Source organism: Thioclava sp. DLFJ5-1, from assembly GCF_002020115.1.
Classification (GTDB): Bacteria; Pseudomonadota; Alphaproteobacteria; order Rhodobacterales; family Rhodobacteraceae; genus Thioclava; species Thioclava sediminum.
This window is the reverse complement of record NZ_MPZU01000004.1, coordinates 336840-393688: the sequence shown is the minus strand read 5'-3', so window position 1 is coordinate 393688 and position 56849 is coordinate 336840. Positions and strand designations below refer to the sequence as shown.

The following is a 56849-nucleotide window of genomic DNA, read 5'->3' as shown; positions in this document are numbered from 1 at the left end:
TGGACGATCACGCCGTGCAGCGTGCCGTTATCCTGCTCGACCCGCAGGATTTCGAGCACATGTTCCAGCGTGAGCGGCTCGAAATAGAGGCGATCCGAGGTGTCGTAGTCGGTCGACACGGTCTCGGGGTTACAGTTGACCATGATGGTCTCGTAACCCGCGTCGGTCAGCGCGAAACAGGCGTGACAGCAGCAATAGTCGAACTCGATCCCCTGGCCGATCCGGTTCGGACCGCCGCCGAGGATGACGACTTTCTTGCGGTCCGACGGACGCGCCTCGCATTCGACCTCGCCCATCGCGGGGGCTTCATAGGTCGAATACATGTAGGGCGTCTGCGCCTCGAATTCGGCGGCGCAGGTGTCGATGCGCTTGAAGACCGCGGTGACGTTCAGGTTGCGGCGGGCCCGGCGGACCTGCGCCTCGTCGCGACCGGTCAGCGTGGCCAGACGTGCATCCGAGAAGCCCATCATCTTGAGATTGCGCAGACCCTTCTCGTCGAGCGGAAGGCCCTTCTTGCGGATCTCGTTCTCGGCCTCGACGATTTCGCGGATCCGGGCGAGGAACCACGGATCGAAGGAGGTCGCGTGCTGGATCTCGTCATTGCTCAGCCCGTGGCGCATCGCCTGTGCGATGAGGCGCATCCGATCGGGCGTCTGCTGCGAGATCGCCTTGATGACGGCGGCCTTCTCCGGCGCGCCTTCGATCTCGATCTCGTCGAAGCCGCTCAGGCCGGTCTCCATCGAGGCCAGCGCTTTCTGCACGGATTCGTGGAAGGTCCGGCCGATCGCCATCGCTTCGCCCACCGATTTCATCGCGGTGGTCAGTTCGGGCTTCGAGCCTGCGAATTTCTCGAAGGCGAAGCGCGGGATCTTGGTGACGACATAGTCGATGGTCGGCTCGAACGAGGCGGGCGTGACCTTGGTGATGTCGTTGTCCAGCTCATCGAGCGTGTAGCCCACAGCCAGCTTCGCGGCGATCTTGGCGATCGGGAAGCCGGTGGCTTTCGAGGCCAGCGCCGAGGAGCGCGACACGCGCGGGTTCATCTCGATCACGACCATGCGGCCGTCTTCGGGGTTGATCGCCCATTGCACGTTCGACCCGCCGGTCTCCACGCCGATCTCGCGCAGCACGGCGATCGAGCCGTTGCGCATGATCTGGTATTCCTTGTCGGTCAGCGTCAGCGCGGGCGCCACGGTGATCGAGTCGCCGGTATGGACGCCCATCGGGTCCACGTTCTCGATGGCGCAGACGATGATGGCGTTGTCGGCCTTGTCGCGCACGACCTCCATCTCGAATTCTTTCCAGCCCAGCAGCGACTCGTCGACGAGGATCTGGCTCATCGGGGAGGCGTCGAGACCCGAGCGGCAGATGCGCTCGTAATCTTCGCGGTTATAGGCGACGCCGCCGCCGGTGCCGCCCAACGTGAAGGCGGGGCGGATGATCGCGGGCAGGCCGATATGCTCCAGCTCGAGCAGCGCCTGACGCACGCCTTCGTTGACGTCATAGGTGCCGTTCTCGCGCTTGGGCGAGGACACGATGGTCGCTTTCGGGTTCTCGAGGCCGATCCGGTCCATCGCCTCGCGGAAGAGCTTCCGGTCTTCGGCCATCTCGATCGCGTCGCGGTTCGCGCCGATCAGCTCGACGCCGAATTTCTCCAGCACGCCCATATCGGCCAGCGCCAGCGCGGTGTTGAGGCCGGTCTGGCCGCCCATCGTCGGCAGCACCGCGTCGGGGCGCTCGGCCTCGATGATCTTGGCGACGACTTCCGGGGTGATCGGTTCGATATAGGTGGCGTCGGCGAGCCCCGGATCGGTCATGATCGTCGCGGGGTTCGAGTTCACGAGGATGACGCGGTAGCCTTCTTCGCGAAGGGCTTTGCAGGCCTGGGCGCCCGAGTAGTCGAACTCGCAGGCTTGCCCGATCACAATGGGCCCGGCGCCGATGATGAGGATTGACGTGATGTCTGTTCTCTTCGGCATGGGAATCCCCTCTGGTCACTGCGCAAATTGAGGCGCTTTATACGCAAAGGGTCAGGCGTCGCAAGAGGGTCAGGACGCGATAGCCGGGTTGCAGGGTGACGCGAGGGCGTGCGCCCAAGTCTGTCAGGCCGCGCGCCGGGAGGAGCGCAGCCTGATTTCAGCCCGGTCAGGGAGTGGTCGACTTACTCTGCGGCCAGCCGATGTTCCTGTTCGTCTTCGTCGCGATAGAGGTAGTCGCGCGTCAGCGGCACGTCGCCCACCTCATGGGCCAGCTGATACTGGAACACGACCTGCCCGCCATGGCGGAAAGCCATCTCCGAGGCCACGAGGTAGAAGCGCCACATCCGGCAGAACCGCTCGTCGTAAAGTGCGACGGCCTTGTCGATATTCGCTTCGAACCGATCGCACCAATGGCGCAACGTTTCCGCGTAATGCAGCCGCCAGACCTCGAGATCGGTGGTAATGAGGCCTTCATGTTCGACCGCGTTCGACGCTTCGGACATGGCCGGGCAATAGCCGCCGGGGAAAATGTATTTCGTGATGAAATCGGCGGTCGCGCCACCGGGGCCCGAGCGTCCGATGAAATGGATCAGCGAGACGCCGCCCGGTTTGAGTAGCTCGCGCACCTTCGAGAAATACTCGCGGTAATGCGGCACGCCGACATGTTCGAACATGCCGACCGAGACGATCCGGTCGAACTTGTCGGTCACATCGCGGTAATCGGTCAGGCGGATGTCGATTTTGTCTTCGAGGCCGGCCTCTTTCACCCGTTTGCGGGCCAGCGCGTGCTGTTCGGTGGACAGCGTCACCCCCACCACGTTCGCGCCGAAATCGCGTGCCAGCGTCAGCGCCATGCCGCCCCAGCCGCAGCCGATATCGAGAACGGTCATGCCCGGCTCGATCAGCAGTTTCTTGGCGATATGGTGTTTCTTCGCCTCCTGCGCTTCTTCCAGCGTCATGTCGGGGCGCTCGAAATAGGCGCAGCTATATTGCCGGTCCTCATCGAGGAAGAGGTCATACAGCTCGCCCGACAGGTCATAGTGATGCGCCACATTGGTGCGCGCCTTGTTGACCGGGTTGAACTGGGCGAAGCGGCGTCCGAAGAAGCGGCTCGCCTCGCGCGGTTTCTCGAACCACGGCATGCCCGAACCGGTCTGGTTGCGGATCGCAAGCGCGAGGAAGCCACGCAGATCGTCATTCGCGATCGTGTAGTCGCCGTTCATATAGCCTTCGCCGACGCCGAGGTCGGGCCGCAGCACAATCCTGCGCGTCACGTCGGGGTTTTCGATGGTGACGCGGACCGGGTCTCCGGTGCCGTCGCCGTAGCGTCTGAGCGTCTCGTCCGAATAGACGAGTTCGAGCGTGCCCCTGCGGATCAGGTGGCGCAACATTCGGTCGAGAAGCGAGTCCCAAGCTCTCATATGGTCTCTCCGGATCATGCCGGGGCTTGGCAGGCTCCAGCGTTAGCCTTCATGACGGCAACCTTTGTGAAATTACCAAAGTTCCCGTTGTCTCTGAAGTTAACCGAAAATTTACATTTTTTCGAGCCACGCGCGCGTGAACAGCTCGAGACGGGTCTGTGTGCCTCCGCACAGCTTGACTTTTGCGCGCTCAACGGGTGTATCGGCGCGACTATACGCAATTCTCGATCCGGGGAGCCTCCCATGCATGCCTTTCGCAGCCATACCTGCGCAGATCTGAGCGCCGCCAACGCCGGTGAGACCGTCCGCCTTGCGGGCTGGGTCCATCGCGTGCGCGATCACGGGGGGGTGCTCTTCATCGATCTTCGCGATCATTACGGTATGACGCAGGTGCTCTGTGACGGCGACAGCCCCGCCTTCAAGACGATGGAAAAAACGCGCTCGGAATGGGTGATCCGCATCGACGGCACCGTGAAGCTGCGCGACGAGAGCCTGATCAACCCGAAGATTCCGACCGGCGAGATCGAGGTCTATGTCCGCGACATCGAAATCCTGGGCGAGTCCGAGGAGCTGCCGTTGCCGGTCTTCGGCGAGCTGGAATATCCTGAAGAGACCCGTCTGGCCTATCGTTTCCTCGACCTGCGTCGCGAGAGCCTGCATGACAAGATGATCCTGCGCTCCAACGTCGTGAAATCCATGCGTAAACGCATGTGGGACGCCGATTTCAACGAATTCCAGACGCCGATCATCACCGCGTCGTCGCCCGAAGGCGCGCGCGACTTCCTCGTGCCGTCGCGCCTGCATCCGGGCAAGTTCTACGCGCTGCCGCAGGCGCCGCAGCAGTTCAAGCAGCTGATCATGGTCGGCGGCTTCGACAAGTATTTCCAGATCGCGCCGTGCTTCCGTGACGAAGACCCGCGCGCCGACCGCTCGCCCACCGACTTCTACCAGCTGGACGTCGAGATGAGCTTCGTCGAGCAGGAAGACATCTTCAATGTGATGCAGCCGGTGATCCAGGGCGTGTTCGAGGAATTCGCCGACGGTCGTACAGTCGATCCAAACTGGCCGCGCATTCCCTATGCCGAGTCGATGCTGAAATACGGCTCCGACAAGCCTGACCTGCGCAACCCGATCGAGATGCAGGTGGTCTCCGATCACTTCCGCGACTCGGGCTTCGCGATCTTCGCGAAACTGCTCGAACAGGATGGCACCGAGATTCGTGCGATCCCGGCCCCCACGGGCGGCTCGCGCAAGTTCTGCGACCGGATGAACAAGTTCGCCCAGGAACAGGGCCTGCCGGGCATGGGCTACATCTTCTGGCGCAAGGGCGAAGACGGCTCGCTCGAAGGTGCCGGGCCGCTGGCCAAGAACATCGGCCCCGAGCGGACCGAGGCGGTCCGCGCGCAGCTGGGTCTGGGCGAGGGCGATGCGGCCTTCTTCCTCGGCGGCGCGCCGTCGAGTTTTGAGGGCGTCGCAGGCCGTGCGCGCAACGTGATCGGCGAAGAGCTGGGCCTGACCGACAAGACCAAGTTCAAATTCGCCTGGGTCGTCGACTTCCCGATGTACGAGGCCGATGACGAGGGCAAGATCGACTTCTCGCATAACCCGTTCTCGATGCCGCAAGGCGGGATGGAGGCGCTTGAGGGCGATCCGCTGCAGGTCAAAGGCTACCAGTACGACCTCGCCTGCAACGGCTACGAAATCCTCTCGGGCGCGATCCGGAACCACAAGCTCGAGACTATGTACAAGGCGTTCGAGATCGCGGGCTACCCGGCGTCGGAAGTCGAGAAGCGCTTCGGCGGCATGGTCAAGGCGTTCAAATACGGCGCCCCGCCGCACGGTGGTTGCGCCGCCGGCATCGACCGGATCGTGATGATCCTCGCCGATACCGCGAATATCCGCGAAGTCATCATGTTCCCGATGAACCAGCGCGCCGAAGACCTGATGATGGGCGCGCCGTCGGAGCCGATGAACGAACAGCTGCGCGAGTTGCGCCTGCGGGTCCTACCGCAAGAGGACTGATCCTCGCACGATTACCCATTTAAAAGGCCCCGTTCCGAATGGAGCGGGGCCTTTTGCTATTCGCGGCGGAGGGCTGTGCCAGCGCAAGAGAGGCATAGGGGAAGGCGAAGGGGGCTCTGACCGAAGCCGACCCACCCTGAGCTTCAAACTCCGATCAGTCTTCGAGACTGTCTTTTTTCTTCTCGTCGACCAGCTTCATCTCTTTCTTCTTACGCTCGAGGAATTTCTCGCCGTAATTCTTGATCTCGCTTTCGTCGATCACTTCCTTGGCGCGGCCGAAGATTTCGTCTTCTTCCTCGTCCATGTGGTGATTGTAGTCATGCTCGAGCTTGTGGAACTTGTTCAGCCAACCGGGGCTCGCCATGTCCATCTCGTTGAGTTCTTCGAGCAGATCGTCGAGCTCGGCATGTTCCTCGACCGAGTGCCGCGCCGAGTCCTGCCCCCAGGTCTTGGTCATCAACTTGGAATAGAAGGTCTCTTCCTCGGCGGCGGCGTGGGACTTGATGTCGTAATAGAACTCATTCCACGCCTGCGTGCGCTCAGCGCTGTCGCCGGACGTATCGGCGATCTTCTTCATCAGGGCGCGGTGGTTGTCGTGATCTTGCTTGATGGCGTCGTAGATCGAGCTCATCGGGCTGTCCTCCGGTTGCGTTGACTTGTTTGAGCAACGCGAAGTCGATCAGGCAGTTCCCGGCTGCGTCAGAACGCCCCGGCCGCCGCGATCCGCGCATCTATAATCTGAGTGACCCGGGTCATATCCTCGCGCGAGGGGCCGCCGGACCGTCTCAGGCGCTGCGCCGCATCGTCCAGCGCCGCGTCATGGGCCGAGCGCGCGATGCTATGAAGGAAATGCGCGGCATAGGGCAGGGCGCGCGCGTCTGCCCCTTTGGTGTCGCGCAGCAGTTCCGAGAGGTGCTGCAGGTCGTCGCGCAGCGCGAGCGGGTCCGGTGCGATCACAAGATCGGCAAGCGCGCGCAGGCCGAGCGGTCGCATCTCTTCGGGCAGGGTCGACAGGATCGCTTCCTGAAACACGGCGAGGCTTTCGATCGGCTTTTCCAGAAAGCCGTCCGCGCCCGCCGCGAGGGCCGCGCTTTTCAGGTCGGGGTCGCCCGATGTCCCAAGGATCACCGGGTGCGGCCCGCGCGTCCCGCGTATCTCGGCGATCAGGTCGCTTCCCGAGCCATCGGGCAGGCCCATATCCACGATCACGATCGAGGGCCGATAGGTCTTGAGATGCCGATCCGCCGAGGCGAGGCAATCGGCGCGCCGGATTCGTGCGCCCGAGCGCAGGCACAACAGTCGCACGGCCTCCGAGGCAAAGCGGCTGTCTTCCACCAGCAGCACCGTCAACCCGGTCAGAGGGCGTTCGGGTGTCGGCATGCGGGTCAGGGTCGGGATAGTGTCGCTCATGTCGGGGCCCCTTCGGCTGCGATCGGATTCGGCTGTCCGATCAGTAGGGCGCAGATTGCCTAACACTGGGTTAATCCGAACCGGGTTCACAACTGTCCCCGCAAGGCTTGCGCGAAGCCGCGCGCCCGGCTACCCCTTTTAACGCCCGCGTTACCGGAGGAGACCCAAATGATCGGACGCCTGAACCATGTCGCCATTGCCGTGCCCGACCTCGAGGCGGCCTCGGCCAAGTATCGCGACACGCTGGGTGCCAATGTCGGCGCGCCGCAGGACGAGCCCGATCACGGCGTCACGGTCGTCTTCATCGAACTGCCCAACACCAAGATCGAACTTCTGTACCCGCTGGGCGAGGACAGCCCAATCAACGGTTTTCTGGAAAAGAACCCCGCAGGCGGCATCCATCACATGTGCTTCGAGGTGGAGGACATCATCGAGGCACGCGACAAGCTGAAGGCCGATGGCGCGCGGGTTCTGGGCAATGGCGAGCCGAAGATCGGCGCGCATGGCAAGCCCGTGCTGTTCCTGCACCCGAAAGACTTCAATGGCTGCCTCGTCGAACTGGAGCAGGTCTGATGAGCCTCACAGGCGGCATCATCCTCTTCGCGGTGATCTGGTTCATGATCTTTTTCATGGTCTTGCCGGTGCGGTTGAAGACGCAAGGCGATGTGGACGAGGTCGTGCCGGGTACTCCCGCAGGGGCGCCGCATGAGGCGCATCTGGGCGCGAAGGTGAAGATCACCACTATTGCCACCATCGTGCTCTGGGCGATCATCGCGGCAGTGCTGCTGTCAGGGATCATCACGTTGGAAGATATCGACTTCTTCGGACAGCTGCGTCGCTAGACACTGGCGGAACCCAGTAAAGCGGAGCGAGTTGGGAGGTTATTGAAAGGAGCCTCCCATGACACCAAACTGGTTTACCGTTCTGAGCTGGTTATCGCTTGCTGTAGGCGTTCTCTCATTTCTCTATCTTCTCGTTCAAGTTCGTCGGAACCCGCCGCATATGGCCATCATGGCGTGGGTCTGGCCAATTTGCGGATTGTTCGGCGGACCGCTGGTCATCTGGTTGCATGGCCGCTTTCCGGGGCATGGCAATGCGCCCTTCCCGGTCTCGGTCGCGAAGGGGACGCTCCATTGCGGCGCAGGCTGCACTCTCGGCGATATTCTGGCCGAGAACCTCGCGCTCGCGGTTCCTGCGGTGCTGATCGCATTCGGCTGGCCGGGTTTTTGGGAAGACAAGATCTTTGCGGTCTGGGGACTCGATTATGTCTTCGCCCTCGCGATCGGGATCGTGTTCCAATATTTCTCGATTGCGCCGATGCGTGGGCTCGGCCTCGCCAAAGGCCTGAAAGAGGCGGCGAAAGCTGACGTGGCCTCGCTCACCTCGTGGCAGATCGGCATGTACGGGATGATGGCGATCTTCCATTTCGCCGTGTTCAAAGGGCTCTGGGGCGCCGAGATCAACGCCGCCGACCCGGAATTCTGGTTCGCCATGCAGATCGCGATGATGGCGGGTTTCGCGACCGCCTACCCGGTGAACTGGCTCTTGATCCGCAAGGGCATCAAGGAAGAGATGTGAGCGGCGCGTTAGCGCCGCCCCGTCACCCGCGGCGACCGGTGATCGCGTGGAACAGGTGGGTGAAGCCCGCAGCGCCCAGTACCGGCACGAAGAGGTTCACAAGCGGGATCGACAGCGGCACCGCCATCAGCGCGCCCGCGGCCCAGATCGTGACCTTGTTGCGCTCGTAAAGTTCGAGTGCCGCCTCGCGCTCCATCCGCCGGAAGGCCGCCATCTGGAAATATTCACGCCCCAGCAGATAGCCGTTCAGCCCGAAGAACAGGAACGGCGCCAGCGGGATCACGAAGGGGTAAATCATCAGCGCGATGATGTTGGCCACGAGGATCACCCCGAAGAACCGCACCGTGTCGCGCATCCCTTCGGCGAAGGTGAGTTTGCGCACTGGTGGCAGGGTCGGGTAATGCACGTCCTCCACCATCTCGGCCACGTCTTCGAGGAAGAAACCGGTGAAGGCGGAAGCGACCGGCACCATCAGGAAGATCGAGGCAAACAGGATCACGCCCGCCGAGACGATCGACAGCGCGGTATCGATATGGCCGATCTCGCCGATGAAGGGCAGCGAGAAGCTGTCCGGCACCAGCCAGCCGATCAGCATCACCATCGCGATATAGATCGCGACCAGAAGGCCCAGCGAGAGGGCCACGCCGAAGCCCACGACTTTCATCGCACCGGGCCGCAGCAGGTCGGCCCAGGCTTTCACATAGCTCGAGATGATCATTCCGAAATCCGCGTCGTGATCGCGTCGAGGTCGGGGCGGGGCCGTTCGGGAGGCGCGATGCCTTCGGTTCCCAGATGGATGAAGCCCGCGACGCTTTCGCCCTCCTTGAGGCCCAGCATTTCGCGCCCGAAGGCCTCGTCATGCGCGGCCCAGCCGGTGAGCCAGTTCGCGCCCCAGCCTGCGGCGAGGGCGGCGTTCAGAAGCGACAGGCAAACCGCGCCCGCCGAATAGAGCTGCTCGACCTGCGGGACTTTCTCGCTCTCCTTCGGGGAGAAGACCACGGCCACGCAAAGCTGGCTGTCATGGAATTGCTTGCCAGCCTTTGCGATCTTTTCTTCGGGCAGGCCCTGCGCCTTGGCGCGGGTCTCGGCCTCGCTGCCCAGACGCTGCGCGGCCTCGCGGGTGATGGTGATGAAGCGCCACGGCTCCAGCTTCCCGTGATCGGGCGTGCGCGCGGCGGCGGTCAGGATCTCGCGCAGCGCGGCCTCATCGGGGGCAGGGGCCTTGAGGGTCTTGGCCGGGCGCGACCGGCGGGTCAGAAGGAAAGCCATCGCCGCGTCATTGCGCTCGGCCGGGTTCACTTCGGGCAGTTCAGTCATGAAAATCTCCGTCTGTTGCGCCAGATATCGGGCGCTCGGCGCGCGATTGCAACCGCAGCATGGGCAACTGGCTTGTGCGCCATTGAGCAGGGTCTATGCTGCGGCGCGATGACGGATCTCAGCCACCTTGCCATTCCGGGCAGCGAAATCGCGCTGCGCGTGACGCCGAAAGCGTCGCGCAACGAGATTCGGGAAAGCGAAGAGGGGCTTCGGGCCTATGTCACGGTCGTGCCGGAGAACGGCAAGGCCAATGCGGCGGTCGTCAAATTGCTGGCAAAGGCGCTGGGCGTCGCGAAATCGCGGCTGACGCTGATCCGCGGCGAGACCGCGCGCGACAAGGTGTTCCGCCTCGATTGAGCGTGCATCGCGGCGCGGGCAGGGGGATCAGCCGTCCTCGCTGGAGGTGCTTCCCGTCTGCTTCAGGCGATAGACGCCTTCGGGCAGGTTGAGCGCCGCCGCGAGTTCGCGCAGCTGGGCATGGCTGAAGGTGACCGTCTGCACCTGCTCTGTCTGCTCGTCGAGCTGTTCGACCACGACGCAGTCCTCGAAGGAACTGATCGTGATGTCTTCCTGCAGATAATCAAGCGGATCCGTCCCCTCGTCGACAAGGGTGATCACGGTCGCGTCGAATTCGTGTTCGATGGTAAACATGCTCTTATGCTAGCGCGGCTTTTCGATCCGAAAAAGCGAAATCACGCCGCTGCTTGCAGGCGATCGCGTGCAGGAGGCTATGCTGCTGCGAGCCAAATCGTTAAGCTGTGGGAAATCCTCTTTCAGGGGCGCTTTCCTGTCGATGCCTTCCTTCCGTTTTCTCCTCGTAATCCTGTCGCTCGCCGTGACGCTGCTTTCGGGCTGCGTGCCGACGATGGCGCCTATGCCGCAGACCGAAATCTCGCCCGAAGACAGGCAGCGCGCCGAAGTGGCCGTATCGCGGCTGGTCGCTGTGGGCGACCGGATGGAGCCACAGATCGAGCAGGAATGCCGCAAGCGCACGCGAAAGCTCAACTGCGACTACCTCTTCGTGGTCGATGACCGGCTCGATCTGGATGCGAATGCGTTTCAGACCACCGATCGCTCGGGCCGCCCGGTGATCGGGGTGACGCTCGCGATGATCGCAGAGGTGCGCAATGCCGACGAGCTGGCCTTCGTGATCGGCCACGAGGCCGCCCATCACATCGCGGGTCATATCGCGGCGCGGGAACGCGATGCGGCGGTGGGGGCGGCCTATCTGGGCCGTGCGGTGCAGGCGCAGGGCGCCGATCCCCTGACCGTGCAGCGTGCGCGCAGGATCGGGGCCGAGATCGGCTCGCGGCTTTACTCCAAGGATTACGAGCTGGAGGCCGACCGGCTCGGCACGATCATCACATGGGACGCGGGCTACGATCCGCTCAAGGGCGCGCAGTTCTTCCTGCGCTTGCCCGATCCGGGCGACAAGATGCTGGGCACCCATCCGCCCAATCAGCTGCGCTTCGACGTGGTGCGCGACACCGTCGCCCAGCTGCGCGCAGGCAAGATCCCGGCGGGCAGCTGAGGGAACCCGTTCAGGGCCTGCGCGCTTGGGATTTGACATAGAGGCCCCCGGCAAAGGCGGGTCCGGGACGCGGGAACAGGGCACAGGGACAAAGAACGGATGAAGATCTTTTCGCGATTGCGCTGGCGGCTGAAGGTCATCCTGCGCGAGATCTGGGTGCGGGTGACGGCCTTCGGCGTGCTGGGGGTCCTGACCGCGTTGGGATCGGCGGGCTTCGGCTATCTCGTGCCGCCGGATCTCGGCTACAAGATGGGCGCGGGCTCGGTGGAGCCGATCCTGAAGATCATCGCGACCGCGATGCTGACCGTTACCACCTTTTCTCTGCAGATCATGATCACCGCGTTCAGCTCGGCCCAGACCGGCGCCACGCCGCGCGCGATCAAGCTGATGCAGACCGACCGCGTCACGCAGAACGTGCTGGCGAGCTTCATCGGCTCTTTTGTCTTTTCTCTGGTCGGGATCATCGCGCTCGAGACGAATGTCTATGACGACTCGGGGCGGTTCATCCTTCTGGTGGTGACGCTTGGCGTGGTGGCGATGGTGGTGATCTCGCTGTTGCGCTGGGTGCAGCATCTGAGCGAATTCGGCCGGCTCGGCGATGTGATCAGCCGGGTCGAGACTGCGGCGAGCACGGCGCTGAAGGCACGCTGCGAGCGGCCGTGGCTCGGCGGCAAGGAATGGGAGGAGCCGCCCGTGGGGGTCTTCGGGATCACCTCGACGCGGACCGGTCATGTGCAGCATGTCGATATCGGCGCGCTGCAAAAGGTCGCCGAGGCGCATGACTGCCGCATCTGGCTTTGTGCGCGGCCTGGCGAATTCGTCCATGGCGCGGCCCATCTGGTGCAATGCGACGCGTTGCCGGGCGATACCGAGACCCGCGAGGAGATCGAGGAAGCCGCGCGCGACGCCTTCACCATCGACCATGCCCGCGACTATGATCAGGACCCCCAATTCGGCCTGATCGCGCTGGCCGAGATCGCCTCGCGCGCGCTCTCGCCTGCGATCAACGACCCGGGCACCGGCATTGATATTCTCGGGCGTCTGGCGCGGGTGCTGGCCGATTGGCATCCGCCGAACAGCCCCGAATGCGTCTTCGACCGCGTCTATGTGCGTGCGGTGACGCCCGAGCAATATACCGAGGACGCCTTCGCCGCGATCGGGCGCGACGGGGCGGGGCATCTGGAGGTCGCGCTGCGCCAGCAGGAAGTGCTGGAAGCGGTGGCCGAGATGTTTCCCGATCACTTCGGACGTCCTGCCGCGCATCAGGCGCTGCGTGCCGCAGCCCATTCGCAATCCGCGATGACCTTGAGGCGCGACCGCGCCGTGGTCGCAGAGGAAGCGCAGGCGTTGGCCGCGCGCTTCGCGCCCGATCTGGACTGCGATGTCGGACATGAAATCGACGGCGATACCTCGGATCGCAACGCTTGATCTGAATCATATCGAAAATGCGGCCCCTCGGGCAGAGTCTCCCCATCACCGGGATGACTGTTCAAGGGAGGCCGCCATGACCGCTGCCAAACATCTCAATCGCCACGCGGCGATGATGAACCGGATGGCCCAGCAGATGGGCGGCGATCTCAGCATGGAAATGGCCAGCGGACGACTCAGTGGCGAGGGCTGGAGAGACGCGCTGATCCGCTGCACCAAGTGCCGCGAGGCCGGGGCCTGCCTGCTCTGGCTGGCCGAGCATGACCCGCAAAGCAACCCCGCGAAGGCACCTCCCGCCTATTGCGAAAACCGCCTGATGATGTCGCGGCTGCGCGCCACCATCGGCGCCGAACCCCAAGGAGTCGAATGATGGGAATGCAAAGCGAAATCGATCTGAACTTCTGGGTGACGCGCGGTATGGCGCGGCGTCTTGGCGTGAATATCTCCGAAGCGATGCATAACGGCTTCCTCACGCAAGCCGATTTCGCCGAGATGATCACCACCTGCCGCACCTGCGGACGCACCGAGTTCTGCCTCGCCGTTCTGGCAGAGAAGGGCGAAGGCCCGCAGGCCATCCCCACGGATTGCCCCAATTACGAGGTTCTGACCTCTCTGCGCGCCCTGCAATAACTGAGGGCACCGTTAACGTCGCGAAGCATGTGAGGGGCGATATTGTCCCCGTGCAGAGCTGATAGATGGTCCTTTCAAATCTGCGTGTTCATCGCGTGCGTAATTTCTTCGCATGCAGACCAACAATGCTTCATTGAACGTGTGTGGTTCCTTGGTCTTGGATGGCCGCGATGAGCAATACTTGCCTTGCGGATGGTATGTGCGCTCCCTGAGTTGAGGGAGCGCGGCACCCAAGTTTTCTTCGCATCGAAATCGCCCTGCCCCGTTCGAGCTACGAGGGCGCGCAATGGCACAGAAGATTGTAGGTCTCGACTGGCTTCGCGCAATCGCCGCGATACTGGTGATGATCGGCCACGCGAGAGCTTTCCTTTTCGTCGACTTCTCCGAGCTTGCGAACGACCCGACGGTCGTCGCCAAAGTCTTCTATTTGCTCACCGGTCTCGGCACCTATTCCGTAATCATTTTCTTCGTGCTCTCAGGCTATCTGGTCGCTGGCTCCGTGGATCGGGCCTATCACGAAGGTCGTTGGTCGTGGAAAGAGTACGCGGTTCACAGGGTCGTCCGTTTGGGTATCGTCTTGCTCCCGGTACTCGTCATGACAGCAATGTTCGACTGGCTTGGAGCATCTCAATTTGACCCGGCTTACTATCGAGGTGAGTTTGGGGCCGAGTTCGCGAGCGCCCCGAACGAGCCGGTGGCCAACGGCGTCCTCGTTTTTCTGGGCAATGCTTTCTTCCTGCACAATATCATCGTTCCCGTTTACGGAAGTAATGGACCGCTTTGGAGCATCGCCTACGAATTTTGGTATTACGTCGCTTTTCCGCTCGGCTTTTTTGCATTGAAACCAGGCCGTTATCAGCTCTTTTTTGCCGCGCTCTTCGTTCTGACGATGTGGTTCATCGGGCTCGACTTGGCAGTACTCTTTCCGACTTGGTTGTTTGGATACTTTGCGTGGAAAGCACGCGACGGGCTTCTCGGACGCCTTGTTGCAACGAAAGCGATCTACGCGCTCGTGGTGGTCTTCGCGCTTTTCGTCGTCATGTCCGCTCTCAAGTTCGTCAATGATTACTCAATCGGCTCACTCTACATCACGGCTGTCGCGGCGTTTTTCGCTGTGATCGCGCTCTCAAATCCGGTTTTCGACCACGGCGCGCGGCTGGCAGAGTTCCTCTCCAAAATCTCTTACTCTCTGTATCTTGTTCATTTCCCTCTGATGGCCTTGCTCAGTTCGATGCGTCATGTCGCGAGGTTCGACGCTTTGGGGAACGGGATGGTCCTGTTCGGGGTGTATATTCTGTCCTCCTTCTTGCTCGCGTGGTGTGTTCATTGGCTTTTTGAGCGCCATACCGCGACACTCCAGAGAGCTATCCTTCGAAGCATGCGCCAGCGTCCTAGGCTCGGGGCTGCGGGATGAGTTGAGAGTGTAGCTCGTCACCGCCTTTGCTTGCCTTCCGGCGCCGGCATTCCATTCGCTCAGGAGCGCGGTTTCTTCAGGTGAAACTTCAGCCAGAATTTCAGAAGCCTAAACCAGCCGACCTTCTCGCGCTGCATGACCTCTTCGAGAAAGGGCGTGCGGCGAAGATATTTCCAGTAGAGCCACGCATAGGGGTGCCATTCGGCGGCCTGCCAGGGTTTCGGCGACTCCGTGAAATGGATGATCCGCGGCAAAGCCTGAGCCAAGGGAACGGAAGAGGTGTAGTCGCACCCTTCCCAAAGAAAGAGGCGTTGGAAATTCCACTTCGCGTCCAGCGCCGACCAGTTATTCCAGAATACATTGTTCAATGCGTCCTGATCCGCGAACTCGTATTTCTCGGGCGCGGCCAGGAGCATGTCGAGCGCATTGGACAATGCGTCCGTGGCCCGGACCGCATCGAGATCGAACAGGAGGACACCGGCATTGAAATAAGTGCCTGCGCGCGGCAGCTCATGTTGCTGCGCGAAGTTCGTCGGGTCCACGAACGCGTCTTGCACGGCGCCGCAGGCCAAACCTTTCAGATCGGTGCTCCAGAGGTCGACGAGACTTCCGGTCACAACCATGTCGATATCCAGGTAGATCACGCGTGAGATGTCTTGTGACAGAAGCTCTGCCATGATGAGGCGCAGGTAGGTCGCGCGACTGATATGCAGGATCGGCGGAAGCTTCAGCGCCTTATGATCCGCAACGTGATAGGGATGGATTTCGAGACCTTTCGCAGTCTCCGCTATCTTCGAGAACCGTGCCTCATCTACGGAATCGAGTATCGCGTGAACGCGGATCTTCTCCGCGCCTTTGCCCGCCTCGATGGATTTCAGCAGCGACACGAAATGCGGCGCATAGTTGGAATCGGTCACGCAAACGATGTCGATCACGTTCGGGTCATACGCGGCATGCGGCTCGCGGACGTCGTACATCATTCGGAGTCCTTTGCGATCAGTTCGCCTGTTAGAAATATCGGGACTGTCTCTTGGGAGGCTTGAAATTCGCTGCCAGCAGAGCTTTGGCGATCGCGAAATGCATCCGGGCACGATCGGGGCGTCGGCGGATGGTGGCAAGCACACCGCGCAGAAAACGTGCGGCGATCCGGTCGGGCATCACCAGTCTTCGATTCACGAAATGCCCGATCGCGAGTTCTTCATTGAGAAGTTTCGCATGACTCCAGACGGTCTCTCCGTGATTGGGGTTGAGGTAGCGGAACTTCTCGCTCTCGATCCGGAGCACGGGCCGCTTGAAGCGCTTCAGATAGTAACGCGTCCATTCCTGATCCTCTGCCGAGAAGACCTCTTCGCGGAAAGGACGTTCGCGCATCAGAGCCGTGGGCGTCAACGCGGCGCTATTCGAAATCCCGTTGCGCCCGTTGAAGAGCCGAGGGGTGATCGAGACGGGTTCGAGCTTGCTCGGATCCGGGCATTCGGAATGCGCCGGAGCCCAGTAGACGATCTCGAGATCTCGCGCTTTCATCTCCCGCCAGCCGTTTTCCACGAACTTCGGATCGTCGAAGACAACATGACTGCTGAAGATGAGCGTATAGGGAAGCGTGTTCGCCTCGACGCCGACGTTGATCGCTTTGGAATAATTGAACTCGGTGTCGTCGTAGGGAACGACGGTCGCGCCCAAGGCCGCGAACTGGTCGCGCACCGCTGCATCATGCGAGGAATCCACGATGATGATGTTCTCTGGCGGGAAGCTCTGCTCGCGCAGTTTCGCGACCACCTCTGCAAGCAACGGCGGGCATTCATAGGCCCGGATCAGCGCCGCATATCGCGGGGCTGCGTCGTCGCGTGGAAGCTGCTCGGCTAAAGGTCGGGACTGTGAGGCCATCGTTTCTTGCCGCAATCTGAAAACGCTTTCCTGAAGGCAGGCACGGGCAGGTTTCCGTTCCTGAGTATCGCTTCGAAAAACGGTAGGAGGGCTGCCCCAGCCGAGCAAGACGGCCCGCGCGCAAGAGCTCTCGGTGACTGGCTCGCATATGAGATGCGCCGGTTTCTTATCCGTCGCGCCCGCATCTGCCCAAATAAATTGCAACTCGGGGTCGGATCGGAGGCGCGAGAACCGTCACGCGGTGAAGAGGGCGCAGGGCTCGCTTAGGTTCGAGTGGGGAGTGCTCGATACAGTTCAAAGGTAGCCCAGAGAATGCAGTATCTTTTTGTCGTCACTTACGGTCGGTCCGGTTCAACGGTCCTGCTCAACTTGCTCAACAGGTTGGAGGGATATTGCATTCGCGGCGAGAATAACGGGATTGCCAACCATCTTGGCATGAGCGTCTCCGTGCTGGCCGAGGCGCAGGAGCACCCGCATGCAAAGTCCCATAATCCGGACGCGCCCTGGTTCGGGATCAACGATCCGAAGGTCGACAGCTGGGGCCAAAAGCTGGCGGGTGCGTTCGTTGAAGAGATTCTACGCCCGGACCCGGACACACGCGTCACCGGCTTCAAGGAGATCCGGTTCACTGCCCATGAGACTTCGCTGGCAGAGTATGAGAGCGCCATCGCGTTTCTGACGCAATATTTTCCCGGCGCGCGTATCATCTTCAACACGCGCGATTGGCGCGAGGTCGCTGAGTCCGGCTGGTGGCGCTACGAGTCGAACATGAAACGGATCCGCGATCTGATCGAGGATGCGGACCGCCGTTTCGAGGCGTCGGCCAAAGCGCTCGGAGAGCGGGCCTTCTTGATCGACTATGCCGACTACAAGGGCAAACCGGACGGGTTCCGCCCTCTGCTCGAGTGGCTAGGAGAGGAGGTCGACGAGACCCTGTTGGCCTCGGTGTCGCAGAATTGGCTCGTTCACCTGCAGAAGTCACACGATGACCGCGGAAAATTCCTCCGCCTGAAACGCGCGCTTTCGAAGCGTTTCGCGGAGCGCGCGATCAAGAAGTCCGGCGAAACTTCGATGCTTTCGTGAACAGCGCCTTCAACAACTGAGCCATTTCGAGTTCCGGCCCCGCTTTGCGCCCGTTGAACTGCCAGAGCGCGGCGACCGCAGCCACGTAGGCCATGCCGCCTATCGTAATCAGGCTCACCAGACGCACTGCCTCCAGAGGGACGCTCGGCGGCTTCTCCCATAGGCTACCGGTGAGCCAGACGACCAGGGCCATGAAGGCCACCGCGATCGCCGGGGTCAGGGCGAGTTGCAGCTGCTCGCGCAGCCTGATGCCTGCGATCTGCGTGACCAGGGTCATGTTCCAGATAATGTTGATGACGACCGCCACCGCGCCGCCAATCAGGGCGCCGATGAGCATCCCGTAATAGCTCGCGCTGCCGAGATACATCCCGAGCAGGATCAGTGGCCATCGAATGAAGAACGCGCGCAGGTCGCGGAAAAAGAGATGCCGGGTGTCTCCCGTTGCCATGGCGATCGGCTGGATCGCCACCGTCGCCTGCAAGGCTAGGATGATCGCCTGTATCTGAATGACGGGGACGGCGGGCATCCACTTCTCCCCCAAGACCAGCGCGACAAGGTCATGGGCGACCACCGCGAGGCCGAAGCCGAAGGGGAAAATCCAGAGGCAAGCAACGCCCTGCACACGTTTATAGGCGGATACCAGTTTTTGCCGATCGTTCTTCACCCGGGAAAAGGCCGGGAAGAATGTCCTTTGCAGGGGTTGGTTCAGCTGCGCGATGACCACATTCGTGATCCGGTTGCCGAAACTGTACTGCCCCAGAATGTTGGTTGGCAGCACGGCCCCGAAAAGCAGCGGATTGGCGCGCCAGTTCATCGCCTGAATCCAAGTGCCCAGGGTGATCCAGATCGAGAAAGAGAGGATCTCGCGATACTTGCTGAAGGTCAGGCGGGGCCGGAAGGGATAGAAGACATAGGAGAGAACGATCCGGGCGACGTCCGAGGCCACGGCGCCCAGCACCAAGGCCCAATAGGATCGAAACACGAGTGCAAGCGTAATTGCGACGATCGTGCCGAAGAGTTTCTCGCCGACCTTCATGAGGACGACTTGATGGAAAACCAGTTCTCGCTCGAACAAGGCGAGTTTTGGATTCGCGAGACCGGCGAAGACGAAGGACCCCGCCATCACGAGCAGGATGTTCTGCAGTCGCATATCGCCATAGAGCAACGCGACCGGGTAGGACAGCGCGGCCACCGCGCCCCCGACGATGAGGCCACGCGCGAAGGACATCGAAAAGACAGTGTTGAAATGCTCTTCGGTCGGGGCGTCATGGCGCACCAGCGTCTCCGACAGGGGCATTTCCGCGAGCGACAGAAGAATGGCCATCACCGCAGCGCAGATTGCCACAAGCCCGAAATCCTCGGGCACGAGAAGCCGGGCCATGATGATCGTGTTCAGGAACCCGATTCCGTTCGCGATCATGCTTCCGAGCGCGATCCAGACGGCTCCCTTCAGCAGGCGTGTCCGTGTGTCGGTCATCTGTTCTGGGCGTCCTTTCGCAGCAAACTATGATCGAGGTGGTCGCCCGGCGATCAATGGATGAACGTGATATCCGCGCGCGCTTCAATCGCGGAGATGTCCGAAACGTAGTCTTGCTGCATTTTTCGGAATTGGTCTTCGGGCCATGGGGAGAACCGGTCTTGTGCGCTTTGCACCGGATACTCATGCTCCAGAGCCGCCATTCGAAACCGCCATTCCGTCGCTGAGAGCGGTTCAGCGGTCTCGGCCATGGCGCGGATTGCACTGTCGGAAGCGCTTCCCCGCACAGTAGGGTTCAGCAGCGGCTCAAACGCCTCAGCCTCGACGTCACTCAACCCTTCGAGGATGCGGGGCTCGAGGTCGCGGAAATCCTCGTAGCGCCAGATGAAGACATTCGCGTGCGGCAAGGCATCGCGGATGTCGTCGATGATCTGCAGCCACGCCCCCTGCGGTGAAGAAAAGGCGGATGCGAATTGCTCGGGGCTTGGAACGGGAGAGAAGCGGATCGCTTCGCCATAGATCGACGCCAGAAAGTCGGGATAGGACCGGATGCAGAGCCAGATATCCAAGGGGCGATCCGGCAGGAATGTCGCGAGAAGCTGAAGCCGCGATATCGCCGTCGGATAAAACGCCCCGTCGAGGAATTCACCCGTTTCGCCCAAAAGGTTCTCTTCGGAAACAAGCAGTTCGTCCGAGGTGTCGAACAGGCTCGAGATCTTCGACCCAAGCTTGTCGAGGCGCGTTGGACGGCCCGAGAGTGCCTTGAGCTTTTCCGACCTGCTCGTGCCTTCGCTTTCCGCCCATGCCTGATGGAAAAGGGGCCGCACATTATTGATCGGCCAGAAAGCGACACCTTGCGAGGCAAGAAGCTTCGCGTTCAATTCGAGGCGCGCCTGGAGATAGGTTGTCGCTGTCTTGTGGGCTCCGAGATGGAGGCGAATTCGGGGCGTCGTCACATCATCCTCCGTCTTCTCACCGTTGCGTCAGACTGCGGTCGGCAGCCGCCGCTGCGTCTGCGGCCTCCTTTGAAAGGGCCGGTCGCGGCATCTTCATACCAATGGCTTACTGAGGAACGGCCCGCGCTGTGAGGTGCAAAGCGCTGAACGAGGCGAGCGCTCTTAATGAAACCGTACGCCTGCCACACAATTGGCCAATTTTCTGGCCATCGCTAAAATAAGTCGCAGGAATTTCTTCGAATTAGGGGTAATTCCGCGATTTAGCGGAATTCTGGGAAAGCGAACGAGCTTCGCACCTGGGATTAAAGGTGATTCTGCCGCCCATAATCCCCAAATTGGATTCCTAGCGCCCGTTTTTCGTGCGGACCGCCTCCAGAATGGCGCAATTTCGCGGATCGGTGATGCGAAATTTATGCTGCAGGTGCGAAAGGATCATTTCGTCTTGTTCGTTTCGCAAGGTTACCAAATCGTTAATCGAGGGATTTCAAACTGTCGCTCTTTCACTGGGGGGTGAAAACATGACCTTTGAAACGCGTAAGGGGCACTTCTTTGCTCCGACTACAGTCCATAGTGCTGCTTCTGCTGAACCGCTCGTTGAGCGTCCTGCAGGAGATATTGCCAAGCGTGGGCTCGATCTGCTGCTTGTGCTCGTTTTCCTGCCGCTGCTTGTTCCGCTTTTGCTCGGGGTTGCCGCGCTTGTCTGTATGACGAGTTCGGGGCCCGTGCTTTTCGGACACGTCCGCGTTGGTCGGGGCGGCAAGAAGTTTCGGTGCTGGAAATTCCGGACGATGGTCGTCGATGGCGACCGGATCCTGGAAGAGCATTTCCGGCGTTTCCCCGAAGAGCGCACTATCTGGGAAGAAGAGAGAAAGCTGCATGACGATCCGAGGGTCACGCCTTTGGGGGCTGTCCTGCGCAAGCTAAGCCTCGATGAACTTCCGCAGCTGATCAATGTGCTTGTCGGCGAGATGAGCCTCGTCGGGCCGCGTCCCGTCGTTGACGAGGAAATGCGCAAATATGGCCGCTCTGGCCGTCACTATCTGCGCGTGCGTCCCGGTGTGACGGGCCTCTGGCAGATCAGCGGACGTAGCGACACTGGCTACGCGACGCGGGTGCTTCTCGATCGTCACTACGTGATGTCGTGGAACGTGCTCCTGGATATCAAGGTTCTGGTTCTCACGATCCCGGCGGTCCTGTTTGCGAGCGGGGCGAGGTAGCTGTGCCAATGTCCCGTGTCCCGTTGCGGCGTTTCCTCTTTCCGTTGGCCGTAACTGCGCTGACTGCCTTTCCGGCCTATGCCGAAAAGCTTGAAGCCGGTGATGTTGTCTCGCTCAATATCGTTGAGTGGCGCAGCGTCGCCGGTGAAATGGCACAATGGGCCGCGCTGAAGGGGCCATATGAAATCTCGTCTGACGGTGCCTTGGATATCGGGTTTATCGGGAAGGTCGAGACGAAGGGGCGCGAGGCCGAGGATGTCGCCGAGGAAATCTCGGCGCGCTTGAAGGATACGTTGGCGCTGACGGAACAACTCGATGTTCAGCTGAGCATCACGCAGCGTGCGCCGGTGATCGTCGGCGGGCTCGCGAGAAAGCCGGGGCCGGTGGACTTCACCTCCGGGATGACTGTTCGCCACGCCCTCGCACTCGCGGGGGGGCTGACGGGCGTCTCCGGCGATGGGACGATGTCCCAATATCTTTCGATCGCGGCACAGGAGGCCCAGCTTGCGCGGCAAGAGGGCGATTTGCGCCTGCGCATCGCGCGTCTCGACGCGGAACAGGCTGGCACCACCGATGCGAATTTTCCGACGGCTGCCTCACTCGGGCAGGATGGAGAGCTGCGCGTTGCACAAGAGCAGTCGCTTCTGAAATTGCGGCTCGACTCGGCGAAGCGCAAAAGCGAACTCGTGGACGGGCAGGTGACCCTCCTGACTCAAGAGATCGACAAGTTGCAGCAAAAATCCAAAGGCTTGGACCACCAACGGGAGTTGATTGCAGAGCAACGCGACAAGGTTGCGCAGCTCGTTGATCGCGGCCTGAGCCCCAGTAACCGGGCAATCGAAGCCGAACAGAAGCTTGCCGCAATCCAAAGTCAGATCCTCGATGTCGACACCGCGATTTTGCGGTCTCGTCAAGCACTGGCCCGCGCCGAGAATGACCGTCTCGATCTGGGGGCCGGGCGCATTACACAGCTGCTGAACGATAAGCAAAAAGCGGAATCCGAACTTTCCGATGTTCGTGAGCGCCTCGATCTTCAACGTGGGCTGATGCGGCTGGCCGTGCCGAGCGCTATCGGCGCAGGCTTGGCAGGCGAAGAGGGCGGCCCGCAATTGCAGGTCGTCGTCACGCCTGCCGGAGGGGGCACTGCGAAGACCGTTGCCGATTTCGACACGCGGCTGTCACCGGGTGACCTCGTGGAGGTGACGCTTTCGCGTGATCCCAACGAGACAGCGGCCACGACGGAAGCTCCGCAAAAGCAGGTGGCCGGAAGCAACGGCTGAGGCGCGTCCCGCCTACTCGCCCCGCTTTATTCGCCGCGTCGCAATCGGATCGCGTAAACCATCGCGCCGACCGTGATCACCGTGATCGGATCGAACTGGAAGAAATACGTCACTTCGACCAGCGACAGAACGAACTGACGGATCATGAAGGCCGCGAAAAAGATCGTTTCGGCGCGCACATCGCGGATCGCCCAGACAATCACGACATAGCCCGCCCAGAAGACGGTGCCCGTCTGCAGAAGTGCGAAGGGCAGGCCGAGTTCCACGGCGTTCGTCAGCAGGGTATTGTGGAAGTGGAACCCGGATTTCGACGCGATCCCGAACTGCGCCCAGATTTCCTCCGCGACGGGCTGACCGGGAATCCAGAACGCCTGGAAACCTGTGCCAAGAACCGGACGTTCGGCAATCTGTCTTATCGCGATCGCCCAGAGGTCGGTGCGCCCGGTGAGCGTGACGTCCTTGCCCGTCGAATGGAAGAACCACGACTCGACATGGCTGAAATTCGCCATGATGAGCAGAATTGCCAGAAGCAATAGCATTGACATCATGACGAGCAGGAAGAACCGCTTCCATGCCGAGGTTCGCGAGAGAAGCACGATCCCCACGGCGACGGCCAAAGCCCCCACGCTCGCAAGGATCGCGCCGACGGATTGCGCTTTCACGAGAAGCAGCGCGGCCAGCAGGGTCATCGCCACGCCCGAGTAGCGCAGCCATCGCGGCAGGCTGCGGTCGAAAAACAGTGGCGCCGCCGAGATGAGCAGCATCGAGGCGGTGCTCGCCATTGCGTTCTTGCTGTGGAATATCCCGAGGAAGCCCAGCCCATCTGCGCGCTCCCGACCCAGCACCGCACTGATGATGTTGACCGCGGCAAACGAGTAGAAAACGGCCTTGTAGTAGTTGAGCGGGGACAGGCGCCGCGCAATCAGGATGGCGACCATGAAGGTGAATGTCAAAAGGATGCCGTATCGAAGGCTGAGAGCTGGCGCATCCGACCAGAGCACCGAAAGCACGGTCCAGCCGGGCAGCGCGAGAAGCCACCACATATCGACGATCTCATCGCGCGAACGCCATGGTTGCCGAAGGATCAGGAAGCACCCGACGATCAGAAAGCCAAGCGCGCCGAGCGTCCCGATCTTCGGCGTGATGTGCAGGATGAACAGCGCCAATGTCGCGAAGAGCGCCGTCGGACTGATCACGATCTCATTTCGATACGGATAACCGCCATGTGCAGTTTGGGCCGTCATGGTTCCTTGCACAGCATCGATTCAGGGAATTGGCATGTCTCGCCAAGCGGCGTGTAGCCGACCCAGTCGATCGTGTAGCGCAAGGGGCCGGGGGGCTTCTTATAGCGCCCCATCCATTCGCTCAGCGTCTGCGTGCTCCAGAAGGACAGATAGATCTTCTGAGCCGCGCTGGGCACGCCTGAAGTGACCTTCAGGATTTCCTTGCCGTCGGCATACCAGGTGATCGCGCCCGGCTCCCAACGGAAGGCAAGCGTCTGGAACCCTTCGGTCGTCGGTTTCGGCAGGGGGAATTCCCCGCCGCCCATCGGTTTGCCCGAGAGGTATCGATTGAGCGAGACTTTCGAGGGGTCTTTGGTGAGAATTTCGATGTCGATCTCGTCATGGGGCATGCCGTGGACCGGCCCGATATAGGTGAAGAACGAAGCGTTGAGCCCCGAATTCTTCGGCGTGTTCAGCCGCACCTCGTAAGTGCCGTAGCTGTATCTCGCGCGGGTCTGAATTTCGGCGCACAGGTTGGTCTTGTCCGGTCCCGCCTCGGGCAGGAAGAACATGACCAGTTTGCTTTTCTCGAGCTTGAGGGCACGCCGCGCCCAGGTGCAGCTCTGGTGGTCGCCGTTGGTCCAGCCATCGGAGATATACCATCGCTTCTTGTTGAAGCTGTCGAAACTGTCGAAGAAGGCACCGCCCAGAGGTTTCTCCGCGCGGGCGAGGCTCGGTGCCAAAATGGCGAGAGCGACGAGACAAGAAAGGATGCGTAAGATCGACATGCAGCCTTTGTAACGCGCCCCGCAGTCGAATCGCTCGGGCTTTGGTGGCACATGCAGGAGGCCTCGGGCGTAGCTGTCTTAAAGCGATGGATTTTTTGGCGTTTCGCTTTCTGTGGCTCGCAAATGCAGCGTGATGCAGACCCGACTTCGGCAGCTTTCTTGTCAGGCGCGCGTGCAGCCGACTCGGCCGCCTGCATGGGCTAGCGTGTCTTCATCACTGGTGGAGACTGTCTTGGCCGAGCGCATCACGGTTATCATGGCGAACTGGTGCGGCGCGTCCTATCTCGCGGCTGCAATCGCATCGCTACGCCGCCAAACCGTATCGGACTGGCGGCTGATCATCTCCGATGACGGATCGGATGATGACAGCGTGGCCATTGCACAGGATTTCGCGCGGCAGGATCCGCGCATCGAAGTGCTGACAGTAGAGAAGTCTTCCGGACCGGCCACCGCACGCAATCGCGCGCTCGAGCGGGCCAAAGGCGAGTGGGTCGCCATTCTCGACAGTGACGACCTTATGCATCCAGAGCGGCTGGAGCGGATGCTGGAAGGGGCGGACGCGCTTGGCGCGGATGTTATTGCGGATGATATGGTGTTCTTCGGGACCGTGCCGGGATCGGGCGGTCGCACTTTGCTTGAACCGATGTCCTTGGTGGCTCCGCTCGAGATTACTGCGAAGCTGTGGGTGGAGGCCGCGGCGCCGGAGACCGAGCTCCCGCCGCTTGGGTATCTCAAGCCGATGATCCGTCGCGCGATCCTCGGCGATCTGCGCTACGATCCCGACCTGCGGATCGGTGAGGATTTCGATTTCGTCCTACGTCTCTTGTTGAAGGGCGCGAAGTTCTGTGTGTTGCCCGACCCGATGTATCTGTACCGTCGACATAATGCCTCTATTTCGCATCGGCTTTCGTCTGCTGCGATCGGTGCGATGATCCGCGCTCAGCAGCGGTTGTCGGAGGGGCTGGACCCAGCCGTTGCCGCGCAGTTGGCCGCGCGCCATCGCGGGTTGCGGAAGATGGCAGACTTCGAAGCGCTCGTGGCCAACCTGAAAGCCCGGCAGTTCTCGGCGGCAGCGATAAAAATCGCGCGGCGTCCGTCTCTGGCGCAGGACGTTCTCCGAAGTCTCGCCGAGAGACGCAAAGGCAAAGACGCGACTGGCCCGGAGCGCCGGGCGGTTCAGGTCTCTCTCGGGGCCGAGGAAGGGGCTGACGTGCTGGCCGATGAAATCGCGACCGCATCCGTCGCGGAGAAAATGCATGTCAGCGTACCGAAGCCGGTCGCGCCCGGTGCGATGTGGGCTTCGCCGCCCGCGAAAATGGCCGCGAAGTTGAGCGCTCTTTCCGAAGCGAATGACGTCATTCCGGAGGCTCTGGATGGGGCAGGGGCCTGGGCACGGTGGCTGTTGCCGCAATGGGCGCAGGAGCAGGCTTAGGCGCGGCCGAAGCTGCGGAACGCGCTCTAGTCCTCGGGTCGAAGCAAGAGGCGGAGCGTATTCGTCACCGGCGCGGCGGGTTGCTTTTGGGCACGCAATTTGTCCCGCAGGATACCCGACGCGATCGGCATGAAGTTCCGCGGCGGCTTGATAGAGAAGCCGAAGGCCGCCCCGAGACCCTCTTGCGCCTTGATGTCGAGAAAGCGCCGCAGCAGGTAGCGATCGCGGATCTGGTCGTGATGCCGACGCATGGCGGAATTCGCGGCGCGGGGCACCGATTGGTCGTCGAGATGTGCAGAGGCCGCTGTCATCAGCGCGCCGAGATCCTTCGTCCCGTGCCGACCCGAGAGCGAATTTTCCCGCACGCGTGCAGCATAGCCGCATTCGTTGGTGACAAGAAATTTCGCACCGCGCGCGAGCATGCGCACATAGAAATCGAAGTCCTCGCCCAGCCGCAGGCTTTCGTCATAGCGCAGAGCGTGCCGCTCCAGAAAGGCGCGCGACATGAGTGGTTTGAGAAAGCCAAGCTCGCCCCGCGTCTCGCCGCGTTTGCCCATGTTTCCTTCGACGAACCCAACCAGATCGAGTTCGAAAACCCGCGTCTCATTGTCGGGAAGCCGGGTCGGGTCGAAGGCCTGCGCCATATCGGCGGGCACGAAGGCGATATTGTCCGCGATCAGATCCCAGCCTTCATAGGCGAGGAGGCGCGAGAAGCGGCCGGGGAGCAGAAAGTCATCTGCATCGAGCACTGCCAGAAACGGGGACCGGGAGGCGGCGATTGCACGGTTGCGACCCGCGGCCGGTCCCTGATTGCTGTCGTTTCTAAGAACGATCAGGCGCGCGTCACCCGCCGCGGCGTCCTGCGCGGTCTCTGCACTTCGGTCCGTAGAGGCATCATCGACCACGACAACTTCCGCAACCTCTGGCTGTTCGAGTGCGGACCGGACCGCATCGCCGATCGTGTCTTCGGCGTTATAAGCAGTGATTACGACGCAAATCTCGGGGGTCATCGCTTGGTTTCTCCCACTTCGCCGACGGGCTTTCGTGTGCGCGCGATCACGTTAAGGAAGGCGTTCGAGAGGAAGGCCCGATTGCTTTCGCGCACCAGACGCCACAGGTCGCGCCCGCAGAGGCTTGCCAGAATTTCGCGCCGTCTGGGGAAACTCAGCCCTTTCTTCCAAGGCTGGAAGACCATGTCGCGAACGGTTTCCGCAGAATGACCGGCAAGCAGTTCGTGCGATCGCGGCGGGAGGCCGTCTTGCCCGATGCTGGCGGTTGCGAGGGCCATTGCGAAATCCAGCGTTTCCGAGAGGCCCGTCTGTCGGGCGAGTTGTTCGAGCTGATCGCGCTCGTCCAACTCGAGACTCTCGAATGCCTTGATCATGTCGAGGGCCACAGAGCCCGCAGGCTCATGCGAAAGAAAGGCTTTGCAGAGCGTGATTGCGGCGATCAGGCACATGTCAGGCGGGGACGGCACCGGAAGCGCGCTGTTCGCGACCGACTGCCTCACCGCTCGATGCAGGAAACCCACCAAGTTCCGAGGGCGCGGCAAACCGGGCTGTTGGACGCTATGGTGCAAGTCCACGAAGATGGGTTGGTCGGGCGCTTCGAAATGGCGTTCGCCGAGGAAATGCACCCACCAGCTGCCGAGTTCGGCTTCGGTGGGCTTGAACCCAGCCTCTTCAAGGATCTTTCCCGCCGCGATCCGGTCCTTGGGCGCGACCAGTATATCGACATCCCCGGACGGCTTGAAAAGGGGCGTGCCGTAGAGCCGGATTTGCTGCAACGGGCCTTTCAGGTGAAGGTGCGGAATCTGGCCAGCATCGAGCGCTTCGGTGATATCGGCGGCGAGCTTCAATCCGCGATTGTTCGAAAGCATTCCGCGCATGCGTCCGAAGTTGAGCTCGGCGTTTACCTGCTCGGCTGCGTCGCCTTGGAGGTCTGGCCACCCGGGGTGCATCAACAGCTTGTTCACGCGCGCGATTTCAAAGAGAAGGCGAGGGTCGGTGCTGGTCGGCGGTGCTTGACCGGCAGCCATCTTCCTGAGAATTTCGACCTGTGTCGAACAGTCGCGCCGCTTCACGTAAATGAGCTCTTTCTCCGGAAAGCTCACGCGCCTACCTTCACGAAATCGCGAATCGAATCCAGCGAGAAATCAACCTCAGGTTGAATTGCGCGACTTTTTAATTCCCCCAAGGTTGCAATTTTAAATGTCCAGCTTTCTGGCGAAATTTTAACGCGCTCATTTCTTGAGCGGGTTTTCGGACAGGATGCTCGCATATTGGACCCCCTGAAATCGGCCGCGGGAATATTGCCTTGATTTTGCCTGTTATTTTCGCAGCGAACTGAAGCTGTGACGCTCCGAATGGACTAAGGTTTGACTCAAGTGGAGCCTGATTAAAGACTTTAGGAGGCGCAAGCCAAAATGAGTACGTAACGTCAAAAGGGGGTATCTACTGATGAAAACGTATACTCGTCCGCAGCTTCAAAAGCACGGCAAGCTCGAAGACCTGACCCACGGTGCAGGTAGCACCACGATCGCCGACCAGGTGCTGCCGCCCGGTACGGATATTGCGGGTCTTACCTTCTCGTAATTCGCAAAAAGATGAGAAGGACAGGGGCGTGGTCTCGCCTCTGTCCACTCTATGCAACGTGGCTCTCAAGGTGTGGGTGGGTAGTCTATGAATGCAATGTCCCAATATCGGGTTCGTTCCGAATGTGTTGCTTGTCCTTATGGTGACGGCGTCGCGATTTTGGATCTAAATTCCAATGCCTATTTCAGTCTGGATTCCATCGGCGCCATCGTTTGGAATCTATTGGGTGACGAAAAGAGCGTCGAAGAAATTATCGATACGATTTCGGGCGCTTATTCTGTTCCGCGCGACACCGTTGCCGAGGATGTCTCGGTGCTCCTGAGCGACCTTCACGAAAACGGTCTCGTCGAGGCTGCGTGAAATGCGTTGGAAACGGCCGATCCTTCACGACGCTCGACTGTTGTTCGAGGCGCTCGTGACAGTCGTGCGTGTGCGTGTCGATCTGTGGCGCCACCGCCACGATGCATTGCGCAAGACCGTGGTGTCCAACGCCGCGCGTTTTCCGGAGCCGAAAGCCGCCGACCGCGGCACTCTCGCCGAAATTTCATGGGCCGTGGCGGCTGCTGCGCGTCTCGTCCCGCAAGCGACCTGCTTGACCCAGGCCACGTCGGGGCAGCTCTTGCTCGCACGTCGCGGGATCGACTCCACCGTGCGCCTGTCGCTGCCGATGGGCGGGGAAGAGTTTCGCCCGCATGCCTGGCTGATGTCCGACAATATTATCGTGCTTGGTGGAACGCGCGCGGAATTCGCGCGCCATACGCTGTTGAAGAATATGACGGCATTTGCGCAAGGCGAGGCGCGCCCATGAGCCGGCCCGCACTGCATTGCGCAATTGGCGGTTTCGCGGATCCCGCCAAGCTGGCAGCCGTTCCCGAGCTGCGGAACGCCGTGGTTGAGGCATCCGCGCGGTCTTCGGTTCTCATGTCGGGGCCGCAGACGACGCGCAGCGCAACCGGTGCGCTTGTCGCGGCCGATCTGGACCTGACCCACCTGCGCGACACGGCGCGGCGTCTGGCGATGCCGCCGAACAGCTCTGCCATCGAACTTGTTGCCGCAGCCTATGATCGCTTCGACGACGAGCTCGGCCATGTGCTCGAGGGCGCTTTCGCGATCGCAATCTGGGATCCGAAGCGCGAAACTCTTCTTGTCGTCCGGGACCGGTTTGGTCTCAAGCCGGTGGTCTACCGGGCCAATGCGCGGGGGCTCGCGGTCGCGAGCGATCCCGAAGCCGTCATCGCGATGACCGGAGACCGTCCGGAGCATGACGTCCTCTGGATCACCGAACATCTCTCGGGGCAGCTGACCAATCAGACGCGCACGGCTTGGAAAGATATCGTCCGCTTGCCTCCGGGAAAGCTGATGCACTATCGCGATGGCATGCTGTCACCACCGCGCACGTGGTGGAGCCTCGAGCCCCGCGACCTGAGCGCGGCCGAGCAAACTGACGAGGCCTTGCGAGATGCGCTCTCGGACGCCACCGGCGAAGCAATGAGCGGAGGCTCCGCCGCCGCGATGCTCAGCGGGGGCCTGGATTCGAGTTCGCTGGCGATCCTCGCATCGCGCTTGTCGTCGGAACCTTTCCCGACCTACTCGCTGCGGTTTCCCTCTGCGCCTGAACTCGATGAGGGCGAATATATCGATGCCGTTCTGGAGGCCGGAAACTTCCGGCCCAAGATGTTGAATGGCGGCGTTGGAACAGCACTCGATCCAACGCTTTCGGACCTTTTTCTGACGAACCAGCAACAGCCGTTTCCGGGCTTTGGCATGGTGACGACGCACACGATCTGTTCCGCGGCGCGCGCGGATGGGCATGCCGTTCTGATCGACGGGCATGGCGGCGACGAAGTCATCGGTGGCGCTTCCTTCTCCTATCTCAACGAACTCGCCCGGTCCGGTGAGTGGGCGAAGCTTTGGACGTTGCTGAGAAAGCTGCACGGGTTCGCGGGGGGGCGTGGTGCGGTCGCGTCCTTTGTGATGGCCTATGCGCGCCACGGCGGAAACCGTAGCGCCGCGAAATTGGCGGGTCGGTTGCAGCGTCGGCTTTTCAGCTCGAGCGATCCGGCCCAACCGGATTGGTTCAGCATCGTCGCGCCGGAGCTGGTTTCGCGTTTGGATTTGCGCGCGCGTTCTGAAGTCGCGGGCACCTCACTCTATTCGGACATGCCATTTGGGTTTGCGACGCATGCGCGCGCCCTCGCGGGGGATCTGACGCCGAGCGCGTTCGAGCTGCTTGATCGAGCCACGCGCCCCTTGGGGCTGCAGTTGCGGTTCCCGTTCTACGACCGGCGCGTCGTCGAGCTTTGCGTAAACCGATCCGATGTGGACAAGATAAAGAACGGACAGCCGCGCGCGCTGATGCGCGATGCGATGAAAGGCATCCTGCCGGAGCATGTCCGATTGAGATCGACAAAGGTCGATTTCACCGCCAACAATCGGCGCGCGATGCGCGAGGACCCGCAGGGTCGGTTGCGGCGGTATATCGACAACCCGCCCGAACGACTTGAGCCATACGTCAATATCGCGCGCCTTCAAGAGACCGCGCGGGCGCTTTTCGACACCTCCGCCGATGCCGGCGGATTGGAGGTCATGCAGCTCTGGCGCGCTGCTTGGCTCGACATGTGGCTCGAGCGGGAAGAACGCGCCCGCCAACCGATTGCATCTGGAATAGAACCGATAAGGGAGGTCCACGCGTGACCGAACTCGAACATATTGAAGCCGCGCAGGGGCTTGGCGCCCCCGCATATTCCTACAGCACTTATGGCATGCAGGTTGTTTCCGATATTGAACTGCCGGAACTGGCCTCTGTCGTGCCCGGCTCGGTTGCAGAACCGCGCAGCTTGCGCATTCGCCGTGCGCCGGTGGAACTGCCCGAAAACGCCAGATCTTTGCCGACCTGGTACGAGTTCGGGGCCACGGAAACACGGTTCTACTGGCAAACCGTCGGGGCCTTCTCCGTCAATCTCGACGGTACGGAAATTCTCTGCGAGCCCGCGGAGGGTGTCAGCGACGACCTCATCGCGTTTCCGCTGCTTGGCCCGATCCTGTTCGAGTCGCTTCGACGTCAGGGGCATTTCGTTCTGCATGCGAGTGCGGTCTCCCTCGGGGGGCAGGCCGTCGTTCTTATGGCGGATAAGGGCACGGGGAAGTCGACCTCCGCGGCGGCATTGCTGAATGCCGGTGGCAAGCTCCTTGCGGATGACCTCGTCGCCTTTACGCCGGACGGGGAGGTTCTGTCGGGCTTCGGACAGGTAAAGCTGTCCGACGCGGCCCTTGAGGCGCACCGGCCGCAGAAGTCCGTCGCGCGGGGCGACGTGCATGCGGCAATCGACAAGAAGCGGGTGCAGCTTCCTCGCGATGCGACGGCAGAATATGCGGCTCCCGCCGTGCGTCTCTATATCCTCGAACGCGGAGAGGGCGAGATGGCTTCCACAGCCGACGTGGCCGCCAGCCAGTCGCTGCCCGCGATCCTGCGGTTCTCCTACGGGGTACGCTTCGGAGAGAACCTGCTGTCGGGAGAGCCAGCCAATCGCCATTTCCGGGACGCCGTCGCGCTTGCCGGGCGGGTGAAGGTCCGCATCCTGCGCCTTCCCGCAACGCTTGATGCCATGACCACCCTCGCGGATGCCATTCGCGCCGATCTGAATTCGGATCGCGCAATGACCGGAGACGAGGATTGAGCGACGTTCTCTCCGCCAGAGCGTCTCTGAGCGAGGCGCGCAACCTCTTCACGACGATGCGTCGTGCGGCGGGCAACAAGCTCTATATCGCCTTGGGCATGCTGATGCTGAGCAGCCTCAGCGAGGGCATTTCCGTCCTTCTGCTTCTGCCCATCCTGAGCCTCGTCTCCCGTTCGGAGGAAGGCGCGCCGATCATTGAGATCACTGAGCGCGAATTCATGGGCGTGACGCTTCCTGCCTTCACGCTCCCGCTCGCCGTGCTGCTCTCGATGCTCGTCTGCTTTCTCATTCTGCAGGCTTTGTTCAACCGAATGCGCACGGTCTATGTCACCGACATCCAGCTGAGGTTCTCCGCGATCTTGCGGCATGGTTTGTTTTCCGCCATCGCCGAGAGCCGGTGGGATCATCTGGTCCGCCAGCGCAACGCCGATCTGGAACATGCGCTGGTCGGCGAGGTGGAGCGGGTTCGGATGGCATCGATGTTGTTGATGTCGCTTATCCAGGGCTCTGCATCGCTTGTGCTCTACGTGGCGCTGGGGCTGATGATTTCGGTGCCGATGACGGTGTTATCCGCCGTATTTGGCGTCGTCGCCTTTCTCGCGCTCAGGCCTTACCGGAAAATGTCTGCGGAATACGGTGTGAAGCTGCAGGGGCTTCGTCGCGACCAGTTCCGTGCGGTCTCAGGGTTCCTGTCGGGGCTAAAGACGGCGAAAGCCATGAACCTCGAAGAGGCGGAGATTGCTGGGTTCGACGCAATCCTCGATATGGAGCGGACGGACACGCGCGAATTCGCGCGGCGCACCGCGACGGGTTCCGGGATTTTCCAGATCGCCCAAGCGATCGGCGCGGTGATCTTCATTTACCTGTCGCTCGTGCAGCTCGGCCTCGCGATTTCCGAGATCGTGGTCTTGCTGCTCGTGATGATGCGGCTGGCCCCGCGGTTCATGACGCTTCAGCAGCAGGCGCAGATGTTTTTGGTGAATTTGCCGGGGTGGCAGCACATCCGAAATGTCCAAGGTGAGATGATCCGCCAGCGCGACGTTGCAGCGGGATTGCCGATCGCGACGCGCGCGCCGTGGCACGAGATCCGGCTGGAAAACGTATCCTATCGTCACGGCGAAGGCCTGCCGCGTGCCTTGGAAGATGTCAGCCTTACGGTTCGCGCGGGCGAGGTGACGGCGCTGATCGGGCCGTCGGGCTCCGGGAAATCGACCATCGCGGATCTGATTTGCGGCCTCATTCGGCCCGAGACCGGCAAGATCCTCGTAGACGGTCAAGACCTCGATCCGATGGATATTCGGAGCTGGCGGCACCGGATTTCATACGTCACGCAGGACACCTATCTGCCACCGATGACGGTGCGCGAAGCTCTGCAGGTAGGCGCGCCGGAGGCGGATCAGCAGGACATGGAGGCAGCCCTCCGCGTCGCGTCCGCGGACTTCGTCTTCTCGCTTCCCGCGCAGCTCGACACTCTGCTGGGGGAGCGTGGCGTGCTGTTGTCAGGGGGAGAACGTCAGCGGATCGCGCTGGCACGCGCTTTGCTGAGAAAGCCCGAGCTGCTGATCCTCGACGAGGCGACGAGTGCGCTCGACTGGCAAAGTCAGAACCGTATCGTGGCGAACCTTGCGAAGTTCGAAACCCCGATGGCTATCCTCACGATCGCGCATCGTTATTCGATGGTCGAATTCGCGGATATGGTTTTCGCGTTGGAAGAGGGTCGGATCGTCGAGAGCGGTGCACCTGCGATCCTGCGCACCAAGCCCGACGCAAGGTTCATGAAAATGCGTGATGCCGAACGCAGCACGAGCCGCGCGGTGTGACCTTAAACGGTGCGCTGAAGCTCAGCGATTTTCCTGATTGAGGTAGGCGCCGCGCGAAACATGCGACGTCGTATTGTCGTCCGAAGCCTCGCGACCGGCTTGCGCGGGCCCCTGATTCTTTCTCCGGGCCGTTTCCTCGCGGGTCATGATGGCGACGAGGCCGACGTACAGGATCTGACCGAGAAAGAAGATCGCGATGCACAAAATCGCGACCATTCCCAAAGACATGCCATTCCAAAACCCGACCGCGCCAGCGATGATCGTGACAAGAGTCAGGACGACGAGAAATGGCATCAAGCGCATGGCTTGGCACTCCGAAACTTGGGCTGGGCTCCAGCGGTTACCTTCTCGATAATAACCGGTCAAGCATTTGAAATTCAATTGTTGCGTGTGTTGGTATTTGTGCCGCGCATCTCGGGCTTGTCCCAGCTTTTTCCCGGATCCCCGAAATACCCGTTGTAATCTTCGAAATAGGCCTCGGTGCTGGAGACATCGACGAAGTCACGCAAGTCTTCCATATCCACGCGGTTCAGCACCGTTCCCAAGAGGCGCTCGCGCAACGCTGCATTGGCCGAGAGGATGCGGTTCAGCATCAACTTCGGCGTTTTGCCCCAGCTTGCCACGAGGAGCACGGTGTCGAGGTTCGGGATCATGGCACGCGCATCGACGATCGCGCCGAGCGGGGCGAGGTCGATGATCACGAAATCGAACTCGCTGCGCACCTCGGCAATCAACTCGCGCATGCCGCGCGAGGACAGCAGTTCGGCGCTGTGGGTGAAGCCATTCGGCGGAATGCAGGGCAGGATATGCACACCGGTGCCTTCCACTTCACGTACCAAGTTGCGCCAAGGCGCGCGGCCGGCGAGCACTTCGACAAGTCCGTCGCCATGGCGGAAGTCGAGGCGCTGGCTGAGCCCCGGGCGCCGGATGTCGCTATCGATCAAGAGCACCCGTGCATTGGACATGTTGAGCACGGCAGCCAGATTGAGAGACACCGTCGATTTGCCTTCCTCGGGACGTGCGGAGGTGACGCCCAGAACGATTGCCCCGGTGTCGACCGGCGCGCGGATTTCTGCGGCGAGCCGCACGCTGCGCAAGGTTTCCGCGAAGAAGGATCTGGGGTAGCGCACGGCGTAGATGGCGCTTTCACTGGTCGAATGCGACCCGTTTCTCGGTTTCGAGATATTCTCGGCGAGCCCGTCCCGCAGGTTCTGAAAAACGGCGGTGCTCGTGATCGATCGGACCGGTTCCGACTGCGCCGACGTTTCGAACTCCGGCAGATAGCCGAGGAACGGTCCGCCGGTTTCGTCCTGAACGTCATCCGAGGTGCGCAGGAACCGCTCCCGCCATTCCTGCCAGGCCGTCAGCATCATCCCGATGATCAGACCGAGCACGATCGAGATCGCAAGCGCGCGCTTCGTGCTTGGGCCAACCGGGTTGCGCGGCACGTCCGCCTTGGTCAGAATCCGTACGTTCGAGACGGGGAAGGATTTCTGTTGCTCGATCTCCTGAAACTTCGTCAGGAACGCCTGGTACAGCGTCGAGAGCGTGTCGGCGCGTTGCTGCAGCGCGCTATATTGAACCTCGACGGTGCCGGAGCTCGTGTCGCTGTCGATCGCGAGGCCGAGGCTGTTCTTGAGCGCATCGACCTTCGCTTCGGCGCTTGAGAGATCGCTCTTCGCCTGCGCGCTCCCTTGTTTGAGAAGGGTGAACAGGCGTTCCGCAGCGGCCTGAACCTGCCGCTCTACCACCTTATACTGCGGGTGATCTTCGCCGAAGTTCGTCTTGATCTGATTGAGCATCGCCAGCGAGTCGGTGAGCGTATCGCGGGCCTGCTGCAGGGCAGGGTCGCTTCCGCCGCCAACCCCGGTGGAGCCGCCATCGACGAGGGCTTGGACCCCACCGGCAATTATCTGGTTGTAGGTATCGACGCGCGCCCGTGCGCGGGCCACATCGCTGACCGCATTGGCCATCTCGGCATTGAGCTGGACGACGGAATCCTTTGTCATCGAAACGCCGCGCGAGGATACGAGCCCATGCTCGGCCCGGAAGGTCTCCGCATCCAGCGCGGCTTGTTGAGCCTGATTTTGCAGCTCCGTCAGCCGGTCCTGCATCCAGTTCGTCGTCCGCTCGGTCGCTTCGAAATTCGCGTTGAGGACATCGGCGATGTAGCCCTCGGCGAGCGAATTCACGATCGCGGCGCTCATGGCCGGATCGTAGGACTCGTAGCTGATAGAGATCACGGAGCTTCTGCCGACACGCCCGACATCGATGCGCGCCTGCAAGGCGCGCGCGGCGAGGTCTTGCCGCGCGGCGGTGATCTGTTCGGGCGTCAGAGTGGTTGTGCCGCTCGGTTCGGGCTTCGAGCGCAGCCAGTTGATCGGTGTGCGGATCGTATTGATCGCACCGCCGATCAGCCGGGAAAACAGCGAGCTCGGCGGCGACGTGAAGGAGGGATTGTCGAGAAGATCGAGCTCCTTCACGACCGATTGCGAGATCCGGTCGGAGCGGATGATCAGCCGGGCATCTTCAAGGGCGGACTCGCTGAGATTGTTGTTCTCCGAAGCCCCGAGCTGTTCGATCGAACGGCTGATATTCGCATCCAGCAGCAACAGCGAATTTGCAAGGTAGCTGCGCGGCGTGGTCGCCAGATAAATGATCCCGAGGATACCGAGGATCACGACGGGAACGATGATCGACCACCGCCGACGACGCAGGATACGCGTGAGCTGGCCCAGCGTTACGGTTTCGGGCGGTTTCGAGATCGGCCGCTCGAGATCGTTGCTCGTATCTGCGAATTTGAATTGCGTCTGTCTCAAGAGGTCGTTCCTCGCGCGTTGCGCCTTGAGGCTGTGTTGTGCGTGGCATCTGTAGATGCTCCGCCATAGATTTCCGTTCGGCTTCCGCCGGCAAGTCGCCAGACGACGCCGATATGCAAGGCCGCGCGCATCAGATTTCGGTTGCGCGCCAAGAGGTCGGTGACGTGGCCCAGCGAAAGCCCGAGGCAGGCGAGCGCTTTCGCGCCGGCGCGTCCGAGTTCGATCATTCGTGCTGCGAACGTCTTGCCCTGCGAGACCAGAACGGCATGGGTCTGACCCATGCGGAAGCGGCGCCGCAAAAGCCACGAAAGTGTCGCACGCTCCGCAGGGACATCCTCTTCGAGCCAAGCGTCCGGGGCGTAGGAAAGCGTCCCGCCGCGGCGCTTGATCTGGTCGAAGAAGATCGTGTCTTCGCCGCCGCTGCGACCGAATTCGGGATCGAACCGCAGACCCGCGACGGCGGGGTGTTTCAGGTCGAGCAGGACGTTGCAGGTGTAGCCCGCGCGTACGCGCCCTTCGCTATCGTGCTCGGCGAGGGTGTCGTGGATATGGCCAGCGCGCATCCACTCGGGAGCCGCGTCATTGTGGTAGGCGCGCACGGGGCCGATCACCGCGGCGCTCTCTTCGGATTGGCGCGCCTCCATCAGGGCAGGGAGCCAGCCGGGCAGGGCGCGCTCGTCATCATCGAGGAAGGCGAGGCAGTCCAAGTCTTGTGCCTCGGCTGCGTCGAGAACTGCATTGCGCGCGATCGAGATGTTATGGGCGGGCGCGTGAAGATAGTGCAGTTCGAAGGGAAGCGGCACCGAACGAACCCGGTCTTCGGAAGAGGGTTCGAGATCGTTATCCGCGACGATGACGCAGATATCGAGGCCCGGCGGGAGCGTCTCGGCAAGCGAGGCGAGTGTGTCGCGCACGCTGTCGCGGCGATAGGTGCACAGGCCGATACCGATTTTCTCTTTGCGCTTCGGACTGGTCACTCGGGCACCCCGCGACCGATGGTTGGCACGCCATTGCCCAAAATCTGCGCCCAGAACCCCGCGGACCAGGCCAGATGCATGATGCCCGCGATCGGGCCAGCCGTGAGATTGGCGAGGCGCTTCGTCTGGATCGCGATCGCCAGCCCTGCGGTCGCGCAGCCCAGAAGCCAAGCGATCGCGGGCAGGGCGAAGACCGGGTGCAGCGGGGCCAGCACGACCAGAGCGAGCGCCGGTGCCAGAGCCGCGACGATCGCCTGTCGCATCGCCGGGCGTTCGCGATGCAAAGCAAGCGTGCGGGCGCGTCCCTTGCCGAACCGGAAATATTGCGACGCGAGATCGCGCAGGGAATTGCGCGGGAAGTAGCGGACGAAGGTGCGTGCGGTCAGCCAGATATTGAAGCCCGCGCGGATCAGGCGGTGATCGAGTTCCGCATCCTCGTTATGGCTGAATGTGGTGTTGTACCCCCCGACCGACCGAAAGGCGTTCAGCCGAAACAGGGCATGATGTCCGTGAGTGACCCAACGGCCTTCCCCTGCGCCGCGATGTGCCGACCCACCATTCCCGAAACGAGAATTCTGAGCCCGCGCGATCTGGGTCTGTAGTGGGGACACCCCTTCGGCATGCATACGGACGACGACGCTGTCGGCGCCGGTGTCGATGGCCTCGTTCATCAGCGTTTCGCAGAAATCGCTCGGGTAGGCGCTGTGTGCGTCCACACGGATCAACCATTCCGCCTCGTCGCCGAAACGCTCCACGGCGAGGTTGACGGCTGCGGCCTGCAGCTTGTCGGGATTGTGCAGCAGGACGATTTGCGGCGTTTCCTGTGCCATTTCCTCAACCACGGCGCAGGTCCCGTCCGTCGATCCGCCGTCGGCTACGATGACGGTCGCGTCTTGGGCGCGCGCGAAGGGCAAAAGCGTCGAGATGACCGAGGCGATATGGTCGATCTCATTCAGCGTGGGGATGACGATGAGGATGCGGCTCAAGATTGCGCCTCCCGCAGATGCGTGGCGCCCTTTCGAGACGCGCGAGCCGTGGGGAGATCGGCCAACCACGACACGAGCGCGCGGCATTCTGCGCGACCCGCCTCCCAGGTGGAGCGCGGCTTTGCAGCGACCGCTTGCCGAAGCTTCTGGAGATCCGCATTTCTCAGGTCTGTAAGGGCTTGCGCGACCGACGCGCTCGACGGTTCCGCGACCTGTACCCCAATGCCGAGAGTTTCGGTACGTCGTGCGACCTCGGTTCCCGACAGAACCACCGGGACCGCACCATGCAGGCAGCCTTCGTAAAGGCGATTTGGCAGCAGCCAGTCCGAATTCTCTCCGGCCTCGTAGCGGTCGATCAGCCAGGCAAGATCGACCGCGTCGTAAATCTCATCAAGATCATCGGGCGCAGTATAGGGGCCGCCAAATTCGAGATCAGGATTTGCGGCGACGCGCTCATGGAAATCCGGGAGTTGATCGAGCGCCGGACGTCCGCGCAACTTGATCCGGAAATGTCCCGGTGCGTTGCGGGTGAGTTCGTCGAGCGTGTCCAGCGACCAGCGGCACCGGAGAATTCCATTCCAGCCAATCTGCAGCGGCCCCTCCAGAGGGCGCGTGCGTTCGCGAAGCTTTGCCGGATCAAGCGCGAGCGGCTTGTTTTCAATCAGGCACAGATGCGGGGCGAGCCTCTCGAACGGCTGAGGGTGGCCGCGCTTGAACCCTTCCGAGGAATACAGAAGGCCCGAGGCGGATTTGAGCGCCGCCGCTTCAATGGCGCGGATTGCCTTGGACGCCGGACCGTTCCCCGACAACAGGCGATGCACGTCGAGCAGTTCGTAGACGAGACGTGCCGCCGGTGCGCGTCGCTTGAGATACGCCCCGAGCGTGAGCATTTCGAGATTGCGAGCGATGATGACATCTGTCTCCTGGAGGGTAGGGAACCGCTTGGCGAGACCGGGGAGGGCCTTGAGCACCGAGAGCGCGCGCTGGGCCATTTTCCCATTCGCTGTGTGCCCGAGGACGAGCGCAGGCTCCGGCAGTGGCCGCGCTGAGCGTTGGAACCCCGCGAGTGTCACCTCGGCGCCGCCAGCGCGCAACATCTGAACGCGTCGCCAGATCGCGGCATCATCGAGGTCATGAACGAGGTAGATCAAACGCATCTTGAAAGCCGTCTTCCCTGCGCTCACGCTGCCGCGCGATCAACGGCGTGGCAGTCACCGATCTGCACATGGTCCGCGTGACCGTCAGTCTGCAGGGGCGGGACATTCGCATCGGGCCCACTTCGAGTCATTCAACTTCCTCCAGATCGCCTGAAACGCGGCGCGGAGCGGACGAAAACCAACCACCGCAAAATCAGGCTTCGATCTGCGCAGTTTCCGGTCAAATGCTAAGGAGGGCAGGTTTGCCGAATTGCCGCGCGGCATGCGGAAACGTCGCGCGAATATCCAAGGCGCTTAGAAACTGTGCGTAATGTGAACGAATAATCGGCGGCGCTTTCTGCGCTGCAGCGAGGTCGTTTGGCGCTTCGGTAGCGATTCTATTTACGCAATGAGTGTTCTTTCGACGCGCGCTCTGAGAAAACCCGGTTGGTTGCCTATTCAGAATTAGGGTTTGCGGAAATTCGTTAGTGGGTTGTCGATAAAATGCCTGCTGAATAGGCGCTTGGCATCTTTTGCACCTTTCACTGCTGAGTGATTGTGCGTCCATGGCTGCACGAGTGGCGGGAATTGCCTGCGGGCTGGCTCGGAGCGGCGCGTCATGGAAACCCTTGGAGGACATCTGAAGTGCATAGGGCGTCGCGTGCGGGGCATGTGATCCCCTAAAAGCCACTTCGGTTTGCGGCGCGATCGCAGCGCGAAGGGGAAGGTGGACGTTGGCTGGGGCAGCTTTCACGAACAAGGTTATTCCCGTCTTCTATGACGGTTACGAGATGCGCGCCTGGGAGATGCCTCTGGGGCGGCAGCTTTCGCAGCTGCGCGGGGTTGCGCGGCGCAGCTACCGCAAGCTGAAGCGAAAGCAGCCCTATACCGGGTTCTTCACGGCGTTCCTGAACCTGACGGAAAGTCTGCGGCGAAACGGGTATGACGTTCGGATCAATGATTTCGCGCTCGCTCGTCGGTCACCGGACAGACCGATCGCCATTGCCGGTCATCAGTCCGTCTGGAGCGATGTCGATCTGCCCAATCCGACCCTGTTCGGGCCCGGCTGGGTTCCCTATCCGGATCGCGCAGAGGCGATGCTGGCCGAGCGGAACTACCAGATCGTGACGCAGCCGTCGGAATGGCCGATCCGGCTTTATACACCGCAGGTCGCCGCGAAAATGGCCCCGATGTTCGTCGGGATCGATACGGATCGCTGGCCGCTTCTCGCTGAGAACCGCAAGCAGATCGACTGTGTCATCTACAACAAGATCCGCTGGAACCACGCTGCGCGAGAGGCGGATACGATGCAGCCGCTGCGGGCCATGCTCGAACGCCGCGGCCTGAGTTCGGTCGAGCTGAAATATGGCGAGCACGAGTTGGCCGAGTATCGCAGCGCCTTGGCCAAGGGGCGGGCGTTGATCTTCGTGACCGAGCACGAAACCCAGGGCCTTGCTTATCAGGAGGCGATGTCTTCCGGCGTTCCGGTTTTCGCGTGGGACGAGGGCGAACTCGTCGACCCGCTCGGTGCCAAGTTTGTCCCCGAAGGCTTGGAAGTCTCGGCCGTTCCTTATTTTGACGATCGATGCGGGCTGCGTTGGACGCGTGCGAACATGGAAGACCGGTTCGAGGACTTCTGGGCGCGGTTGCCGGAATATCAGCCGCGCGAATACATCCTCGATGAGCTTTCCCTCGAGCGCGGCGCTCGGCGCTTTCTGGACCTGTTTGAGAGGATCGCGTGATGCCGAACTGTAAACGTCCGGGGTGCTGCGGTCGGTCAGGCCTCTTTTTGACGAGGAGGGTGTTCTAATGCCGTTAGCGCTCGTGCGAATGCCGACCTATCGGCGCCCCGACCTGTTGCGGCGCGCCATAGGCACGCTTCAGGCGCAGACCTTCGAGGACTGGGTTTGTGAGGTGCGCGATGACTGCCCCGATGCGAGCGGCCGCGCGATGGTCGAAGAGATTGGCGATCCGCGGGTTCACTACGTGCAGAATCGCCCGCAGAAATTCATGACGCGCAATCTCGATGACTGCTTTCTCAAGGAGAACCCCTACAAGGCCGATTACTTCTGCATGCTGGAAGACGACAACCAAGTCTTCCCGGAATATCTTGCGCGCGGGCACGAGATTTGCACCCAGCAGGGAGTGAACCTCTGCATGCTGAGCCAGGTCATCGAGCACGAAAGCCGGACGCCAAACGCCTATCTCGGCGACAAGGGCATCTTCGATGATGTCTATGACGAGCGCACTTACACGCCCGAAGAGGTCCATCTGGCGATCTTCGGATCGATCGGCGTGTCGAACGGTGCGCTGTTCTGGTCGCGCAAGATGCAGGGCAGTCTGGCGGTGAAGGTCGATACGATCCCGACGCTGGAGGAATATCTGCGCACGGCTCTGATCTCCGAACCTGTCTATGTCTGTCGCGAACGGCTGGCCGCGTGGGCAGAGAACGAGACATCGACCACTCGCAATCTGGGCCTCGACAAGGGGTGGCTGCGTCGCGAACTTGATCTCAAGGCGTCGATCACGCGGCTTCAACGAGCGATCTGGGGCCGAACCTCGCCAGAGGCGAAAGACGCATTTCTGGCTGGCGAGGTTCTGCGGATACCGCGTTCGGCACGGATCGAGGCGCTCCAGAAGGCGGGGATTGCGGCGAATGGCGTGCCGGGAAATTTCCAGCCGAAGGCGATCCTGAAGCGGAATGCCGTGCGCTTTGTCGGCCGCGCTCATTCCTCTGTAGATGCCACTTTGCCGAGAGTAAGTAACTGAATTTAACACGCATTAAGTGTGTGAAAACAGAACGTTCCGCCGCGAATAGCTGACGGTCAGGCGATTCCCTCGTGTCTTGCGCAGGGGTTTTCGGCCAGCCGCCGCCGATCGCAATTTCGATAAATTCAGGAATCCAGCCCGTAAATGCGCGTTTTTTAAGCATTTTCGGGTGACTTTTTAATGCGCGCGCAACCGCGGATTGAATCGCCGCAAAAACCGCTAGTGGTTCGTCAGAGCTGTGTAACCCTTTCTATATTCAATCAAACGTGGGGGTATATGTGGTGATTGAGAATTCTCGAAGCAAAAATGACGCCATCCGGTATGAGCGACCCAAATTGAAACATTTGGGGTCTCTCGAAGATCTGACGCATGGCGGCCGCGGTCGCGGACACAAGGATGACGATTATGACGGACACGGCTCGTACTGTCCGCCGGATTTGGCCTTCTCGTAACGGCGTTCGGAAAGCTCCGGGTGCTGCCAGTTGCCCGGTAAAGAAGTGGAAGCCTCGCAGCGATGCGAGGCTTTCGTCTTTCCCTTCCGCGCGTGTTGCTCTTTGATGGCGCGGCAAACGACAGGAAGGGAGCGCGCGCATGCCACGTATTTACGAAGACAATTCGCTCAGCATCGGAAACACGCCGCTGGTGCGGCTCAACCGCATGACCGAAGGCGCGGGCGCGACCGTTCTGGCCAAGATCGAAGGGCGCAACCCGGCGTGGTCGGTAAAGTGCCGCGTCGGTGCGAACATGATCTGGGACGCGGAGGAACGCGGCGTGCTCGGTCCCGGCAAGGAGATCGTCGAGCCGACCTCGGGCAACACCGGGATCGCGCTGGCCTTCGTCGCCGCTTCGCGCGGCATCCCGATCACGCTGACCATGCCCGACACGATGAGCATCGAACGGCGCAAGCTGCTGCTGGCCTATGGCGCGAAGCTCGTGCTGACCGAAGGCGCGCAGGGCATGAAGGGTGCGATCGCCAAGGCCGAGGAGATCGCCGCCTCCGATCCCGACCGCTACGTGTTGCTCCAGCAGTTCAACAACCCCGCGAACCCCGAGATTCACGAGAAGACCACGGGGCCGGAGATTTTCGAGGATACCGATGGCGTGGTCGATATCTTCGTCGCGGGCGTCGGCACGGGCGGCACGATCACCGGCGTTTCGCGCTATCTGAAAAAGGAAAAGGGTCTGCCTGTGATCTCGGTCGCGGTCGAGCCAGAGGCCAGCCCCGTTCTCACGCAGGCCCGCGCAGGCGAGGCGCTGCACCCCGGTCCGCACAAGATCCAGGGCATCGGGGCGGGCTTCGTGCCGAAAGTGCTCGACATGGAACTGGTGGACCGGATCGAGCAGGTCAGCAATGACGAGGCGATCGAGACCGCCCGGCGGTTGGCGCGCGAGGAGGGTATCCTCGCCGGGATCTCCTGCGGCGCGGCTGCGGCTGCGGCCCTGCGCCTCGCGCGCGAACCGGAGAATGCGGGCAAGACCATCGTCGTCGTGCTGCCGGATTCGGGCGAGCGTTACCTGTCTTCGGCGCTGTTCGAGGGGATGTTCGACGAAGCGTGAGCCGTGGCCTTCGCCGCGTCCAGCAGTGCCGCCACCAGCTTCTGTGGGCGGTAGTTCAGGTCCGACGGCGTCAGTCCCATCCGCACCACGACCATATCGGCCGAGGGGATCACGGTGACGGTCTGCCCGTCATGCCCCTCGAGCCAATAGGTGTCGGCAGGCAGCCCGAACCGCGCGTCATCGCCCGCTTTCTGTTGATTGCTCGGCCCCGCGAGCCATGTCATGCCCTGCCCATAGACCCCGTCGGTCGGGGCGGGCGCATGCATCCGCTGCACAAATTCGGCGGGCAGCAATTGCCGACCATCCCATTTGCCATCCTGTAGCAGGAACTGGCCGAAGCGCGCCCAGTCCCGCGCGGTGGCGTAGAGGTAGGAGCTGCCCACGAAGGTCCCGGAGGCGTCGCTCTCGAGCGTAGCCGAGCTCATTCCGAGCGGATCGAACAGCTTGCGGCGCGGCCAGGCGAGCGCGGTGGAAGTGTCGCCCACCGCATCTTGCCAGATGCGCGAGAGCAGCACGGCGGTGCCGCTGGAATAGCTGAAATGAGTGCCCGGCGGATGTTCGAGCGGCTGCGAGGCCGCGAATTCCGCCATGTCCGGCTCGAGATAGAGCATCCGCGTCACATCCGAGACGTCGCCGTAATCCTCGTTGAAGCGCAGCCCGCTCGACATCGACATCAGCTGCGCGACGGTGATCTTCGCACGGTCGTCGCCCTGCCATTCGGGCAGCAGATCGCTTTGGTCCATCCGCAGTTTGCCCGCCTCGATCGCGGTGCCGATAAGGGCCGCAGTGACGGTCTTCGTCATCGACCAGCCCAGAAGCGGCGTCGCGGCATCGAAGCCATCGCCGTAGCGTTCGGCCACCAGCTTGCCATCCTTGATCACCACCACCGCGCGCATCCCCGGCCCGGTCAGTGCATCGTCGCGCAAAACCGCATCGAAGCGGCCTTGCCCGGTCAGGTCGGTTTTCGATCCCGTCGGCCAGAGGGCGGCGCTTTTGCTGGGCCCCGGCGCGGGCGGGGCGCTTTGATCGCCGGCGTCGGCCAGATTGCCATCGGGGTAGGTCGCGCAGCCAAGGCCCACGCGCTCCTCGGCGGTCGTGGGCGCGATGATCCCGGCGAAGGCGGCTCGGACCCGGCCTGCCCGGCGATCCGTGCTGACCCAGAAGGCGCGCAGCAACGGGTTGCCCGGCGCCTGCACATCGGTTTCGAGAACTTCATCGGGGTCACGGCCTTGCAGCGCTTCCGCCGAGCAGGTGATCTTCGCGCTATAGCCAGCGCCGACGCGCAGCAGTTCCGGCGGCACGATTACCGCGTAGAGCACCGCCACCACGACAAGCCCGCCGATCCCGGCAAGCACCGCTTTCCATCCCCGCATCTCGTCCTCCCTCGGGTTCCCGCCGCGCCGGACGCGCCAAGTCACCCGCCTGTTTGCACTCGCGCTGTAGTTTTGGCAAAGCGCGCGGCCTTGCCAAGAGGGCGAGGCGCGGACTGACGGAAGGTCATCTTGGGGTATGGTGTGTCTTTTGACACGAAATGCGCCCCTCGGTGCGGGAGCCGAGATCATGGACTGAACGCCGCGAATGGGCTAGCGATAAGGGATGGGCGCCCTTTGCGCCCGGCTTTGAGAGTGTCATGTCGCGCGAGTCCGCACCCGATAGCCAGCACCCCTTGGACCCGACCTTGGCCGGGCTGCTGCGCCACGCGCCGGGCGCGGATGAGGGGGAGGGCGAAGACGTCTGGTTCGATGTGCTCTCGGCGGTCGACCGGACCTATGCCGATCTGGTGGACTATCAGGAGCGGCTGGAGCAGCAGAACCACGAGTTGGAGGATCTGCGCTCTTTCCTCGGGTCGATCCTCGCCTCAGTGTCGGATGCGCTGATCGTGATTTCGCGCTCGGGCGAGGTGCTGGAAACCTCGGCCTCGGTCGCCAGCCTGACGGGCGAGCCGCCCGGCGCGTGGCACGGTCGCAAGCTTGCAGGCATGTTCGACTCGCGCTCGGTCGAGGCCTTGGACCGCGGGTTGGCGGAGGCTGCGAATACACGCAAGCCGGTGACGATCGAAGCGGCGCTGAGCGGGCCGGAAGGCCCCGCGCCGCTGGAACTGTCGATCAGCCCGCGCATGGACGAGCGGTCGCGCATCGCGGGCTACGTGCTGACCGGGCGGCCCTTGGGCGAGTTGCGCCAGGCCTATTCCGAGCTGGAGCGCAGCCACGAAGAACTGAAATCGACGCAGGCGCAGCTGGTGCGCAACGAGAAACTGGCCTCGCTGGGCCGTCTTCTCGCTGGCGTCGCGCATGAGCTGAACAACCCGATTTCCTTCGTCTACGCGAATACCCATGCGCTGGAACGCTATGCGGGCAAGTTCGAAGCCTATTTCGAGAAAGTGCAGGCCGGAGCGGATCGCGAAGCGCTGATCGCCCTGCGAGAGGAGCTGAAGCTCGACCGCGAAATCCGCAACCTGCGGTCGGCCATCGAGGGGGCGCGCGACGGGGCCGAACGGGTGCGCGACATCGTCGAGGATCTGCGAAGGCTGAGTGCCGAAGGCTCGGGCGAGATGGTCGTCTTCGATCTGGTCGAGACCGCGCGGGTGGCGGCGAACTGGGTGCAGCGCGGCTCCAAGGCCGGGGTCGAGATCGCCTTCACCGGCGCGAAGACGCTGCAGGTTCGCGGTCGGCAGGGGCATATCCAGCAGGTCGTGATGAACCTCGTGCAAAATGCCATCGACGCGCTCTCGGGGCTGGAAGAGGGCACCGGCCGGATCGAGGTCGATGCGCGCGTGATGGAGGGGCGCGGGACGCTTTCGGTTGGCGACAATGGCCCCGGCGTGACCGAGGAGTTGACGCAGGCCATCTTCGATCCGTTCTTCACCACCAAGGCGGTGGGTGCGGGCACGGGGCTGGGCCTCGCGATCAGCCATAAGATCATCGAGGAACATGGCGGGCGTCTGCGGCTCTGCCTGAAAGGGTCGGCGCTGGGCGGGGCCTGTTTCTCCTTCGATCTGGAACTGGGCGAGGGGGCGGAATGAAGGTTCTCTGGCTGCAAGCGGCAGGCTGCGGCGGCTGCACCATGTCGCTCCTTTGCGCGGAATCCCCGAATGTCTTCGACACGCTTGGCGGCGCGGGGATCGAGTTCCTCTGGCATCCGACCGTCAGCCTCGAGACCGGGGCGGAGGTGCGCGCGATTTTCGAGGCGGTCGAGAGCGGCGAGATCGCGCTGGACGTGCTGGCCGTCGAGGGCTCGATCGCGCGCGGGCCGCGCGGGACGGGCAAGTTCCAGATGGTCTCCGGCACCGGGCGTTCGATGCTCGACTGGGTGGTGAGCCTCGCGCCGAAAGCCCGCCATGTCGTCGCGATGGGCACCTGCGCGACCTATGGTGGCGTGACCTCGGCGGGCGGAAACCCCTCCGATGCGGTCGGCGTGCAATATGACGGGGCGCTGCCGGGCGGGGCGCTGCCGGTGGAGTTTCGCTCGGGCTCGGGCCTGCCGGTGATCAACGTGGCGGGCTGCCCGACCCATCCCGACTGGGTGACCGAGACGCTTTTGCTGCTGAATGAAGGCGCGCTGGGGGCGGAAGATCTCGACGCTTTCGGGCGGCCTTTGTTCTATGCCAAGCATCTCGTCCATCACGGTTGCTCGAAAAACGAGTTCTACGAATACAAGGCCTCGGCGGTTGAGCTGTCCGATATCGGCTGCATGATGGAGAACTTGGGCTGCATCGGCACGCAGGCCGTGGGCGACTGCAATATCCGGCCGTGGAACGGTGACGGGTCGTGCACCTCGGGCGGATACCCCTGCATCAACTGCACCGCGCCCGAATTCGAGGAACCGCGCCATTCATTCACCGAGACGCCGAAGATCGCAGGCATCCCGGTGGGCCTTCCGACCGATATGCCCAAAGCGTGGTTCATGGCGCTCGCCTCGCTGTCGAAAGCGGCGACGCCTGAGCGGATCGCGAAGAACGCGGTTGCCGACCGGGTCGAGGTGACGCCGACGATCCGCAAGCCGAAAGGACGCAGATGACTGAGACGCCGCGCCTCGTCGTGGGCCCGTTCAACCGGGTCGAGGGCGATCTGGAAGTGCATCTCGATCTCGCCGGTGGGACGGTGGCCGAGGCCCGCGTGAACTCGCCGCTCTATCGCGGGTTCGAGCGGATGCTGGAAGGCAAAGACCCGCGCGATGCGCTGACGATCACGCCGCGGATTTGCGGCATCTGCTCGATCAGCCAGTCGGCGGCGGCGGCGCGCGCGCTGGGCGCGGCGATGGGGCTGGAGCCCACGCCGCAGGGCGCGGGTATGGCGGCGCTGATCCATGCGGTCGAGAATGTCTCGGACCACCTGTTCCACTTCAACCTGTTCTTCATGCCCGATTTCATCCGCCCCGTGTATGCGGACAGGCCGTGGTTCGACCGGGCTGTGGCGCGTTTTACCCCCGCCGAGGGCGGCGCGCAGCGCGCGGCGGTTTCGGCACGCGCCGAGCTGATGCATATCCTCGGGCTGATGGCGGGCAAATGGCCCCATACGCTCGCGATCCAGCCGGGCGGCGTCACGCGCGCGCCCGGACCGCGCGACAAGGTGCGCATCGAGACGACGTTGCGCGCTTTCCGGCGCTATCTGGAGGAGGTCGTTTTCGGCGGCTCGCTGGAGGCGTTCTGTGCGATCGAGACCGTCGATCAGTTGATGGCGTGGGAGACGGGCGATGCGGGGCTGTTTCTGCGCATCGCGGCCGATCTGGATCTGGACCAGTTGGGGCGCGGCTCGGGCCGGTATATGAGCTTCGGAGCCTATCCGCTGGCCGAAGGGTTCGGCTTTGGGCGCGGGCTGTGGGACGGGGCCTTGGGCGCGGTCGATTTCGGCGCGATCACGGAAGACCTCAGCCATGCGTGGATGCTGGGGGCGCAGGCCCATCCTTGGCAGGGCGAGACACGGCCCGACGAGGCGATGCGCGAAGCCGCCTACAGCTGGTGCAAGGCGCCGCGGCTGAACGGGCAGACGGTGGAGACCGGCGCGCTCGCGCGGCAGGTCGTGGACGGGCATCCGCTGGCGCGTGCGCTGGCGGGCGGCGGCGTGTTGGCGCGGGTCGTGGGGCGGCTGTTGGAATTGGCGCGGACGCAAGCCTTCATGGAGGGGCTGGCGAAAGGCATCGACCCGGCTGCTGCGTTCATGGTGCAGGGCGATTTGCCCGAGGCAGGGCAGGGCGCGGGACTGGTGGAGGCCGCGCGGGGCGCGCTGGGCCATTGGTTGCGGATCGAGGACGGGCGCATCGCTTCCTATCAGATCATCGCGCCCACGACGTGGAATTTCAGCCCGCGCGACGCGGAGGGTGTGCCGGGCCCGCTGGAGGCCGCGCTGGTCGGCGCGCCGGTCTCGGCGGGTGAGACCACGCCGGTCTCGGTGCAGCATATCGTGCGCAGCTTCGATCCCTGCATGGTCTGCACGGTGCATTGAGTAAGTTGGGGCTCTGTCCCTGCCATCGCCGGAGGGCGAGAAACGTTGAAGAATATGGGGGCGCTGCCCCCAAACCCCCGGGATATTTGAGCCAAGAGGAAGATGCAGGGTTTCGAGATCAGGGTGCGCGGGCAGGTGCAGGGGGTGGGTTTTCGCCCCTTCATCTGGCGGCTTGCGCAGGAGCGCGGGCTTGCGGGCCATGTGCTCAACGATCCCGAGGGGGTGCTGATCCGGGTCGCGGGGGCACTGGACGGTTTGGCCAAGGCGATCTCGGATGAGGCACCGCCGCTTGCGCGGATCGATGCGGTGGAGGTGTCTGAGTTTGTGTTCGATGCTGCACCCGAGGAGTTCGAGATCGTGGCCTCGCAAGGGGCGGGGGCCGAGACGCGGGTGACGCCGGATGCGGCGACCTGTCCGGACTGTCTTGCGGAAATACGGGGCGACGGGCGCAGGCGGCACTACGCGTTCACGAACTGCACCCATTGCGGGCCGCGTTTCACGATCCTGCGCGCGCTACCTTATGACCGGGCGCAAACGACGATGGCGCCCTTCGAAATGTGTCCGGCCTGTCGCGCGGAATATGAGAACCCGGCGGATCGACGTTTTCACGCGCAGCCGATCGCCTGTCCCGAGTGCGGGCCGCGGGTGTGGCTGGAGATGGGCGGGGAAGAGCGTCCCGCCGAAGAGGTCGGAGCGGTTTTGCGGGGCGGGGGCATCGTCGCAGTGAAGGGCTTGGGCGGGTTTCATCTCGCCTGCGATGCGAGCAATGCCGAGGCCGTGGCGCTGTTGCGGGAGCGTAAGCGCAGGCCCGCCAAACCCTTCGCGCTGATGGGCGAGATCGAGACGATCCGGCGCTACGCCAAGGTCTCGGAAGCCGAGGCGGAATTGCTGCGCGACCCTGCGGCGCCGATCGTGTTGCTGCAAAAGGCGGGGGAGGCTTTGCCGGAGACGGTGGCGCCCGGGCAGGACAGCCTCGGCTGGATGCTGCCCTATACGCCGCTGCATCATCTGTTGCTTCGCGAATGGGCGCGGGGGGAAGAGGGGCGCCCCTTGGTGATGACCTCGGGCAATCTCTCGGGCGAGCCACAGGTGATCGGAAACGGTGAGGCTCGGGAGAAGCTAGCTGGCTTCGTCGATGCCTATCTGATGCATGACCGCGACATTGCGCGGCGGCTCGATGACAGCGTCGTGCGGGCCGATCCGCCGATGGTGCTGCGCCGCGCGCGGGGGCAGGTGCCGGGCACCTTGCCGCTGCCCGACGGGTTCGAGGGCGCGCCGCAGGTCGTTGGCTATGGCGGGCAGATGAAGGCCGCGATCTGCCTGATCAAGAACGGGCAGGCGCTGCTTGGCCATCATCTGGGCGAGCTGGACGAGGCGCTGACTTGCGAGGCGTTCGAGCAGGCCGATGCGGATTATGCGGCGCTGTTCGCTCATCGCCCCGAGGTCGTGGCGGTCGATCTGCATCCCGATTTTCGGGCCTCGCGCCATGGGGCGGAACGGGCTGTGCGGGAGGGGTTGCGGCTAATCGAGGTACAGCATCACCACGCGCATCTCGCGGCCTGTATGGCCGAGAACGGTTGGCCGCTGGAGGGCGGCAAGGTCGCGGGGATCGTGCTCGATGGGCTTGGCTTGGGGCCCGATGGCACGGTCTGGGGCGGCGAGCTGCTGCTGGGCGATTACCTTGGCTTCGCGCGGCGCGGCTGGCTTGAGCCCGCGCCGCTGATCGGTGGCGACCGGGCGCAGGCAGAGCCGTGGCGCAACGCGCTGGTGCGGCTCGACGCGGCTGGGCTGGAAGGGCTGGCCGACAGCCTGTTCTCCGAGGCTCCGCGCGATCTGGCGCGTCAGGCGGCGGCGAAGGGGATCAACGCGCCGCTGTCGTCGTCGGCGGGGCGCCTCTTCGATGCGGTGGCGGCCTGCCTCGGGATTTGCCCGATGCGGCAGAGCTATGAGGGCGAGGCCGCGATGCGGTTCGAGGCGCTGGCGACGCACGCGCTGGCCCACGGGGAGTCGGCGGAGGCCGGGGCCTATGCGTTCGCGGATGCGGGCGATGTGCTCGAGACCGGACCGTTTTTTCAGACGCTCGCCGCCGATCTTGCCGCCGGGGTCGCGCCCGAGACAATCGCGCTGCGGTTCCATGCGGCGCTGGCGCAGGGTTTTGCCCGCCGGGCGCGGTCGCTGATCGAAAGCGGGGAGGCGAAAGCCGTGGCGCTGACCGGCGGCGTGTATCAGAACGCGCTGTTGCATCGGCTGACCTGCGCGGCGTTGGACGATCTGCCGGTGCTGAGCCATCGCACGCTGCCGGCGAATGACGGCTCGCTGGCGCTGGGGCAGGCGGTGATTGCTGCGGCGCACTCGGAAAGAGACTGACCGGAATCCCGGAAAGCTGGTCACTGACGTACCAGTGCGGCCCCGCGCTGCACCGGGGTTTTGACCGGCAACACATGGAAAACAAACAGGAATTCGCGCCTGCGACATCCTGTCATTATTTCGTTCTGTTCGCGGACCCGACCTGCCAATCCTGAGATCACACATGCGTATTCCCCTCGGGAGGAGGGAGAATCCGGTCATCGGGATCACAGAGGGAGGGACACTTTGCCTGCGATCGAAACCTTTTACGACGTGATGCGTCGGCAGGGGATTACCCGCCGCAGCTTCATGAAATATTGCTCGCTGACGGCGGCGGCGCTGGGTCTCGGCCCGGCCTATGTGCCCAAGATCGCCCATGCGATGGAAACCAAGCCGCGCACCCCGGTGATCTGGGTGCACGGGCTCGAATGTACCTGTTGTTCGGAAAGCTTCATCCGCTCGGCCCACCCGCTGGCCAAGGATGTCGTGCTCTCGATGATCTCGCTCGACTATGACGACACGCTGATGGCGGCGGCGGGCGCGCAGGCGGAAGCCGCGCTGCAGGACACGATCGACAAATATAAAGGGAATTACATCCTCGCCGTGGAGGGCAATCCGCCGCTCAACGAAGACGGGATGTACTGCATCGTGGGCGGCAAGCCCTTCGTGGATCAACTCCGCCACGCTGCCGAGCACGCGAAAGCCATTATCTCCTGGGGCGCCTGCGCTTCCTATGGCTGCGTGCAGGCTGCCGCCCCGAACCCGACGCGCGCCACCCCGGTGCACAAGGTCATCACCGACAAGCCGATCATCAAGGTGCCGGGCTGCCCGCCCATCGCCGAGGTGATGACCGGCGTGATTACCTACATGCTGACCTTCGACCGGATGCCCGAACTGGACCGTCAGGGCCGCCCGCAGATGTTCTATTCGCAGCGCATCCACGACAAATGCTACCGCCGTCCGCATTTCGACGCCGGTCAGTTCGTCGAGACCTGGGACGACGAGAACGCGCGCAAGGGCTATTGCCTCTACAAGATGGGCTGCAAAGGGCCGACCACCTACAACGCGTGCTCGACCGTGCGCTGGAACGAGGGTGTCAGCTTCCCGATCCAGTCGGGTCACGGCTGTATCGGCTGTTCCGAGGACGGGTTCTGGGATCAGGGCTCCTTCTACGACCGGCTCACCAACATCAAGCAATTCGGGATCGAAGCGAATGCCGATGTGGTCGGCGGCACCACGGCGGCCGTCGTCGGCGGTGCGGTGGCAGTTCACGCTGCCGTCTCCGCGCTCAAACGCGCCCAGAAGAAGAACGAGGAGGCGTAATCCATGTCGGTTCTCAACACGCCGAACGGCTATACGATGGACAATTCGGGCAAGCGGGTCGTCGTCGACCCGGTGACCCGGATCGAAGGTCACATGCGCTGCGAAGTGAATGTGGACGAAAACAACATGATCACCAACGCGGTCTCGACCGGCACGATGTGGCGCGGGCTCGAGGTGATCCTGAAGGGCCGCGATCCGCGCGACGCCTGGGCCTTCACCGAGCGGATCTGTGGCGTCTGCACCGGCACCCACGCGCTGACCTCGGTCCGTGCGGTGGAAGATGCGCTGGGGATCCAGATCCCCGACAATGCAAATTCGATCCGGAACATGATGCAGCTCGCGCTGCAGATCCATGACCACATCGTGCATTTCTATCACCTGCACGCGCTCGATTGGGTCAATCCGGTCAACGCTCTGCGCGCGGACCCGAAGGCGACTTCGGAGCTGCAGCAGAAGGTCAGCCCGAGCCATCCGCTCTCCTCCCCAGGCTATTTCCGGGACGTGCAGAACCGTCTCAAGAAATTCGTCGAAAGCGGGCAGCTCGGGCTGTTCAAAAACGGCTATTGGGACAATCCGGCTTATCTGCTGCCGCCGGAAGCGGACCTGATGGCGACGACGCACTATCTGGAGGCGCTCGATCTTCAGAAGGAGATCGTGAAGGTTCACACCATTTTCGGGGGCAAGAACCCGCATCCGAACTGGCTGGTGGGCGGCGTGCCGTGCCCGATCAATATCGACGGCGTCGGCTCGGTCGGTGCGATCAACATGGAGCGGCTGAACCTCGTCTCCTCGATCATCGACAAGTGTCAGGAGTTCAACGAGAACGTCTACATTCCGGACGTGATCGCGATCGGCGGCTTCTACAAGAACTGGCTCTATGGCGGTGGTCTGTCGTCACAGGCCTGCCTTGCCTATGGCGACATCCCGGAGAACCCGAACGACTTCTCGCCCGAGCAGCTTCACCTGCCGCGTGGCGCGATCATCAACGGCAATCTCAACGAGGTGCATGACGTCGATCCGCGCGACCCCGAGCAGGTGCAGGAATTCGTCGATCACTCCTGGTACACCTATGGCGAGCCCGGCAAGGGCCTGCACCCGTGGGATGGCGTGACCGAGCCGCAATACGAGCTCGGGCCAAACGCCAAAGGCACACGGACCAATATCATCGAGCTTGACGAGGCTGCGAAATACAGCTGGATCAAGGCCCCGCGCTGGAAGGGGCACGCGATGGAGGTCGGTCCGCTTGCGCGTTACGTCGTAGGCTACGCCAAGGGTCACGAAGACATCAAGAACCAGGTCGACGGTCTGCTGCGCAAGATGGACCTGCCGCTGAGCGCCGTCTTCTCGACGCTGGGCCGGACCGCGGCGCGGGCGCTGGAATCCGAGTATTGCTCGCGTCTGCAGCGGCACTTCTTCGACAAGATGATGACCAACATCAAGAATGGCGACGAAAGCACCGCCAATGTCGAGAAATGGGATCCGTCGAGCTGGCCGAAAGAGGCCAAGGGCGTCGGCATGACCGAGGCTCCGCGCGGCGCGCTGGGGCATTGGGTCAAGATCAAGGACGGGCGCATCGAGAACTACCAATGCGTCGTGCCCACCACCTGGAACGGTTCGCCCCGTGACACGCAGGGCAATATCGGTGCCTTCGAGGCGTCGCTGATGAACACCAAGGTGGAGCGTCCCGAAGAGCCGGTCGAGATCCTGCGCACCCTGCACAGCTTCGATCCGTGCCTTGCCTGTTCGACCCATGTGATGTCGCCCGACGGCGAAGAGCTCACCACCGTCAAGGTGCGCTGAGGGAGGAGGAAATCATGAAGAAACTCGCATTCGCTTTCAGCATGATCGCAGGTCCCGCGCTGGCCCATCCGGGTCACGCGGTGGCCCCCGGCGCGGAAGGGCACACCATCGCCCATGTCGCGATGGCGGCCGGCGCGATCGCCCTGGCCTATGTGGCCGTCGAAATCGCCCGCGCCGTCAAGCGCGTCCGCAAGGAGTAAGGGCGATGGAGGACACGATCCACACGCCAAACCCCAAGGCGACAGGGGCCTTCGAGGCCTCCCGCCTGACCGGCGACGCGACCGAGGAAGATCTCGACTCGATCCGCCGCCGGACCTCCGTCTATGTCTACGAGGCGCCCGTGCGCCTCTGGCACTGGCTCAACGCGCTGATGATCACGGTGCTGATCGTGACCGGTTTCCTGATCGGTGCGCCCCTGCCGTCGCTGCAGATCGGCGAAGCGACCGAGCAATTCGTTATGGGCTATATCCGCTTCGGCCATTTCGCGGCGGCGCAGGTCCTGACGGTGATCTTCTTCGGGCGCATCTACTGGGCCTTCGTCGGCAATCACCACGCCCGCCAGCTGTTCTACGTGCCGGTCTGGCGCAAGCGCTGGTGGAAAGAGCTGGGGCACGAGCTGCGCTGGTATGCTTTCCTTGAGAAGACGCCGAAGAAATATGTCGGTCACAACCCGCTGGCACAGCTTGCGATGTTCTTCTTCATGACGCTCGGGATCACCTTCATGCTGATCACCGGCTGGGCGCTCTATGCGGAAGGTGCGGGACAGCGCTCTTTGCCCGATACGCTGATGGGCTGGGTGCTGGGTCTCGTGCAGAACTCGCAGAGGCTGCACACGCTGCACCATCTGGGAATGTGGGCCATCGTGATCTTCATGATCGTGCACATCTACGCGGCGATCCGCGAAGACATCATGAGCCGTCAGTCGATGGTCTCCACGATGATCTCCGGCCATCGGACGTTTAAGGACGATCGTATCGAGTAACGGTTCGTGCGGTGGTAGGGCGAACGGGCGCGGGTCAATCCGCGCCCGTTCTGCATTTGGGCCCGGATTCGAGCTGTTTCCAGCGTTGCGCCGCCTGTGGAAGATTTCATTGCGAAAAGCCTGCTTAGATGGAAATATAGTTTCCACTTTGATTGCTTTGATGGCGGCGTGTTTTCCAAGAAAATTTAGTAAAAACAAAGACTAGACAGATTGTCGCAGTTCCGTGCGATTTCCGTGAAACCCGCCCACCTGCAAAGCCTATTGTCGGTTCGAGGCGAGGATGGCAACGCGCTTGCCGCCTCGGGGAGAGGGAGGAAATCATGTTGGACTTTGCGCCGGGCCGGGTGCTCGTTCTGGGTATCGGGAACGTTCTTTGGGCGGATGAGGGCTTCGGCGTGCGTTGCGTCGAGGTCATGGCCGAGACCCGCGCCGTGCCGGACAACGTCAAGCTCTTGGACGGCGGCACGCAGGGCCTGTATCTCCTGCCGTTTCTCGAAGAGGCCGACGCGCTGATCGTCTTCGACGCGATCGATTTCGGGCTGGAGCCGGGCG

The 56849-nt window shown here is 62.4% G+C and carries 53 protein-coding genes (2 of these 53 cut by a window edge); 32 read left to right on the top strand and 21 right to left on the bottom strand.

Annotated features, from left to right (window positions below; all coding sequences use genetic code 11):
* A protein-coding gene (gene carB / locus BMI86_RS14680) for a carbamoyl-phosphate synthase large subunit (protein ID WP_078542055.1) crosses the window boundary here: on the bottom strand, positions 1-1979 show its 5' portion. It extends 1351 nt beyond the left edge of the window; 1979 of the gene's 3330 nt are visible here — the first part of the coding sequence; it begins with the start codon at positions 1977-1979; its stop codon lies off the left edge, out of view.
* Between the two features lie 182 nt (positions 1980-2161).
* Complete coding sequence (locus BMI86_RS14675) at positions 2162-3400, bottom strand: cyclopropane-fatty-acyl-phospholipid synthase family protein (RefSeq protein WP_078520487.1); 1239 nt, start codon at positions 3398-3400, stop codon at positions 2162-2164.
* 243 nt (positions 3401-3643) lie between these two features.
* Between BMI86_RS14675 and aspS the strand changes: the two genes are divergently transcribed.
* Positions 3644-5422 carry an aspartate--tRNA ligase gene (gene aspS / locus BMI86_RS14670; protein ID WP_078542054.1) on the top strand — a complete coding sequence of 593 codons (1779 nt, stop codon included), beginning with the start codon at positions 3644-3646 and terminating at the stop codon, positions 5420-5422.
* Between the two features lie 154 nt (positions 5423-5576).
* Here aspS and BMI86_RS14665 read toward each other — a convergent pair whose 3' ends face one another.
* Together BMI86_RS14665 and BMI86_RS14660 are read right to left on the bottom strand one after the other, a co-directional pair.
* On the bottom strand, positions 5577-6053 hold the full coding sequence (locus tag BMI86_RS14665; RefSeq protein ID WP_078542053.1) for a hemerythrin domain-containing protein: 477 nt from the start codon (positions 6051-6053) through the stop codon (positions 5577-5579).
* Between the two features lie 68 nt (positions 6054-6121).
* Positions 6122-6832: a response regulator gene (locus BMI86_RS14660; RefSeq protein ID WP_078542052.1), complete on the bottom strand. Its 711-nt coding sequence runs from the start codon at positions 6830-6832 to the stop codon at positions 6122-6124.
* Positions 6833-7000: 168 nt separating this feature from the next.
* On the opposite strand from BMI86_RS14660, the gene mce reads away from it, so the two are divergent.
* The 3 genes from mce to BMI86_RS14645 all read left to right on the top strand — a co-directional run bounded on the left by mce (position 7001) and on the right by BMI86_RS14645 (position 8410).
* Positions 7001-7405 carry a methylmalonyl-CoA epimerase gene (gene mce / locus BMI86_RS14655; RefSeq protein ID WP_078542051.1) on the top strand — a complete coding sequence of 135 codons (405 nt, stop codon included), beginning with the start codon at positions 7001-7003 and terminating at the stop codon, positions 7403-7405.
* Positions 7405-7674, top strand: coding sequence for a DUF1467 family protein (locus BMI86_RS14650; protein WP_078520482.1), 270 nt, complete (start codon positions 7405-7407; stop codon positions 7672-7674). Before mce ends, BMI86_RS14650 begins: the two co-directional genes overlap by 1 nt.
* Before the next feature lie 160 nt (positions 7675-7834).
* Positions 7835-8410, top strand: a complete 576-nt coding sequence (locus BMI86_RS14645) for a DUF4396 domain-containing protein (protein WP_246831719.1) — start codon at positions 7835-7837, stop codon at positions 8408-8410.
* Positions 8411-8432: 22 nt separating this feature from the next.
* On the opposite strand, the gene BMI86_RS14640 is transcribed toward BMI86_RS14645, so the two are convergent.
* Positions 8433-9128, bottom strand: coding sequence for an EI24 domain-containing protein (locus tag BMI86_RS14640; RefSeq protein WP_078542049.1), 696 nt, complete (start codon positions 9126-9128; stop codon positions 8433-8435).
* Entirely contained in the window at positions 9125-9727 is a 603-nt protein-coding gene (locus BMI86_RS14635) for a nitroreductase (protein WP_078542048.1), read from the bottom strand. Before BMI86_RS14635 ends, BMI86_RS14640 begins: the two co-directional genes overlap by 4 nt.
* Before the next feature lie 108 nt (positions 9728-9835).
* On the opposite strand from BMI86_RS14635, the gene BMI86_RS14630 reads away from it, so the two are divergent.
* On the top strand, positions 9836-10084 hold the full coding sequence (locus BMI86_RS14630; RefSeq protein WP_078542047.1) for a DUF167 domain-containing protein: 249 nt from the start codon (positions 9836-9838) through the stop codon (positions 10082-10084).
* 27 nt (positions 10085-10111) lie between these two features.
* Here BMI86_RS14630 and BMI86_RS14625 read toward each other — a convergent pair whose 3' ends face one another.
* The gene (locus BMI86_RS14625; protein WP_078542046.1) at positions 10112-10378 is read right to left on the bottom strand and encodes a hypothetical protein; all 267 of its coding nucleotides are present in this window, start codon (positions 10376-10378) and stop codon (positions 10112-10114) included.
* Positions 10379-10520: 142 nt separating this feature from the next.
* Here BMI86_RS14625 and BMI86_RS14620 point away from each other — a divergent pair, with 142 nt between their 5' ends.
* From BMI86_RS14620 to BMI86_RS14600, 5 genes are all read left to right on the top strand, one after another.
* Positions 10521-11258 carry a M48 family metallopeptidase gene (locus tag BMI86_RS14620; protein WP_078542105.1) on the top strand — a complete coding sequence of 246 codons (738 nt, stop codon included), beginning with the start codon at positions 10521-10523 and terminating at the stop codon, positions 11256-11258.
* A 99-nt stretch (positions 11259-11357) separates the two neighbouring features.
* Complete coding sequence (locus BMI86_RS14615) at positions 11358-12686, top strand: DUF2254 domain-containing protein (protein WP_078542045.1); 1329 nt, start codon at positions 11358-11360, stop codon at positions 12684-12686.
* A gap of 76 nt (positions 12687-12762) precedes the next feature.
* Positions 12763-13056 carry a DUF6455 family protein gene (locus BMI86_RS14610; protein WP_078520475.1) on the top strand — a complete coding sequence of 98 codons (294 nt, stop codon included), beginning with the start codon at positions 12763-12765 and terminating at the stop codon, positions 13054-13056.
* The gene (locus BMI86_RS14605; protein WP_078542044.1) at positions 13056-13316 is read left to right on the top strand and encodes a DUF6455 family protein; all 261 of its coding nucleotides are present in this window, start codon (positions 13056-13058) and stop codon (positions 13314-13316) included. The genes BMI86_RS14610 and BMI86_RS14605 overlap by 1 nt, the downstream gene beginning before the upstream one ends.
* A 286-nt stretch (positions 13317-13602) precedes the next feature.
* Positions 13603-14730, top strand: coding sequence for an acyltransferase (locus tag BMI86_RS14600; RefSeq protein WP_078542043.1), 1128 nt, complete (start codon positions 13603-13605; stop codon positions 14728-14730).
* 59 nt (positions 14731-14789) lie between these two features.
* Here BMI86_RS14600 and BMI86_RS14595 read toward each other — a convergent pair whose 3' ends face one another.
* Positions 14790-15710, bottom strand: a complete 921-nt coding sequence (locus tag BMI86_RS14595) for a glycosyltransferase family 8 protein (RefSeq protein WP_078542042.1) — start codon at positions 15708-15710, stop codon at positions 14790-14792.
* 28 nt (positions 15711-15738) lie between these two features.
* Entirely contained in the window at positions 15739-16614 is an 876-nt protein-coding gene (locus tag BMI86_RS14590; protein ID WP_078542041.1) for a glycosyltransferase family 2 protein, read from the bottom strand.
* A gap of 312 nt (positions 16615-16926) precedes the next feature.
* Here BMI86_RS14590 and BMI86_RS14585 point away from each other — a divergent pair, with 312 nt between their 5' ends.
* Positions 16927-17697, top strand: coding sequence for a sulfotransferase (locus BMI86_RS14585; RefSeq protein WP_078542040.1), 771 nt, complete (start codon positions 16927-16929; stop codon positions 17695-17697).
* Here BMI86_RS14585 and BMI86_RS14580 read toward each other — a convergent pair.
* Complete coding sequence (locus BMI86_RS14580; protein ID WP_078542039.1) at positions 17663-19174, bottom strand: lipopolysaccharide biosynthesis protein; 1512 nt, start codon at positions 19172-19174, stop codon at positions 17663-17665. The two genes, BMI86_RS14585 and BMI86_RS14580, sit on opposite strands and share 35 nt — an antisense overlap.
* Before the next feature lie 53 nt (positions 19175-19227).
* Entirely contained in the window at positions 19228-20001 is a 774-nt protein-coding gene (locus tag BMI86_RS14575; RefSeq protein WP_143594817.1) for a hypothetical protein, read from the bottom strand.
* Positions 20002-20648: 647 nt separating this feature from the next.
* Here BMI86_RS14575 and BMI86_RS14570 point away from each other — a divergent pair.
* Together BMI86_RS14570 and BMI86_RS14565 are read left to right on the top strand one after the other, a co-directional pair.
* A complete protein-coding gene (locus BMI86_RS14570) occupies positions 20649-21347 on the top strand; it encodes a sugar transferase (protein ID WP_078520467.1) in 699 nt (232 codons plus the stop codon).
* Entirely contained in the window at positions 21272-22627 is a 1356-nt protein-coding gene (locus BMI86_RS14565; protein WP_143594816.1) for a polysaccharide biosynthesis/export family protein, read from the top strand. Before BMI86_RS14570 ends, BMI86_RS14565 begins: the two co-directional genes overlap by 76 nt.
* Before the next feature lie 26 nt (positions 22628-22653).
* Here BMI86_RS14565 and BMI86_RS14560 read toward each other — a convergent pair whose 3' ends face one another.
* Entirely contained in the window at positions 22654-23871 is a 1218-nt protein-coding gene (locus BMI86_RS14560; protein ID WP_078542036.1) for an O-antigen ligase family protein, read from the bottom strand.
* Entirely contained in the window at positions 23868-24638 is a 771-nt protein-coding gene (locus BMI86_RS14555; RefSeq protein WP_078542035.1) for a family 16 glycosylhydrolase, read from the bottom strand. Before BMI86_RS14555 ends, BMI86_RS14560 begins: the two co-directional genes overlap by 4 nt.
* 232 nt (positions 24639-24870) lie before the next feature.
* Here BMI86_RS14555 and BMI86_RS14550 point away from each other — a divergent pair, with 232 nt between their 5' ends.
* Positions 24871-26070, top strand: coding sequence for a glycosyltransferase (locus BMI86_RS14550; protein ID WP_168173863.1), 1200 nt, complete (start codon positions 24871-24873; stop codon positions 26068-26070).
* 26 nt (positions 26071-26096) lie between these two features.
* On the opposite strand, the gene BMI86_RS14545 is transcribed toward BMI86_RS14550, so the two are convergent.
* A complete protein-coding gene (locus BMI86_RS14545; RefSeq protein WP_078542033.1) occupies positions 26097-27080 on the bottom strand; it encodes a glycosyltransferase family 2 protein in 984 nt (327 codons plus the stop codon).
* Positions 27077-28183: a nucleotidyltransferase family protein gene (locus tag BMI86_RS14540; RefSeq protein ID WP_078542032.1), complete on the bottom strand. Its 1107-nt coding sequence runs from the start codon at positions 28181-28183 to the stop codon at positions 27077-27079. Before BMI86_RS14540 ends, BMI86_RS14545 begins: the two co-directional genes overlap by 4 nt.
* A 346-nt stretch (positions 28184-28529) precedes the next feature.
* On the opposite strand from BMI86_RS14540, the gene BMI86_RS21575 reads away from it, so the two are divergent.
* The 6 genes from BMI86_RS21575 to BMI86_RS14515 all read left to right on the top strand — a co-directional run bounded on the left by BMI86_RS21575 (position 28530) and on the right by BMI86_RS14515 (position 34161).
* Positions 28530-28664 carry a hypothetical protein gene (locus BMI86_RS21575; protein ID WP_256365664.1) on the top strand — a complete coding sequence of 45 codons (135 nt, stop codon included), beginning with the start codon at positions 28530-28532 and terminating at the stop codon, positions 28662-28664.
* Positions 28665-28751: 87 nt separating this feature from the next.
* On the top strand, positions 28752-29024 hold the full coding sequence (locus BMI86_RS14535; RefSeq protein ID WP_078542031.1) for a PqqD family protein: 273 nt from the start codon (positions 28752-28754) through the stop codon (positions 29022-29024).
* A 40-nt stretch (positions 29025-29064) separates the two neighbouring features.
* Positions 29065-29472: a lasso peptide biosynthesis B2 protein gene (locus BMI86_RS14530; RefSeq protein ID WP_210402728.1), complete on the top strand. Its 408-nt coding sequence runs from the start codon at positions 29065-29067 to the stop codon at positions 29470-29472.
* A gap of 209 nt (positions 29473-29681) precedes the next feature.
* The gene (locus BMI86_RS14525; RefSeq protein ID WP_168173862.1) at positions 29682-31358 is read left to right on the top strand and encodes an asparagine synthase-related protein; all 1677 of its coding nucleotides are present in this window, start codon (positions 29682-29684) and stop codon (positions 31356-31358) included.
* Positions 31355-32341: a hypothetical protein gene (locus BMI86_RS14520; protein WP_078542028.1), complete on the top strand. Its 987-nt coding sequence runs from the start codon at positions 31355-31357 to the stop codon at positions 32339-32341. The genes BMI86_RS14525 and BMI86_RS14520 overlap by 4 nt, the downstream gene beginning before the upstream one ends.
* Positions 32338-34161 carry an ABC transporter ATP-binding protein gene (locus BMI86_RS14515; RefSeq protein ID WP_078542027.1) on the top strand — a complete coding sequence of 608 codons (1824 nt, stop codon included), beginning with the start codon at positions 32338-32340 and terminating at the stop codon, positions 34159-34161. Before BMI86_RS14520 ends, BMI86_RS14515 begins: the two co-directional genes overlap by 4 nt.
* Before the next feature lie 21 nt (positions 34162-34182).
* Here the strand turns inward: BMI86_RS14515 and BMI86_RS14510 are convergent, their stop codons facing one another.
* The 5 genes from BMI86_RS14510 to BMI86_RS14490 all read right to left on the bottom strand — a co-directional run bounded on the left by BMI86_RS14510 (position 34183) and on the right by BMI86_RS14490 (position 40100).
* On the bottom strand, positions 34183-34464 hold the full coding sequence (locus BMI86_RS14510) for a hypothetical protein (RefSeq protein WP_078542026.1): 282 nt from the start codon (positions 34462-34464) through the stop codon (positions 34183-34185).
* Between the two features lie 74 nt (positions 34465-34538).
* Positions 34539-36980 (bottom strand): GNVR domain-containing protein, encoded by a 2442-nt coding sequence (locus BMI86_RS14505; protein WP_143594815.1) that lies wholly within the window; start codon positions 36978-36980, stop codon positions 34539-34541.
* Complete coding sequence (locus BMI86_RS14500) at positions 36977-37957, bottom strand: glycosyltransferase (RefSeq protein ID WP_078542024.1); 981 nt, start codon at positions 37955-37957, stop codon at positions 36977-36979. The genes BMI86_RS14505 and BMI86_RS14500 overlap by 4 nt, the downstream gene beginning before the upstream one ends.
* Positions 37954-38943, bottom strand: a complete 990-nt coding sequence (locus BMI86_RS14495) for a glycosyltransferase family 2 protein (protein WP_246831718.1) — start codon at positions 38941-38943, stop codon at positions 37954-37956. Before BMI86_RS14495 ends, BMI86_RS14500 begins: the two co-directional genes overlap by 4 nt.
* Positions 38940-40100: a hypothetical protein gene (locus BMI86_RS14490; RefSeq protein ID WP_078542023.1), complete on the bottom strand. Its 1161-nt coding sequence runs from the start codon at positions 40098-40100 to the stop codon at positions 38940-38942. The genes BMI86_RS14495 and BMI86_RS14490 overlap by 4 nt, the downstream gene beginning before the upstream one ends.
* Positions 40101-40813: 713 nt before the next feature.
* Between BMI86_RS14490 and BMI86_RS14485 the strand changes: the two genes are divergently transcribed.
* From BMI86_RS14485 to cysK, 3 genes are all read left to right on the top strand, one after another.
* Positions 40814-41821: a glycosyltransferase gene (locus tag BMI86_RS14485; protein WP_078542022.1), complete on the top strand. Its 1008-nt coding sequence runs from the start codon at positions 40814-40816 to the stop codon at positions 41819-41821.
* A 67-nt stretch (positions 41822-41888) separates the two neighbouring features.
* Positions 41889-42848, top strand: a complete 960-nt coding sequence (locus tag BMI86_RS14480) for a glycosyltransferase family 2 protein (protein WP_078542021.1) — start codon at positions 41889-41891, stop codon at positions 42846-42848.
* A 591-nt stretch (positions 42849-43439) separates the two neighbouring features.
* Positions 43440-44405, top strand: coding sequence for a cysteine synthase A (gene cysK, locus BMI86_RS14475; protein ID WP_078542020.1), 966 nt, complete (start codon positions 43440-43442; stop codon positions 44403-44405).
* Here cysK and BMI86_RS14470 read toward each other — a convergent pair.
* Positions 44360-45778 carry a serine hydrolase gene (locus BMI86_RS14470; protein ID WP_078542019.1) on the bottom strand — a complete coding sequence of 473 codons (1419 nt, stop codon included), beginning with the start codon at positions 45776-45778 and terminating at the stop codon, positions 44360-44362. The genes cysK and BMI86_RS14470 overlap by 46 nt on opposite strands.
* Before the next feature lie 257 nt (positions 45779-46035).
* Between BMI86_RS14470 and BMI86_RS14465 the strand changes: the two genes are divergently transcribed.
* The 9 genes from BMI86_RS14465 to BMI86_RS14425 form a co-directional block, all read left to right on the top strand.
* Positions 46036-47427: an ATP-binding protein gene (locus tag BMI86_RS14465; protein WP_078542018.1), complete on the top strand. Its 1392-nt coding sequence runs from the start codon at positions 46036-46038 to the stop codon at positions 47425-47427.
* Positions 47424-48422 (top strand): HupU protein, encoded by a 999-nt coding sequence (locus tag BMI86_RS14460; protein ID WP_078542017.1) that lies wholly within the window; start codon positions 47424-47426, stop codon positions 48420-48422. The genes BMI86_RS14465 and BMI86_RS14460 overlap by 4 nt, the downstream gene beginning before the upstream one ends.
* Positions 48419-49846, top strand: coding sequence for a nickel-dependent hydrogenase large subunit (locus BMI86_RS14455; RefSeq protein WP_078542016.1), 1428 nt, complete (start codon positions 48419-48421; stop codon positions 49844-49846). Before BMI86_RS14460 ends, BMI86_RS14455 begins: the two co-directional genes overlap by 4 nt.
* Before the next feature lie 102 nt (positions 49847-49948).
* Positions 49949-52213: a carbamoyltransferase HypF gene (gene hypF / locus BMI86_RS14450; RefSeq protein ID WP_078542015.1), complete on the top strand. Its 2265-nt coding sequence runs from the start codon at positions 49949-49951 to the stop codon at positions 52211-52213.
* 225 nt (positions 52214-52438) lie between these two features.
* Positions 52439-53515 (top strand): hydrogenase small subunit, encoded by a 1077-nt coding sequence (locus BMI86_RS14445; protein WP_078542014.1) that lies wholly within the window; start codon positions 52439-52441, stop codon positions 53513-53515.
* A gap of 3 nt (positions 53516-53518) precedes the next feature.
* Entirely contained in the window at positions 53519-55315 is a 1797-nt protein-coding gene (locus BMI86_RS14440) for a nickel-dependent hydrogenase large subunit (RefSeq protein ID WP_078520442.1), read from the top strand.
* Between the two features lie 14 nt (positions 55316-55329).
* Entirely contained in the window at positions 55330-55515 is a 186-nt protein-coding gene (locus BMI86_RS14435; RefSeq protein WP_038145392.1) for a hypothetical protein, read from the top strand.
* Positions 55516-55520: 5 nt separating this feature from the next.
* Positions 55521-56297, top strand: a complete 777-nt coding sequence (cybH, locus tag BMI86_RS14430) for a Ni/Fe-hydrogenase, b-type cytochrome subunit (protein WP_078542013.1) — start codon at positions 55521-55523, stop codon at positions 56295-56297.
* A gap of 320 nt (positions 56298-56617) precedes the next feature.
* Positions 56618-56849 carry the start of a HyaD/HybD family hydrogenase maturation endopeptidase gene (locus tag BMI86_RS14425; protein WP_078542012.1) on the top strand. 401 nt of this gene lie beyond the right edge of the window, so the window shows 232 of its 633 coding nt (coding positions 1-232); the start codon lies at positions 56618-56620; the stop codon falls past the right edge of the window.

What these genes read in the sequence shown, in the direction of transcription:
- cysK (WP_078542020.1), top strand. Translation starts at nt 43,440, where the DNA reads ATGCCACGTATTTACGAAGACAATTCGCTCAGCATCGGAAACACGCCG.
- BMI86_RS14585 (WP_078542040.1), top strand. Translation starts at nt 16,927, where the DNA reads ATGCAGTATCTTTTTGTCGTCACTTACGGTCGGTCCGGTTCAACGGTC.
- BMI86_RS14525 (WP_168173862.1), top strand. Translation starts at nt 29,682, where the DNA reads ATGCCGCCGAACAGCTCTGCCATCGAACTTGTTGCCGCAGCCTATGAT.
- BMI86_RS14465 (WP_078542018.1), top strand. Translation starts at nt 46,036, where the DNA reads ATGTCGCGCGAGTCCGCACCCGATAGCCAGCACCCCTTGGACCCGACC.
- BMI86_RS14605 (WP_078542044.1), top strand. Translation starts at nt 13,056, where the DNA reads ATGGGAATGCAAAGCGAAATCGATCTGAACTTCTGGGTGACGCGCGGT.
- BMI86_RS14535 (WP_078542031.1), top strand. Translation starts at nt 28,752, where the DNA reads ATGAATGCAATGTCCCAATATCGGGTTCGTTCCGAATGTGTTGCTTGT.
- BMI86_RS14625 (WP_078542046.1), bottom strand. Translation starts at nt 10,378, where the DNA reads ATGTTTACCATCGAACACGAATTCGACGCGACCGTGATCACCCTTGTC.
- BMI86_RS14555 (WP_078542035.1), bottom strand. Translation starts at nt 24,638, where the DNA reads ATGTCGATCTTACGCATCCTTTCTTGTCTCGTCGCTCTCGCCATTTTG.
- aspS (WP_078542054.1), top strand. Translation starts at nt 3,644, where the DNA reads ATGCATGCCTTTCGCAGCCATACCTGCGCAGATCTGAGCGCCGCCAAC.
- BMI86_RS14470 (WP_078542019.1), bottom strand. Translation starts at nt 45,778, where the DNA reads ATGCGGGGATGGAAAGCGGTGCTTGCCGGGATCGGCGGGCTTGTCGTG.
- BMI86_RS14510 (WP_078542026.1), bottom strand. Translation starts at nt 34,464, where the DNA reads ATGCGCTTGATGCCATTTCTCGTCGTCCTGACTCTTGTCACGATCATC.
- BMI86_RS14570 (WP_078520467.1), top strand. Translation starts at nt 20,649, where the DNA reads ATGACCTTTGAAACGCGTAAGGGGCACTTCTTTGCTCCGACTACAGTC.
- BMI86_RS14590 (WP_078542041.1), bottom strand. Translation starts at nt 16,614, where the DNA reads ATGGCCTCACAGTCCCGACCTTTAGCCGAGCAGCTTCCACGCGACGAC.
- BMI86_RS14665 (WP_078542053.1), bottom strand. Translation starts at nt 6,053, where the DNA reads ATGAGCTCGATCTACGACGCCATCAAGCAAGATCACGACAACCACCGC.
- BMI86_RS14455 (WP_078542016.1), top strand. Translation starts at nt 48,419, where the DNA reads ATGACTGAGACGCCGCGCCTCGTCGTGGGCCCGTTCAACCGGGTCGAG.
- BMI86_RS14650 (WP_078520482.1), top strand. Translation starts at nt 7,405, where the DNA reads ATGAGCCTCACAGGCGGCATCATCCTCTTCGCGGTGATCTGGTTCATG.
- BMI86_RS14560 (WP_078542036.1), bottom strand. Translation starts at nt 23,871, where the DNA reads ATGACGGCCCAAACTGCACATGGCGGTTATCCGTATCGAAATGAGATC.
- BMI86_RS14460 (WP_078542017.1), top strand. Translation starts at nt 47,424, where the DNA reads ATGAAGGTTCTCTGGCTGCAAGCGGCAGGCTGCGGCGGCTGCACCATG.
- BMI86_RS14630 (WP_078542047.1), top strand. Translation starts at nt 9,836, where the DNA reads ATGACGGATCTCAGCCACCTTGCCATTCCGGGCAGCGAAATCGCGCTG.
- BMI86_RS14660 (WP_078542052.1), bottom strand. Translation starts at nt 6,832, where the DNA reads ATGAGCGACACTATCCCGACCCTGACCCGCATGCCGACACCCGAACGC.
- cybH (WP_078542013.1), top strand. Translation starts at nt 55,521, where the DNA reads ATGGAGGACACGATCCACACGCCAAACCCCAAGGCGACAGGGGCCTTC.
- BMI86_RS14435 (WP_038145392.1), top strand. Translation starts at nt 55,330, where the DNA reads ATGAAGAAACTCGCATTCGCTTTCAGCATGATCGCAGGTCCCGCGCTG.
- BMI86_RS14490 (WP_078542023.1), bottom strand. Translation starts at nt 40,100, where the DNA reads ATGCGTTTGATCTACCTCGTTCATGACCTCGATGATGCCGCGATCTGG.
- BMI86_RS14620 (WP_078542105.1), top strand. Translation starts at nt 10,521, where the DNA reads ATGCCTTCCTTCCGTTTTCTCCTCGTAATCCTGTCGCTCGCCGTGACG.
- BMI86_RS14635 (WP_078542048.1), bottom strand. Translation starts at nt 9,727, where the DNA reads ATGACTGAACTGCCCGAAGTGAACCCGGCCGAGCGCAATGACGCGGCG.
- BMI86_RS14440 (WP_078520442.1), top strand. Translation starts at nt 53,519, where the DNA reads ATGTCGGTTCTCAACACGCCGAACGGCTATACGATGGACAATTCGGGC.
- BMI86_RS14595 (WP_078542042.1), bottom strand. Translation starts at nt 15,710, where the DNA reads ATGATGTACGACGTCCGCGAGCCGCATGCCGCGTATGACCCGAACGTG.
- BMI86_RS14610 (WP_078520475.1), top strand. Translation starts at nt 12,763, where the DNA reads ATGACCGCTGCCAAACATCTCAATCGCCACGCGGCGATGATGAACCGG.
- mce (WP_078542051.1), top strand. Translation starts at nt 7,001, where the DNA reads ATGATCGGACGCCTGAACCATGTCGCCATTGCCGTGCCCGACCTCGAG.
- BMI86_RS14580 (WP_078542039.1), bottom strand. Translation starts at nt 19,174, where the DNA reads ATGACCGACACACGGACACGCCTGCTGAAGGGAGCCGTCTGGATCGCG.
- BMI86_RS14545 (WP_078542033.1), bottom strand. Translation starts at nt 27,080, where the DNA reads ATGACCCCCGAGATTTGCGTCGTAATCACTGCTTATAACGCCGAAGAC.
- BMI86_RS14640 (WP_078542049.1), bottom strand. Translation starts at nt 9,128, where the DNA reads ATGATCATCTCGAGCTATGTGAAAGCCTGGGCCGACCTGCTGCGGCCC.
- hypF (WP_078542015.1), top strand. Translation starts at nt 49,949, where the DNA reads ATGCAGGGTTTCGAGATCAGGGTGCGCGGGCAGGTGCAGGGGGTGGGT.
- BMI86_RS14480 (WP_078542021.1), top strand. Translation starts at nt 41,889, where the DNA reads ATGCCGTTAGCGCTCGTGCGAATGCCGACCTATCGGCGCCCCGACCTG.
- BMI86_RS14675 (WP_078520487.1), bottom strand. Translation starts at nt 3,400, where the DNA reads ATGAGAGCTTGGGACTCGCTTCTCGACCGAATGTTGCGCCACCTGATC.
- BMI86_RS21575 (WP_256365664.1), top strand. Translation starts at nt 28,530, where the DNA reads ATGAAAACGTATACTCGTCCGCAGCTTCAAAAGCACGGCAAGCTCGAA.
- BMI86_RS14615 (WP_078542045.1), top strand. Translation starts at nt 11,358, where the DNA reads ATGAAGATCTTTTCGCGATTGCGCTGGCGGCTGAAGGTCATCCTGCGC.
- BMI86_RS14600 (WP_078542043.1), top strand. Translation starts at nt 13,603, where the DNA reads ATGGCACAGAAGATTGTAGGTCTCGACTGGCTTCGCGCAATCGCCGCG.
- BMI86_RS14645 (WP_246831719.1), top strand. Translation starts at nt 7,835, where the DNA reads ATGGCCATCATGGCGTGGGTCTGGCCAATTTGCGGATTGTTCGGCGGA.